Origin of the sequence: Chryseobacterium ureilyticum (assembly GCF_900156735.1) — a bacterium.
GTDB lineage: Bacteria > Bacteroidota > Bacteroidia > Flavobacteriales > Weeksellaceae > Chryseobacterium > Chryseobacterium ureilyticum.
The window spans coordinates 461,373-519,043 of the sequence record NZ_FTOL01000001.1; the positions used below are offsets into that span (position 1 = coordinate 461,373).

At 35.1% G+C, this 57,671-nt stretch carries 43 protein-coding genes and 1 pseudogene (2 of these 44 cut by a window edge); 34 read left to right on the forward strand and 10 right to left on the reverse strand.

The window, feature by feature from the left end; translation table 11 throughout:
• The 5 genes from BW983_RS01875 to BW983_RS01895 all read right to left on the reverse strand — a co-directional run.
• Window positions 1-1,306, reverse strand: partial view of an AMP-binding protein gene (locus BW983_RS01875; protein ID WP_076549478.1) — the start only. It extends 2,564 nt beyond the left edge of the window; 1,306 of the gene's 3,870 nt are visible here — the first part of the coding sequence; it begins with the start codon at window positions 1,304-1,306; its stop codon lies off the left edge, out of view.
• 34 nt (window positions 1,307-1,340) lie between these two features.
• Window positions 1,341-2,801, reverse strand: a complete 1,461-nt coding sequence (locus tag BW983_RS01880; protein WP_076549480.1) for a flavin-containing monooxygenase — start codon at window positions 2,799-2,801, stop codon at window positions 1,341-1,343.
• Window positions 2,802-2,806: 5 nt separating this feature from the next.
• The gene (locus BW983_RS01885; RefSeq protein WP_076549481.1) at window positions 2,807-3,232 is read right to left on the reverse strand and encodes a hypothetical protein; all 426 of its coding nucleotides are present in this window, start codon (window positions 3,230-3,232) and stop codon (window positions 2,807-2,809) included.
• A gap of 92 nt (window positions 3,233-3,324) precedes the next feature.
• Window positions 3,325-4,602: a DUF4374 domain-containing protein gene (locus BW983_RS01890; RefSeq protein WP_076549482.1), complete on the reverse strand. Its 1,278-nt coding sequence runs from the start codon at window positions 4,600-4,602 to the stop codon at window positions 3,325-3,327.
• A gap of 25 nt (window positions 4,603-4,627) precedes the next feature.
• The gene (locus tag BW983_RS01895) at window positions 4,628-7,018 is read right to left on the reverse strand and encodes a TonB-dependent receptor plug domain-containing protein (protein WP_076549484.1); all 2,391 of its coding nucleotides are present in this window, start codon (window positions 7,016-7,018) and stop codon (window positions 4,628-4,630) included.
• A 315-nt stretch (window positions 7,019-7,333) separates the two neighbouring features.
• Between BW983_RS01895 and BW983_RS01900 the strand changes: the two genes are divergently transcribed.
• The 3 genes from BW983_RS01900 to BW983_RS01910 all read left to right on the forward strand — a co-directional run bounded on the left by BW983_RS01900 (window position 7,334) and on the right by BW983_RS01910 (window position 12,006).
• Entirely contained in the window at window positions 7,334-7,888 is a 555-nt protein-coding gene (locus BW983_RS01900; RefSeq protein ID WP_076549485.1) for an SMI1/KNR4 family protein, read from the forward strand.
• A gap of 1 nt (window position 7,889) precedes the next feature.
• Window positions 7,890-8,738, forward strand: a complete 849-nt coding sequence (locus BW983_RS01905) for a hypothetical protein (protein WP_076549487.1) — start codon at window positions 7,890-7,892, stop codon at window positions 8,736-8,738.
• A 505-nt stretch (window positions 8,739-9,243) separates the two neighbouring features.
• Window positions 9,244-12,006: an RCC1 domain-containing protein gene (locus BW983_RS01910; protein WP_076549488.1), complete on the forward strand. Its 2,763-nt coding sequence runs from the start codon at window positions 9,244-9,246 to the stop codon at window positions 12,004-12,006.
• 253 nt (window positions 12,007-12,259) lie between these two features.
• Here BW983_RS01910 and BW983_RS01915 read toward each other — a convergent pair whose 3' ends face one another.
• Window positions 12,260-13,738: a contractile injection system tape measure protein gene (locus BW983_RS01915; RefSeq protein ID WP_076549490.1), complete on the reverse strand. Its 1,479-nt coding sequence runs from the start codon at window positions 13,736-13,738 to the stop codon at window positions 12,260-12,262.
• 47 nt (window positions 13,739-13,785) lie between these two features.
• Entirely contained in the window at window positions 13,786-14,106 is a 321-nt protein-coding gene (locus BW983_RS01920; protein ID WP_076549491.1) for a hypothetical protein, read from the reverse strand.
• 481 nt (window positions 14,107-14,587) lie between these two features.
• Between BW983_RS01920 and BW983_RS01925 the strand changes: the two genes are divergently transcribed.
• The 17 genes from BW983_RS01925 to BW983_RS02000 all read left to right on the forward strand — a co-directional run bounded on the left by BW983_RS01925 (window position 14,588) and on the right by BW983_RS02000 (window position 39,086).
• A complete protein-coding gene (locus BW983_RS01925; protein WP_076549492.1) occupies window positions 14,588-15,169 on the forward strand; it encodes a Pvc16 family protein in 582 nt (193 codons plus the stop codon).
• A 53-nt stretch (window positions 15,170-15,222) separates the two neighbouring features.
• Window positions 15,223-16,938, forward strand: coding sequence for a phage tail sheath C-terminal domain-containing protein (locus BW983_RS01930; protein WP_076549493.1), 1,716 nt, complete (start codon window positions 15,223-15,225; stop codon window positions 16,936-16,938).
• 87 nt (window positions 16,939-17,025) lie between these two features.
• Window positions 17,026-18,759 carry a phage tail sheath family protein gene (locus BW983_RS01935; protein WP_076549494.1) on the forward strand — a complete coding sequence of 578 codons (1,734 nt, stop codon included), beginning with the start codon at window positions 17,026-17,028 and terminating at the stop codon, window positions 18,757-18,759.
• A 35-nt stretch (window positions 18,760-18,794) separates the two neighbouring features.
• Window positions 18,795-19,226, forward strand: coding sequence for a phage tail protein (locus BW983_RS01940; RefSeq protein ID WP_065393000.1), 432 nt, complete (start codon window positions 18,795-18,797; stop codon window positions 19,224-19,226).
• Window positions 19,227-19,249: 23 nt separating this feature from the next.
• Window positions 19,250-20,605 (forward strand): phage tail sheath family protein, encoded by a 1,356-nt coding sequence (locus BW983_RS01945; RefSeq protein ID WP_076549496.1) that lies wholly within the window; start codon window positions 19,250-19,252, stop codon window positions 20,603-20,605.
• Between the two features lie 35 nt (window positions 20,606-20,640).
• Entirely contained in the window at window positions 20,641-21,072 is a 432-nt protein-coding gene (locus BW983_RS01950) for a phage tail protein (protein ID WP_076549497.1), read from the forward strand.
• 2 nt (window positions 21,073-21,074) lie between these two features.
• Entirely contained in the window at window positions 21,075-21,542 is a 468-nt protein-coding gene (locus BW983_RS01955) for a phage tail protein (RefSeq protein WP_065393003.1), read from the forward strand.
• Between the two features lie 202 nt (window positions 21,543-21,744).
• Window positions 21,745-21,906: a DUF5908 family protein gene (locus tag BW983_RS23940; RefSeq protein ID WP_167369949.1), complete on the forward strand. Its 162-nt coding sequence runs from the start codon at window positions 21,745-21,747 to the stop codon at window positions 21,904-21,906.
• A complete protein-coding gene (locus BW983_RS01960; protein WP_076549498.1) occupies window positions 21,906-22,646 on the forward strand; it encodes a CIS tube protein in 741 nt (246 codons plus the stop codon). The genes BW983_RS23940 and BW983_RS01960 overlap by 1 nt, the downstream gene beginning before the upstream one ends.
• Before the next feature lies 1 nt (window position 22,647).
• Window positions 22,648-24,393 (forward strand): type VI secretion system tip protein VgrG, encoded by a 1,746-nt coding sequence (gene vgrG / locus BW983_RS01965; RefSeq protein ID WP_076549499.1) that lies wholly within the window; start codon window positions 22,648-22,650, stop codon window positions 24,391-24,393.
• A gap of 5 nt (window positions 24,394-24,398) precedes the next feature.
• Window positions 24,399-24,689 (forward strand): PAAR domain-containing protein, encoded by a 291-nt coding sequence (locus BW983_RS01970; protein ID WP_076549501.1) that lies wholly within the window; start codon window positions 24,399-24,401, stop codon window positions 24,687-24,689.
• A 118-nt stretch (window positions 24,690-24,807) separates the two neighbouring features.
• Window positions 24,808-25,218, forward strand: a complete 411-nt coding sequence (locus BW983_RS01975; protein WP_076549502.1) for a GPW/gp25 family protein — start codon at window positions 24,808-24,810, stop codon at window positions 25,216-25,218.
• An 89-nt stretch (window positions 25,219-25,307) separates the two neighbouring features.
• The gene (locus BW983_RS01980; protein ID WP_076549504.1) at window positions 25,308-28,358 is read left to right on the forward strand and encodes a baseplate J/gp47 family protein; all 3,051 of its coding nucleotides are present in this window, start codon (window positions 25,308-25,310) and stop codon (window positions 28,356-28,358) included.
• A gap of 24 nt (window positions 28,359-28,382) precedes the next feature.
• Window positions 28,383-31,193 (forward strand): hypothetical protein, encoded by a 2,811-nt coding sequence (locus tag BW983_RS01985; RefSeq protein ID WP_076549506.1) that lies wholly within the window; start codon window positions 28,383-28,385, stop codon window positions 31,191-31,193.
• Window positions 31,190-34,423 (forward strand): Ig-like domain-containing protein, encoded by a 3,234-nt coding sequence (locus tag BW983_RS01990; protein WP_076549507.1) that lies wholly within the window; start codon window positions 31,190-31,192, stop codon window positions 34,421-34,423. Before BW983_RS01985 ends, BW983_RS01990 begins: the two co-directional genes overlap by 4 nt.
• 127 nt (window positions 34,424-34,550) lie before the next feature.
• Window positions 34,551-38,042 (forward strand): PKD domain-containing protein, encoded by a 3,492-nt coding sequence (locus BW983_RS01995; RefSeq protein WP_076549509.1) that lies wholly within the window; start codon window positions 34,551-34,553, stop codon window positions 38,040-38,042.
• A gap of 210 nt (window positions 38,043-38,252) precedes the next feature.
• Window positions 38,253-39,086, forward strand: coding sequence for a hypothetical protein (locus BW983_RS02000; protein WP_139329204.1), 834 nt, complete (start codon window positions 38,253-38,255; stop codon window positions 39,084-39,086).
• 71 nt (window positions 39,087-39,157) lie between these two features.
• Here BW983_RS02000 and BW983_RS02005 read toward each other — a convergent pair whose 3' ends face one another.
• Entirely contained in the window at window positions 39,158-39,823 is a 666-nt protein-coding gene (locus BW983_RS02005) for a S24 family peptidase (protein ID WP_076549513.1), read from the reverse strand.
• Between the two features lie 931 nt (window positions 39,824-40,754).
• On the opposite strand from BW983_RS02005, the gene BW983_RS23945 reads away from it, so the two are divergent.
• The 12 genes from BW983_RS23945 to BW983_RS02060 all read left to right on the forward strand — a co-directional run bounded on the left by BW983_RS23945 (window position 40,755) and on the right by BW983_RS02060 (window position 53,419).
• Window positions 40,755-40,913, forward strand: coding sequence for a hypothetical protein (locus tag BW983_RS23945; RefSeq protein WP_165602205.1), 159 nt, complete (start codon window positions 40,755-40,757; stop codon window positions 40,911-40,913).
• 368 nt (window positions 40,914-41,281) lie between these two features.
• Window positions 41,282-41,449, forward strand: coding sequence for a hypothetical protein (locus BW983_RS23950; protein WP_167369950.1), 168 nt, complete (start codon window positions 41,282-41,284; stop codon window positions 41,447-41,449).
• Window positions 41,450-41,503: 54 nt separating this feature from the next.
• Window positions 41,504-41,881, forward strand: coding sequence for a hypothetical protein (locus BW983_RS02015; protein ID WP_065393014.1), 378 nt, complete (start codon window positions 41,504-41,506; stop codon window positions 41,879-41,881).
• Window positions 41,882-42,291: 410 nt separating this feature from the next.
• Window positions 42,292-46,143 carry a phage tail protein gene (locus BW983_RS23955; protein WP_076549517.1) on the forward strand — a complete coding sequence of 1,284 codons (3,852 nt, stop codon included), beginning with the start codon at window positions 42,292-42,294 and terminating at the stop codon, window positions 46,141-46,143.
• 7 nt (window positions 46,144-46,150) lie between these two features.
• Window positions 46,151-46,684: a hypothetical protein gene (locus BW983_RS02025; protein WP_076549519.1), complete on the forward strand. Its 534-nt coding sequence runs from the start codon at window positions 46,151-46,153 to the stop codon at window positions 46,682-46,684.
• Between the two features lie 157 nt (window positions 46,685-46,841).
• Window positions 46,842-47,252 carry a 5-fold beta-flower protein gene (locus BW983_RS02030; RefSeq protein ID WP_076549521.1) on the forward strand — a complete coding sequence of 137 codons (411 nt, stop codon included), beginning with the start codon at window positions 46,842-46,844 and terminating at the stop codon, window positions 47,250-47,252.
• Window positions 47,253-47,781: 529 nt separating this feature from the next.
• Window positions 47,782-48,633, forward strand: a complete 852-nt coding sequence (locus BW983_RS02035; RefSeq protein ID WP_076549523.1) for a hypothetical protein — start codon at window positions 47,782-47,784, stop codon at window positions 48,631-48,633.
• A 167-nt stretch (window positions 48,634-48,800) separates the two neighbouring features.
• Entirely contained in the window at window positions 48,801-49,652 is an 852-nt protein-coding gene (locus tag BW983_RS02040; protein ID WP_076549524.1) for a hypothetical protein, read from the forward strand.
• Between the two features lie 184 nt (window positions 49,653-49,836).
• On the forward strand, window positions 49,837-50,691 hold the full coding sequence (locus BW983_RS02045; RefSeq protein WP_076549526.1) for a hypothetical protein: 855 nt from the start codon (window positions 49,837-49,839) through the stop codon (window positions 50,689-50,691).
• A gap of 341 nt (window positions 50,692-51,032) precedes the next feature.
• Window positions 51,033-52,343, forward strand: coding sequence for an ATP-binding protein (locus tag BW983_RS02050; RefSeq protein WP_076549528.1), 1,311 nt, complete (start codon window positions 51,033-51,035; stop codon window positions 52,341-52,343).
• Between the two features lie 69 nt (window positions 52,344-52,412).
• Window positions 52,413-52,982 (forward strand): hypothetical protein, encoded by a 570-nt coding sequence (locus BW983_RS02055; RefSeq protein ID WP_139329205.1) that lies wholly within the window; start codon window positions 52,413-52,415, stop codon window positions 52,980-52,982.
• On the forward strand, window positions 52,979-53,419 hold the full coding sequence (locus tag BW983_RS02060; RefSeq protein ID WP_076549533.1) for a lysozyme: 441 nt from the start codon (window positions 52,979-52,981) through the stop codon (window positions 53,417-53,419). The genes BW983_RS02055 and BW983_RS02060 overlap by 4 nt, the downstream gene beginning before the upstream one ends.
• Before the next feature lie 31 nt (window positions 53,420-53,450).
• Here the strand turns inward: BW983_RS02060 and BW983_RS02065 are convergent, their stop codons facing one another.
• Window positions 53,451-54,431, reverse strand: a complete 981-nt coding sequence (locus tag BW983_RS02065) for a hypothetical protein (RefSeq protein ID WP_076549534.1) — start codon at window positions 54,429-54,431, stop codon at window positions 53,451-53,453.
• 599 nt (window positions 54,432-55,030) lie between these two features.
• On the opposite strand from BW983_RS02065, the pseudogene BW983_RS24275 reads away from it, so the two are divergent.
• Window positions 55,031-55,260, forward strand: a pseudogene (locus tag BW983_RS24275) (Y-family DNA polymerase); the annotation flags it as partial.
• 516 nt (window positions 55,261-55,776) lie between these two features.
• Entirely contained in the window at window positions 55,777-56,637 is an 861-nt protein-coding gene (locus tag BW983_RS02075) for a DUF4240 domain-containing protein (protein WP_076549538.1), read from the forward strand.
• A gap of 560 nt (window positions 56,638-57,197) precedes the next feature.
• Here BW983_RS02075 and BW983_RS02080 read toward each other — a convergent pair.
• Window positions 57,198-57,671 carry the 3' end of an alpha/beta hydrolase family protein gene (locus BW983_RS02080; protein WP_228408931.1) on the reverse strand. It continues 474 nt past the right edge of the window, so the window shows 474 of its 948 coding nt (coding positions 475-948); its start codon lies off the right edge, out of view — the gene reads right to left on this strand; its stop codon occupies window positions 57,198-57,200.

Here is a 57,671-nt window from a genome sequence, read left to right on the forward strand (position 1 = left end):
TATTGATTTTGGAAATAGAATCAGGCAGTTCAGCTTCAAGGTTTGAAACCGATATAATATCAGCCTCATGATTGTCAATGACCTGTCCATTGCCTACCAGATAAATAGAATTTTCATCATTATCGAAATCCCTACCTATTTCCATAAAGCCGCTATCTTTGATAACTACGATGTTTCTCTTCAGTGCCTCTTTGTCTGCTTTTAGCCATTTTACCTGTTCACCTTCTTTATTCAAAGCCACTGTTAAAGTTGCTTCTGCCAGTCCATAACCGGGAGAAATAACATGATCAGGAGCTTCAAATAGAGAAATAGCATTTTGAAAATCGCAAATCGTTTTAAAACGAATTGGTTCCGCTCCTGAAGCACACATCTTCAACGTTTTTAAAGAAAAATCGGCTTGCTGGTTATTCTTTTTAAGTTCCTGATGAAGCTGTATCAATTTATCAGCAACCAGTTGATAAGCAAAGTTAGGTCCTCCCGTATGTGTACCTTTCCATTTGCTAAGCGCATACATCCAATTGAGGGGTCTGCTCATAAAATCTTCAGGTTTCATCAGGTACAGGCTGTTTCCGTTATAAATTGTCTGAACGATAAATAAGATCAGTCCCATGTCATGATAAAAGGGCAGCCAGCTCACAAAGACACTATCGGGAGTGGCATTCATGTTCTTTTTAGACTCTCTGGAATTTTTAATCAATGAATCTTGTGTCACAACTACACCTTTAGGGTTTCCCGTAGAACCGGATGTGTATTGCAAAAATGCGGTAGGATGAATATTGGGTTGATCTGTAAAAGAAGATTCTGTTTTATCTGATGCAATAATTTCTACCTCAATGACCTGTATTTTGCTGAGTAATTTTGATTTACTCAAAGACTGAATCAATCTCGAAGCAGTTTTTTTACCGGTAATGATCGCTTCAGGAAGGCATTCTTTTGCAATATTTTCCCATTTGTCTAATGATTTCGATCGTCCCGGAATATTAAGGGGAACGGGAATAGCTCCAATCCACTGGCAAGCTAAAAATGCAATGATGAATTCAATACCCTGGTTAAAAATCAACAGACATCGGTCATCTTTTTTTATTCTTTCATTTTTTAAAATCTGTGCATATTCCTTTACCTGAAATAAAAATTCCGAATAGGTAAGTGGGGTTTCCTGAAGATCAATATCTACGTCGCTGAATGCGGTTTTATGAGGATATTGTATACTTCTTTTAATCAGAAAATCGATCAGACACTTATTATCTTCTGCAGATAATTGATGATTTGAGATATGAGGTATAACTTGAACATGACTTTTTTCCATGTTAGTTGTATTTGTTTATTGGTGATTATTTTTATTAACAAAAAGTATAGGCAGATTGATCTACCGCTTTTGTCAGCTTTTGATATTCCTTGGCTTTTCCGGGCCAGTTATTGATGATGATGTCACCATCTTTATACCAGCTGTTTTTTACCTGAACCCAGGTCTTTTTTTTCATTCTTTCGTTCACCTGGTAAGTGAATTGCTTTTGAAAGTCAAGTTTTACATCCATATATTTCAATTTATGTCTTGAAATATGAGCTAAACACTCAGTGATATAATGTGCCTGGCTTTCTATCATTAAAATGACGGAGCTGTGTGCCAGATTCGTATTGGGACCGAACATCATGAAGAAATTCGGGAAACCTGAAGTAGTTATTCCCAGATAGGTCTCTGTTGAATGTTGCCATGTACTCTTTATAGAAGTTCCCTTTAATCCAAATATATCAAGGTCTTTCATGAACGGATGGCTTTCAAAACCTGTAGCATAAATGATGACATCCAAAGGAATTTTATTTCCTGAATGGGTAACTACGCCATCTTCCGTTACATGAGAGATTCCTTCAGTGTTTACCTCAACATTTTCTTTTGCCAATGCAGGATAATATTTATCAGACAAGAGAACACGAACTGCTCCCATTGGGTAATCCGGGGTGAGTTTTTTCAGAAGTTCAGGATCTTTGATAGACTTTTTGAGGTGGCTCATACTTACACTCTGCCAAAACTTTTTCCAGAATTTATTCTCTCCCATCAAATGATAAAATACTCCGTTGAAAGCATTATTCGAATGACGAGACCAATTCAGCATAAACGGATATTTCTGATGCAAACGCCTGTCTTTATCATTGTACAAAGAATTTTTCTTTGGTAATAACCATTTTGCACTTCGCTGAAATACGGTCAATGATTCTACTTGCGAAACAATTTCCGGAATAAACTGTATGGCGCTGGCAGCGTTGCCTATGACACCTACACGTTTTCCTTTCAAATCAATATAGTGGTTCCATTGTGCGGAATGCCAGGTATCTCCTTTGAAAATTTCTTTTCCTTTGAAATTGGGAACTTTCGGATGATGAAGTTGACCAATTGCCATGATTAAAGATTGAGCAGTAAAGATGTCTCCCTGTTTGGTTTTCACTTCCCAATAGCCTTCTTTTTCAATAAATGACGAGGATGAAAATTCCTGTTCATATAGAATGTGGTCTTTTAAATCATTATTTTCCACATTATATCTTAGATATTCAAGAATTTGTGGCTGATCAGACCATTTTTTTTTCCAACCGGAAAACGGTTCAAAAGAATAGCTGTACAAAGCAGACGGTACATCACATTGAGCACCTGGATAGGTATTATCTCTCCATGTTCCTCCCAGATCTTTTGCTTTTTCCAGAATAAGAAAAGAATGTATTCCCTGCTTTTTTAGACTTATTGCCATTGCAATGCCGGAAAATCCTGATCCTACAATTAAAGCTTGATATACTTTGTGATTAGAGGTCATTTTGTTTACTTGGTTTGAGGATTGACGAGTAATTGCTTCAAGCGGTCTTTTTCATAAAATACCAGAATAAAATTCATGATAGAGACAATCATTCCTGATGCAAAAAATACAGGATGTGCAGGCGGCATATCATGAATGATGTGGATCAAAAATATATTGACAGCAAATGGAAGAAAGAACAGTAACCCGATCCACCAATACCTTTTCGTTAATAGAAGGATTCCTGCAAACAATTGTGCTAAACGGACAAAAGGTCCCAAATAACTCATCATAATCGCATCATGCAGCTGGCGGAAGGTTTTTCCAAACAGTAGAATTCCCTCACTTTGCGGGTTGTAGCCTTCTGTAAACATTGCATAAGTTCCTATGGCACCGAAAAGTATAAGGATGACGGCAAAGACATACCTGAGTATGGTCATGGTTTTTCTCATAATATTTGATTTTTTAGTGTAAAAATTTTAAAATGACGAACTGTAATGGTTGAGCATCTGAGTATCCTTGATGCTCAATACATTACAAGGTCTTAGTTTAGTTTCAGAATATGAGACATTCCTGTAGTAGTGACCATTTTGGTTTTACTTAGATTGCTTAAGTTGATCTTATTGATATAATTGCTTGTTTTATTGGCAAATGGAACATAGGCAAAGCCGTTTGCGAAATAACATCTGGCTGCCTTTCCTCCAATAGTGTAGTCATCATCTACTTTTGTAGCAGTTTTTGTATTTAAATCAAAGCTCCACCAGCGGAAAATAGGGTCTGTATTATAAGAATATGGATTGGAAGCATCCAGTTTTGAAGGGTCTAATACTGTAGCGAGGAATTTTCCGTTTCCATAATATTCGAAGTTGGTTATCGGATTACCATTTCCTTGCGATGCCTCTTCCAGGTTAAAATAATAATCATTATCGAACTCTGTAGCTCCGTTTTTGATTCGAAGTATAGAAGCCGGTTTACCAATAGCATTTCTAGCTCCTCCAAATACATTGTGACACAATACATAAATGTCTCCGTTTTCCGTTTTATTCATGTAGTAAACGCCACCACCAGTATTCCATGCACCTGTAAAAGAACCTCTTGTATCCTTGATTATTTTCACCAATGCATTAGAATTATTACTTGAAGAATTATTTACTTTGGTAAGGTCTACCACAAGGATTTCACAGGTAGTTGTAGCCGGAGTAAACGTATTGAAATCATTCATATAATACAATGCGGCATACATATAATTTCCATTGATGATGATCTCAGTAACACCTTCTGCCTGAATTTTTGCTCCGGCAGTCGGGAAATTAGTTATCTGTCCCACTTTTGACATTGAAGTCCAGTCTATCACTCCGGTTTTCGTCATTGTAGTTGGATTAAAGATTACAATCTTTCCTGATCCACCTATATATGCTGTATTTTCATCTTTAAAAGCAATATTTCCCTGGAATCCCAGTTCAGGAACCGCAATAGAACCTTTTTTCTCTCCTGTATTTCCATTGGATAAGGTCCATCTTGTGATTGATTTGTTTTGATAATCATTCACATACACAGATTTTTTAAACTCATAGACTCCTCCTGAATGTGAAGCAGAAATTTCGTGAGCTTTTGCATTATCTATTGTTCCTGTGACATCTGGAGATTCAATTTTCTGCATATAAGCAGAAAAAGAAGTTCCGTTGGAATTTTGAGGTCTTGTGATTAGGGCAAAACTTGCAGATCCGTTATCAGATGTAGGATTTCCCGGTTCATCATCCTTGTTGTTACACGATACAAATGCCAGCAGCATAAAACTTAAAGCAGTTAGTTTGTTCTTCATTGTTTTGATTTTTTATGATTTTTGTTTAGTTAAGCAGATAGGTGATTTTGGCATAGACGCTTCGTCCGGGTTTCTGAACAGAGAAGTTGTCATACACCTTTGCGTTAGTCAGATTTTTGCAATCTAATGCGAAGCTCCATTTTTCGTTTTTAGAATGAACGGAGACTGAAATATCATTCACAAACTGTGAAGGGATGGTTGTTTTAGAAGATTTTACCCCATTGATAGCCCATGTAAGAAAATATTCATGTACATAAGATCCGGTATATAAAAATCTGAAATAATAGTTTCGTTTGTTCCCGGGATCCAGCGTATAAGAAACCTGAGTATTTCCAAACAGGTAAGGAGTGTTGGGAATTCTTGCTCCGATATATTGATAATTGAAAATTCCGGAATCATCTACTCCCCGTAATCTTGTATCCAGATAAGTAGCATTCAGATTCAAACCGATTTTATTATTAAATTTATACTCCAAAAAGCCTTCAGTACCAAGAGTAGACGTTTTCAATAAATTGGTGTAAGCAGCAAGAGCATTAGTGAAAGAAGTAAGAAGAATACGGTCCTTTGAATTTCTGTAAAAACCTCCGATTCCTGTAAATAATCTTCCGTCCAAAGACTTATAATGTACCTTGAAGTTGATATTATGACTTTTTGCAGATTTAAGATTAGGATTCGGGCTTATGGTAATATAATCACCGAAAATCTCTCGGCTGTCAGGCTGACGAACTGTATATTCATAGCCGGGAAGAATTGAAACTTTAGGAGTTACCATCCATTTGAATACCTGTCCAAAACCAACATCGGAAGAAGAAGATGTATTTATTTTATCAAATTCATTGCTAATTTTAAAGTTAACCCCCTTCACTTTATTGTAATAATGTTTAAAAGAGGTATTGGAAATCAGTCGTCCCTGTAAAAATTTAGATTCAAGTGAAGTCCCGAAAAAATTATTGAAAAGAGTCTGAGGTATTTTGAAAGGATCTTCTTTGTAAGTGGCTGTACCCGCTTTATCTTCACCGGACAGTTCCATTTTTGTGTTGAATAGATTAACATTCAGTTTATAATGATCTCCCAATTTGAAAAAAGCATTTTCTCTTGCATAGAACACATTCTGATTGATTTTTGGAGTGCGCCCCTGACTGTATAAGCCGCTTTCTCCCTTATTGGTTCCCTGAGCATAGCTGCCATCCCAGAAGTAGATTCGTGAAGAAATATCTTCAAAATAAGTCTGTTCAAAATTATATCCTGCAGTTACATCAATCTGCCATTTATTCTTTTCTGCACTTGATTTTTTCCAGTTAATGGCTGCTCCACCTGTATATTCTCTGGAAAAAGGTTCTCCCCAGGGTTGCAAAGCTGTAATGCCATGCTGCCATTCTTTATAAGTATGCGTAAAAGAGGAGATAAATTTTATATTGTCAGCCCAACTTAGATCTTTTATCCCTAGCTGTACTTTAGCTAATGCAAAATCATATTGATCATTAAACCTTCTGGCGCGTCCTTTTTTTGTATTATACAAATCGTCAACTACCACATCCACATCATCCATCCAGTAATCATTGTCCGAATGACGATAGACTGCATCAAAACCTGCATAGAACTTCTTGTTTTTAAAAGGATGCCCTGAAGTGTTGAGCGTCGCTTCATGAGAATTCCAGGAACCATATGTGTAGCCTAACCCTAAAAAATCTTTTTCACTCTGTCTTGTAACAATATTGATGACACCTCCCAATGCATCAGAACCAAATTGTACAGGAATCAAACCTTTGTATATTTCAACACGGTCAATCATATTGGCGGTGAGATTTTGTAGTTCAAAACCACGTCCCAAAAGATAAACCGGAATTTCATCCACAAAAACACGAACATCTTTTCCACCTATCCCGTTAAGAATAACATTCAGTGCGCTACCCATTCCGCCTTGCTGCTGTATACGCAATCCGGATGCTAGGTTTAAGGCTTCAGCAACTGTTTTTGATGTCGTTTTAAAATCTTTAAAATCAATAACTTCAGGTGTGTAGAGTGATTCTCGTATCTTCTGTAATGCAGAAAGTTTCGTTCCTTCAACAATGACTTCTTCAATTTCATACGCTGATTTCATGAGAGTTACGTTTAAAGTTTCTTTTTCTCCGGTTAGCTGAACTTTAAAGCTTTTTTTACGAAATAATGAATTTTCTATAGAAATCATATAACTTCCTGGTTTTTCGTAAATAGTTGTTTGTCCGTTCTTATCTGTAGTCTGTTGTGAAAAAGTATCATTTCCTTCAACAGTGATTTTAGCGTCAGGAATTACTTCCTTTAATTCATTTTTAATACTTATAATTATTTGAGCATCAATAGTATTTATTGAAAAAGCAGATAGAAAAAATACAGCTGTAAACTTTATGTAGTTTAAACGCTCAAAAATTGGTTTCATGTGTTATTTATAATTAGTCCAAATATAAATAAATAATTTATAAATGATTTAAAAATAAACATGATTTATATTTTGAATAGTATATTGCAGGTTTTAAGAATGATTATTATATAATAGACGAAGTTTGTTACCTTACAAATCAATGCTTTTAGAATAGTAGAATTTGTTTACAAATCCCCTTTAACATTGTCGTATTTAATGATGGTTGTATCTTGATGGAAAGATTTAAGCTCTGAACCATGAAGAGATTACATAGATTTGTATTGCAAAAATGACAGGTTTTTAAAATTTAAAAAGATTAGATAACTATAAATAATGACGGCAGAATTTATCAACGCGTTAAGCATATTGAAAGAATGGGTTTCAAAAAATAAAGTAATTCTTGAAACAAAAAAATGGACAAATGGAGAGGAAATGATAGAATCGGAAAGTTTGAAATTTAATGTTCAGCCTATTTCAGGTAAGGAATTAGAAGAAATTAAAAGTTATACTCAATATTTACTTCCTGAGTCCTATTATCATTTTTTATCGGAAATAGGAAGTGGGCAATTTTTTATCGGGGAATATTTGCCATGCTTTGAAATATATAATCTGGCAGAGTTAGCAGAGAATAATACTAATGTTCAGAAGGAAATTGAGAGCGTGGGAGAAGAAGTAAGCGCTGATTTTATAATGATTGGGATGCATTGCTCTATGGGGGATTGGATGGGCTTCTGTACTACAAAAAATGGAAAAAAAAACTACGATGTCTTTTCTCACGAATATCCAATAGGTGAATATGTAGAAATCTCTGACGAATTGAAGTCTTGGAGAACTTTTGAAGAATGGCTGATCAAAGCAGTAGAAACTAAAGGAGAAGAAACGCTATAAAATGTATATAGGAACAACAATACAAGGCAGAACAGATCAGTTTATTATCCTTGAAAAAGGTGATTCGGCAGAAGATCTCTTATCTTTAATGAAGGAGAAAAATATTTATAATCTGATCGTTGCGGGGAAAGATATTGGGTTAGAAATACTTACAAATGATTCATTTTCAGGTTTGTTTAGTGGAATTGAAATATTACACTTGAAAGATGTGGAAATCAATAGAAGTGAGGAAATACTTCAATTTAAAAACGTTAAGCGATTAGAAATAGAAAATAGTAAGTTCAGAGGGAAAGAAGATATTGACTGGTCACAACTTGAATATCTGGAAGAACTGTTTACAATCTATTCTAAACGTTTTCAAAATCTTTTCAATCATTCGACGTTGAAAACATTGTTTATTGAAAAATTTGAAGAAGAAGACTTTGAGTTTCCTGTTAATTCCCAATTGGAAACACTTTCAATAGAAAAAAGTAAAGAATGTATCTGGTCTTCGCTACCTAATTTAAAAAATCTGAAAGCGTTGTATTTGGTTGGTATTCCTTCGATATTTGATATTTCCTGGATTACCGGGTTTTCGCAACTTGAAGATGTTGATTTTACGTCTTGCAAGAACATGGAAAATGTAATAGAGAATCTTTCTGAAGTAAAGTCTTTAAAGACAATTTTCTTAGGTTACTTAGGGGATTTCAGCTCATTATTCCCTTTAAAAAACTTAAATCATTTACAAGAACTGACTATAGAAAGTGGCGGTAAACTGACAGATAAAAAGAGTGTAGACTTTCTCAATAAGATGCCCAATTTAGAGTTTAGTATTGAAATGAAGAATTGGATGGTGGGTAATGAGGATTAAAATGTCTTCAATAAACCTTTATATGTGTTTAAAACTAATATAAAAGTAAAATCATTATTATTTTTCATTAATAATTTTATAATTCCTAATAAAAATATATTTTTACAGTCAGTGATAGAAATTATAACTGGCTACAGAAAACTAATAAACTAAATCTAAAAACGAATTAAACCATGAAAATTCACGAAACTACACCGTATTTACTTTTACTCATTCATCAAATTTGATTGTTTTCAACAATTAAAAACCAACATTAAACTCTAATTTTTTAGTCCTAAGTCATGTCGAACTGATATGATTTATTTGAATATTTCTGTAAATCAGATGTGAAAAACATTTGATAGTAGGATTATTACAGGTATTTCACTCTCAATTCTGTATGAAAATATTTTTATAGAATCTTGGAAAAGTTTGATGCTCAGATATGATATGGAGTTCAGAGACCATTTAAACGAAGCGGATCCGAAAAGCTATACGAGTAGGAGAATATCATGAAAATTAAAATATGAGAAGAATACTTTTATTATTTGTATTTATCAGTCTAAATTCCTTTGCTCAATGCTGGCAGAGCCTTAGTGTGGGAGAAGAACATTCTGTAGGAATAAAAACAGACGGATCATTATGGGCTTGGGGAGCTAATTTCTCAGGGCAAATAGGTGATGGAACCGTGACGATGAGAAAGTCACCTCTCCGAATAGGAACATTAAAGGATTGGAAAATTGTTAGTGCAGGAGGTGGAAGTACTTTTGCCATTAAAACAGATGGAACATTATGGGGATGGGGAAATAATAATTCTGGACAATTAGGAGACGGGACTACGATTTCTAAAAAGGTTCCGACTCGAATAGGAACTGCAGCAAATTGGCAAAGTCTTAGTGTTGGAAAAGATCATGTCATAGGATTGAAAACAGATGGAACCTTGTGGACGTGGGGAAAAAACGGTTATGGACAATTGGGAGATGGAACTACAACTTCTAAAAATATCCCAACACAAATCGGTACTGCTACGGATTGGAAAAGTGTGAATGCCGGAAATAAATATTCAGCAGGAATCAAAACCGACGGAACATTATGGATGTGGGGGGTAAATATGGATGGACAATTAGGTGATGGAACAAATACTGAAAAAAATAAACCAACTCAAGTTGGAACAGATACAAATTGGAGCAGCATTGATGCTGCAGATGATCATTCGGTAGCAGTTAAAACAGATGGTACATTATGGACATGGGGGCGGAATTATTACGGACAATTAGGTGATGGTACTACAGTCAAAAGAAATATACCAGCACAAGTGGGAACTGCAACAAATTGGCTAAATATTGCCGGTAAGAATGGTTCTACATATGCAACGAAAACAGATGGAACACTTTGGACATGGGGGTATAATTATTATGGTCAATTGGGGAATGGATCAAATGAAGCTGTGAATGCAGGATCAATACCAATGCAAATAGGAACTTCTTCAGATAATCTGCAAATTTTCCCTGGAGAAAATTATGCTCTTGTAAAAGGCATTGATGGCTCTTTAAAAGCTTCTGGACAAAATAATTATGGGCAGTTGGGCGATGGAACTTCTACGACTGTTAATGTCAATAACAATAAAAATACATTTGTTTCTATTGCATGTCCTGGAGTCTGTATTCCTCCAACTCAATTTTTAGTAACTAATCTTACTTCTGCAACAGCTACTCTTAACTGGACAGCATCAACGATAACTCCTAGCCAAGGCTATCAGTATCTTTATAGCACGAGCCCTATTATTGGAGGAAATGATGGAACTACTATTTCTACAACTGTAAATTTGACAAACTTATTACCTGATACCACTTACTATTGGTGGGTAGCTCCTAATTGTGGATTCAGCTGGGTAGAGTGGGAGTCAGGAGGTTCTTTTACTACGCTTCCTACTACTGAAACAGGTTGCTGGCAAAGTGTTGATGCAGGTATTTATCATTCGGTAGGACTTAAAATAGATGGGACTCTATGGGCATGGGGAGATAACTATTATGGACAGCTAGGAGATGGAACTAATTCTGATAGAAATAGACCAACACAAATTGGAACTGCTAATAATTGGACGAAAATATCTGCTGGAATGCGTTATTCCGTAGGGCTTAAATCAGATGGGACATTATGGGCATGGGGAAGTAATCTTAAAGGACAACTAGGAAATGGAACTATTACGGAGAGAAATATTCCAACACAGGTAGGAACCGCAACAGACTGGGTAAATGTAGCTACTGGGGATGCTCATACATTGGCTCTAAAATCAGACGGAACACTTTGGGCTTGGGGGCTGAATGATTATGGTCAGCTAGGTGATGATACAACTATCAATAAAACTACACCTATACAAATCGGAACTGCAACCGATTGGTTAAGTATTGCTGCTGGAATATCTCATAGTCTCGCTATAAAGACAGATGGAACATTATGGGCTTGGGGAGACAATTCTAAAGGACAGCTGGGTGATGGAACTATAGTTGCAAAAAAAATTCCGACACGAATAGGAACGGCTACAAATTGGAAAACTGTTGATGGAGGAAAAGAACATTCAACAGGGCTCAAAACAGATGGAACAATTTGGGTTTGGGGAGATAACAGATGGGGGCAATTAGGTGATGGAACTGAAATCTCAAAGAATATTCCAACGCAATTAGGAGTAGAAACAAATTGGAGAAACTTTGCTACTGGATATTGGGGATCTACTTTAGCCATAAAAACAGACGGTACTCTTTGGGCATGGGGATATAATAGCTCTGGGCAGTTAGGAGATGGAACGATTATACATAGATATACACCCATCTCTATCGGTACAGCTACAGATAGACAAAGTGTTGCATTAGGAAGCAATAATGGACTTGTTATCAATAATAGTGGCTTTTTATCAATTGCTGGTCATAATAGTTGGGGGCAGTTAGGAGATGGTACAACCGTTAGCAAGCCAATTTTGACACCTGTTGCCTGTCCTACGAGTAATATCGTTGTTGTGGGAGCCTTATCAAGAACCGTGAATGAAACCTCGATGAAAGCAGATCAGCTGAAAGTCTATCCAAATCCGGTACAGGATATTCTGACAATTTCTTTGGACCAAAAGATTATTTCGGTAACAGTTTATAGTACGGCTGGGAGTCCTATGCTTTCAAAAACAATCAATGATACTAAAGGAAATATTGATGTTTCGAGATTATTATCAGGAGTTTATCAGGTGAAAGTAATTGGAGTTAATGATTTTGTAAAAACAGTACAAATCATCAAACGATAAACATTATAATAAATAAGGTTTAAAATCTTTTTAAACCGAACATTGTATTTGAAAATAGCGCCACTTAAAAGTGGCGCTATTCTTTAATATCTATTTAAAAAAATCACTGTTTCTCTGAAGAATTATTTTGACTTTAGGATATTTGATGCAGAATTTTCTCTGCATTTATAGAGTGATAGAACACGAGAAGAGATTGGCGAATCTATTAAATTGATATTGTTTTGTGTAGGATAGTGTTATTTGTAACAAACCATTACCAGTTTACATACATGAACTTTTCCTGCCAGGGTAGCTTAATAAGACCAATTCCCCACGAAAGTTTTTCAAGAAGAATGTCCTGTGTTTTCCTTTCTATTGTAACCGTATAATCATAATCTGTGATGACAAGCTTTCCTGATCGTTGGAAAAACTCGTTTTGTAATAATTCTGCCGATGATTTTTTCATGGAACTCCAATTGTGCTGAACACTTTCTATGACATTCTTAGCCTGTTTTTTGTGCTTGCGTGAAAGCTTAATATGTCTGTTAATCGTCTGATGCATAGGGATATTACATAAGAATTTCTCAAAAATCATGTTGCATTCAGGAGCGTTTGTTTTTCCGGTTGCAATATAATGTAACAGATGGGCACCAAGCTCAGGGTCAGTAAGTTCTCGGGTTTCAGGATGAAGAAGATTGCAATCCTCAAATAGCGGTTTTATGAATGGATGGATCAAAATAAGCCCTGCATTTTGAATGTATAGACCTTCATCTTGGCTTGTATCTTCTTGAACCTCCAGATCATTTTGATAAACAGCTTCAGTCTGGGGATTTATATTTTCAGACTTGTCTATTGTGCTTTTTTGCCTGTTTTCCTGTGTTTCATTCTCTTTAAGATCAATGATTTTAATAAAAGGGAATATCTTAACTATTGTTTTTCCGATGTTATGGTTGGCTTTTATTTTTCGCGAACCAGATTGTTCAATTCTTGAAATTTGTTGTAAAAGATATTCCCGGAGATTATTTTTATCAGATGTATTCAAAGACTTTGATATTACATTTAAGATCAGTTGCCATAGGATGACTTTATCCTTATGATTAAGCTTTGCTATTTGATAAATTGTTTCTTCTTCTATTTTGATTTCCAGTTCTTTATTTTTAAGGACAGCAAGGCACAATTGCATAATCTGTTCATCTGAAAACTGATTAATAATCCGATTTAGAACATGTTCTTTTGACAAAACAGAAACCATTTTTTGTTGAAAATTATCAGCTGCAATAAGTTGATCAAAAACTACCGACTCCAGAATGGAAATATTATTACTACCAGAATTCCACCAGGGCATCGATCCTTTTTCTAGAAAATGAATAAATGTCTGAAACAGTTTTTCCTGACTATTCATAAGATAGGACAGAGGAGTGTCTTTTGCTTCCTGATTTTGATTTTGAAATTGATTTTGATCTTCAATAGGTTTTGTAATTTCAGACAGTTCTTCCTTAAAGACTTGAGCTATTTTATCCTTTAATTCAGTATTTAATGCACTGCTTTTTACATCCACATTTAATTCTAATGTGGGAATTTGTAAGGTCTGTCCAGCTAATTTATATTCTAAAGCATTGATATACTTTTCTATTTGAGGGAAAACATCAATAGATAAAAAGCTATTGACATCATCTTTTAAACTCAATGCTTTTTCTTTATTATTGACGGTAATTTCAATAAAAACTTTCTGAATTATATGATCTTGATTCACATTAAATAGGTTTAAATTATAAAATATTGAGAGTCTTGAAACGCGCACTATTTCCTGTCAAACTCTCCACCCCAGAAACCTGCCGGACAAAGGCTTAGTTTTGATCTTTGCTTTGCGCTCAATCTACATCCGCAACCTCTTACAAAGCCTTCTTTTGGAGCATCTATAACTTCCAGTGTTTTAGGATCAAGCCATTTCATTGCGTTGCAATTGTTGCCATTTTTTAATGGGCATGCATTACAGATCTGTTCCCTTAGAGAAAAAATAACTTCTTCATTTTGATCTGCCATCCCCAGTTTTGAACGTAGCTCATTGAAATGACCATCAATGATTTCATTACGCTTGCTAAAAATATTTTTAATATTCATGAGATTAGTTTTTAAAATTATTGGGTCAAAATTAGAAAGAAGAGAAGCTATTTTTCGAATAATAAGGCGGGTCTATTCTGTCTTTGCAGTAAAAGACAATAATCATTTCCTGATCATGCGGGTTTCCAAATTTTAAGAAATGAAAGCATAAAATTTCTGATTAGAAAAGCATCTATTTTTTTTACTAATACTTCAGGCAATGCCTTATTTCATTTGATGATTTATAATGGAGAAATACAGTTCAAGTAAGAAGATCAAATTTGACCATAATAAGACACCGGAAATCTCATGACTGAAATTTTATTTTTAAAACATGTTTTTAATCGTTTGATTATTAGTGTTTTAAACACGTTGTTTTTTGTTTTTTTTTATGAGAATCAAAATCCTATTTACTGCAAAGACTGTATTGAGGAGGCAAAATATTTGTCTTTTGAGGGGTGGTGATTGTATGTTTGCACCATAATAATTAAGCAAAGAAATTATGATCTATAAAGTATTAACAGTTTTAAAAAATCATCTAAATGGTCCGGGTGGTTTATATGATCCGTCTGTAAATGAAGTTGCAGTTGTAGATGACATTGCAAAGCATGAAGGTGACAGCCAAAGTACTGATAACAAGGTAGTCATTAGTCTTTTGAGTGTTGAAGAAGAATCAACCTTGAAAAACAGATCAAGATATCAGCAGGTTGTGATAAACAAAAAGCCAGTCCGATATGATAAGGAAAGTGCTCCGGCTTACATCAATCTATATGTAATGGTCTCTGCAAACAGAAATATGTATAGTAAATCTTTAGCAGATATTTCAAAAGTAATTGAGGTATTCCAAAAAAATAATGTTTTAGAATATGTCGATAATGGAGAGCCTAAAAACAACTTTACTTTCAGAATCGAGCTGCATTCAGTTCCTTTTGATCAGCTAAGCTACATCTGGGGATTACTGGGCGGAAAAATAATGCCTTCTGTATTATATAAAATCAGTGTGGTGAAAATTGTTGCTCCGGATGAAGCAGTTGAGGTTAAATTAATTGATAACGTTAATATAGAAAGCATTAATGTTGATTAATTCCTCCCAAAAAAACTAAAAACAAAAACTAATAACCCTTTAAATTTTTAAACATGTTAAATTCAGCAACACCAGGTGTTTCTGTTGAAGAAACTACAAAACTTCCCTACTCAGTTGCATTTATTGAAACGGCTATGCCTGCATTTATTGGGTATACCGAGCGAATTCCGGCTAACTATAAAGGAGTTCTCAGAATCAGTTCTCTTCTGGACTATGAGCAGAATTTTGGAAAAGCAAACAAAGAAAGTATCCAATTAAAAGATGTAGAAGGTAAAGGAACAACTCTTGTGGCTCCTGATGCACAATTCTTAATGTACTATTCACTTCAGATGTACTTTGCCAATGGTGGTGGTCCATGTTATATCATTTCTGTAGGAGATTATACTTCAGAGGAAGTACAGTTATCTTCACTGGAAGCAGGATTGAATATGGTTGATCATGAAGATGTTGAAGAACCTATTCTTATTATTTTCCCTGATGCCATCTCGTTAAACAAAGAAACAGACTTTTATCTTATTTATAATAAAGCCATTGAAAAGGCAGAAACTGATAAGAAAAACAGGTTTGTCATACTCGATACTTATTTCGGAAATTCTATCACCGAAACAGACAACCTCAACACCATTGAATCATTTGGAAGTAAAGTAAAATTAACGAATCATGCCGCTGCTTACTTCCCTCACTTAGAAACTATCCTGAATTATAGATTCGATGAAACTGAAAAAGCAATCACTCATACCGGTTTACAGAAAGCTGGGCAAGACAGTAATGCCTTTTACGCAGGTGAGATTGCTGCTATAGACGAATTAAAACGTTTGGCAAGTGCAGAAATTACAAGTGAATCTGCCAATGCTTTAGTTCTTGCTGATTTATTGGGACAGGCTATTGCAATTGCTGAAGAAGTGAATGAAGCAGCCGATCCGGGTGAGAAAAAAGCTACTTTAGTAACAATGATTACGGAGGCGCAAGCAGTCTTTGATGCTATATATGAAGGAATAATTGATGATTTCGTTATGCCTGAAGGAGTAGATGAAAGTGCACCTGTCTTCAGCGGAGAATTTGAATCATTAAAAAATGCCATTATAGAAGTAAGAGACGAAAAAGGTGATGCAAACGGTTTGACTCTTAAAAGTTTAGAACTATCTAATTCCGCATTATACAATCATGTGAAAAGAGAAATAATGTCTTTACATGTTGTGTTGCCTCCATCATCATCAATTGCAGGTGCATACGGCAGAGTAGACAGTACAAGAGGAGTATGGAAAGCTCCGGCAAATGTAAACCTCAATTATGTCATTAATCCAACCGAAAAAGTTTCTGATAAAGAACATGCGGCTTTAAATGTGGCTGATTTTGGAAGATCTATCAATGCAATCAGAACTTTTACAGGAAAAGGGTCCTTAATCTGGGGTGCCAGAACCCTTGACGGAAAAGATAAACATGATAATGATAAAGATAATGAATGGAAATATGTTCATGTACGTCGTTATTATAATATGATCAGGCAGGCAATAAGAGAAGCTCTGGACAAAAACTTTATTAACGAACCCAATATTCCTTATACTTGGGTATGTGCAAAAACAATGTTGGAAAATTTCCTTCATCAACAATGGATGGAAGGAGCCTTAGCTGGTAATACTCCAAAAGAAGCTTACAAAGTAACAGTAGTTGGAGTAAAAGATACAGGTACGATGAAAGTAAATCTGGAATTAGCCTTAGTACGTCCGGCAGAATTTATTACCCTTACTTTCTCGCACAAATTACAATAATCCTAAAAACATACAAATCAATCACGAATAAATATTCGAAGTTCTGCTTCGATGAATAATTAATTATTAACATAAAATTTTTTAAAAATGAATTACAAAACCCCTGGAGTTTACGTGGAGGAAGAAACTAAATTTCCACCTTCTGTAGCGCAAGTTGAAACGGCTATTCCTGCTTTTATCGGATATACAGCAGCTGGTCAGAAAAATAAGCCAATGAGAATCACTTCTATGTTGGAATATGAAGAATCTTTTGGAAAAGCAAACCTGGAAACCTTCGCTGTTGATTTCAAAGACGGTGTTGCTACTGCAATGCAGACTAAAGTAAACGATTTTAAGATGTACTATGCTATGCAAATGTATTTTGCTAATGGTGGTGGTCCTTGTTATATTATTTCTGTAGGAGGTTATGATGCTAAAGTAGCCGTAGAATCTACAACAAGCACTGAAACTTTATCATATGGTCTTGAATTGTTGAAAAAAGAAGATGAACCTACACTTATTGTCTTTCCTGACCTTCAAGGTTTAGTTCCTGCTGACGCTGATGTTGCCGCTGTTACAGCTGCTGCTAAACTTGCAGAAGCTAATAAGGATCTTGCTACACATGCAGAAGCTGCTGCAAAAACGGTGGCTGATGCAGCAAATATTGAAGCACCTACTACTGTAAAGGATGTTGTGGATGCTGTAGTTGCTAAGGCAAATACTTATGTGGTTACGGACGTGAATATTGCCAAACAAGTAGTTCAAGCTCAGGCAGCTCAAGCCGTTGTTAATGCTGTAAAAGTAGCTGCAACACCTTCGAATGCTACTGTTGGCGATGTTAAGATTGCCGCTTCAGCAGCTGCTTTTATCTATAATAAAAACCTGGAGACAGCTGAAACCGTAGCTAAAAATGCTGGTGATGTTAAAACTGAAGTTTTAGACAGAGCTGGTGATGCTGTTGCCATTGATAAAGCATATTCTGCATACAATAAAGCTTTAGATCAGGCAGAATTATTAAAAGACAGGTTCGTTATTATGGATGTTCTTGGAGATGCTGATGCCTTCAGAGATGGAGTAGTATCTGCAGGCTTACAATACGGAGCAGCTTATTACCCGAAATTGAATACAGTTCTAAGCTATGATTTCAAAGAACTAGATGTTTTAGTAACAGGCGCAGGTGATGTTAGAACATTATCTGAATTGAAATCAAAAAACTCAGAGCTATATAATCAGGCTAAGAAAGCAATCGAATCTAAGCAAGTAATTTTGGCGCCATCGTCTGCCATTGCAGGAATGTATGCTAAAGTAGACAGTACTTCCGGAGTATGGAAATCACCAGCTAATTTAGGTCTTAACTTAGTAGAATCACCTACTGTAAAGCTTTCAACAAAAGATCAGGATTTGCTTAATGTAGACCCTTCAACAGGAAAATCTATTAACGCAATCAGAGCTTTTGCAGGAAAAGGAACATTAGTTTGGGGAGCAAGAACATTAGACGGAAACAGCAACGAATGGAGATATATCTCTGTAAGACGTTTATTCAACATGGTGGAAGAATCTGTGAAAAAAGCTACAGAACGTTTCGTTTTTGAACCGAATACAGCCAATACATGGGTTCGTGTACAATCAATGATTGAAAACTTCCTTGATCAGCAATGGAGAGACGGAGCATTAGCAGGAAGCAAGCCGGAAGAAGCTTTTTACGTAAGCGTTGGTTTACACAAAACAATGTCCGCTCAGGATATTTTAGAAGGAAGAATGAATATCGAAATTGGTTTGGCTGCAGTACGTCCTGCTGAATTCATCGTATTACGTTTTTCTCACAAATTACAGGAAGCATAAAATAAACTAAATAACAATTAAATATAAATAAAATTATGAGTACATATCCATTAGTAAAGTTTGCCTTTGAAGTAGATTGGGGTGGAACAAAAGTAGGATTCCAGGAAGTAACAGGCTTAAACCTTGAAGCAGCTGTAATTGAGTACAGACACGGTGCCAGCCCGGATTTTAATAAAATTAAATTACCTGGATTGAGAACTAGTTCTAACATTACTTTAAAAAGAGGAACTTTCAAAAAAGATAACGAATTCTTTGCTTGGTTCCAGACGATGCAGTCAAGTACAGTAGAACGTAGATCTATCACAATCTCTCTTCTTGATGAGAATGGAGAGCCTGCAGTAACATGGAAAGTGAAAAATGCATTCCCGGTTAAATTACTATCAACAGACTTGAAAGCTGAAGGTAATGAGGTAGCAGTGGAAACCTTAGAAATTGCCCACGAAGGGTTAACTATTGAAAATAACTAACATTAACTTAAAATTTTAAAAAAATGAATTACAAAACACCAGGAGTTTACGTAGAGGAACACGCAAAATTTCCACCATCAGTAGCACAAGTAGAAACAGCTATCCCAGCTTTTATTGGTTACTCGGATAAAGGTCCAAGAAATGAACCAACAAGAATTTCTTCTATGTTGGAGTATGAAACAATTTTTGGAAAAGCAAATGAAGAAGCTTTCGAAATTACCATTGAAGATACTTCTGTAGAAGCAAATGTAGTATTAAGTCCTTTCAAAATGTATTACGCTATGCAAATGTACTTTGCGAATGGCGGTGGACCATGTTATATCGTTTCTGTTGGAGATCTGGAATCAGGTTTTCCATCAACGGTAAACCCGTCTGATTTGAAAGCAGGTCTTGCTACTTTAGAAAAAGAAGATGAGCCTACTCTTATTGTTTTCCCAGACGGAGAAGCATTAGGTAACGGTATTTACAGTATTTACGGTGATGCTTTAAGCCAGGCAGAATTATTAAAGGACAGATTTGTTATCATGGATGTTGTGGGTGACGGTCCTGACGCTGTTAAAAACTTTAGAGCAGGTGTAGGAGTTGGACCAAGTGGAGAGCATTTAAAATATGGAGCTGCTTATCACCCAAAATTAGAAACTGTTTTAAGTTATAACTATAATGACAAGAAGGTAAAGGTAAATGTTGTTGTTCCATCATTTGCTGGAGGAAGCGGAGAAGAAACATTCCTGTCTGATTTAAAATCAAGCAACTCAGATTTATATAACCAAGCTAAAAAAGCAATTGAATCTAAGAGAGTCGTATTGATTCCTTCATCTGCTATTGCAGGGGTATACGCTAAAGTAGACAGTACTTCAGGAGTATGGAAAGCACCGGCTAACGTTGGACTTAGCTATGTAGTGGCACCTACAGAAAAAATCTCTAACGAAGATCAGAAAACTCTGAATATTGATGCAGAAGCTGGAAAATCTATTAATGCGATCAGAACTTTTGCAGGAAAAGGAACATTAGTTTGGGGAGCAAGAACATTAGACGGAAACAGTAATGAATGGAAATATGTATCTGTAAGACGTTTATTCAACATGGTGGAAGAATCCGTGAAAAAAGCTACAGAACGTTTCGTTTTTGAACCGAATACAGCCAATACATGGGTTCGTGTACAGGCAATGATCGAAAATTTCCTTGATCAGCAATGGAGAGACGGAGCATTAGCAGGAAGCAAACCAGAAGAAGCTTTTTATGTAAGCGTTGGTTTAAATAGAACAATGTCTGCTCAGGATATTTTAGAAGGAAGAATGAATATTGAGGTTGGTTTGGCTGCAGTACGTCCTGCTGAATTCATCGTATTACGTTTTTCTCACAAATTACAGGAAGCATAAAATAAACTAAATAACAATTAAATATAAATAAAATTATGAGTACATATCCATTAGTAAAGTTTGCCTTTGAAGTAGATTGGGGTGGAGCAAAAGTAGGATTCCAGGAAGTAACAGGTTTAAACCTTGAAGCAGCTGTAATCGAGTACAGACACGGTGCCAGCCCGGACTTTAATAAAATTAAATTACCTGGATTGAGAACTAGTTCTAATATCACTTTAAAGAGAGGAACTTTCAAAAAAGATAACGAATTCTTTGCTTGGTTCCAGACGATGCAGTCAAGTACAGTAGAACGTAGATCTATTACAATCTCCCTTCTTGATGAAAACGGAGAGCCTGCAGTAACATGGAAAGTGAAAAATGCATTCCCGGTTAAATTACTATCAACAGACCTGAAAGCTGAAGGTAATGAGGTAGCAGTGGAAACGCTAGAGATTGCTCACGAAGGATTAACTATTGAAAATAACTAATCATGGCAGTTTTATATCCTCCAACCAGTTTCTCTTTTATTGTTAACGGGATTTCAACAACAGAGGGTATTGACTCCAGATTTCAGTCTATATCTGGTTTATCAACAGAAATTGGAACAGAAGAATATGCCGAAGGAGGCGAAAACAGGTTTACACATCAGCTTCCTTTGAGACCCAAATATCCTAATCTAGTTCTTAAACGTGGGTTAATCGTAAGTTCCGGATTGATCAGCTGGTGCAGAAATGCTATGGAAAACTTTGAGTTTGAACCCAGAGATCTGATCATTACTTTATCAGGCGGCATTCAGTCTACAGCACCTTTAATGGTTTGGAACGTAGTAGGAGCTTACCCTGTAAAGTGGGAAGTATCAGAATTCAATGCAGAAGAAAGCAAACTGGCTATTGAAACAATAGAACTGAAATATAGATATTTCACAATACCCTCATCTTTAGCAAGCTTAGGCTTGTAATTTCTAAATCAAATCTAAGCACCTGAACGTGTGTTAGTTTAAAGATAACTTTTACCAACATCTTTTTTCATAAAAAAACAACCGATTGGTCTATACAAGAGACTGAACACACCCTTCATGTGCCTAGATTTTTTTAATATAAAATGTTAAATCATTGATTGTAAGTATTTTGTGTATTTATAATTGATTAAAAATAAACGAAATGCCAATAGAAATAAAAGAGCTTCACATTAAAATAAATGTGGACGAAAAAGCAGCCGCAACAACAAATGCAACATCCGTAGATGAAGCAAAGCTTATGCAGGCAGTGAGTGAAAGCGTGGAACAAGTAGTGAATATTGAACAACGTAAAAAAGAAAGATAATGATAGGAGAACTAAAGAAAACTGGAGGGGAAATCTTAAAAGTGAAAATAGGAACCTATAAGGATAATGGGTTTGAAAGTGTCATTGATAGTGATGCCTTTGAAGCTCTCATTAATCCTACTGGTTTTTCTTTTACAAGTAAGATAGAATATAATACTACACAAGAGCAAGGGGCTCCTGGAAGTAATCCAAAATTTACTAAAGTATCTCCCCAGGCATTACAAATGGAGTTTTTATTTGATGGTACGGGAGTAACAGAAGCGTATAAAGGTAATAAGCTTATCAATGTCATAAAAAAAAATAAGTTCTCGCATAAGACTGTTAAGGAACAATTAAAACGTTTTTATGAAGCGACAGGTGAATTTAAGGGGTCATTCCATAAGCCATATAGTGTTATTGTTATTTGGGGAGAATTTGAATTTAAAGGAACTCTCACTGAATTTACAATAGATTATAAGATGTTTAATAAAGATGGAACTCCTTTAAGAGCTATTGGAAAAGCAACTTTTTTAGAAGGAATTAGTCAAGAGCTTATAGCGCAAAAAGTAAAAAAATCGTCCCCGGATCTTACACATAAAAGAACAGTACAAGACGGAGATACGTTACCCTTAATGACTGAAAAAATTTACGGAGACTCTAAGTACTATCTGGAAGTAGCTAAAATAAATGGTCTTATCAATTTTAGACAATTAAAGCCAGGGAGTGAACTCTACTTTCCACCTATAGAAAAAATATCATAATATGAACAATAGCGGATACATACAAACATCAAAAAATCCAGACTTAATAACTTTTAAAGTGATGTCCGGAGGTACAGAATTACCAGGCAAATATGGTGTGAAAAGCATTGTTGTAGAAAAAGAGGTCAACAGAATTCCTTACGCCCGCATTGTAATTTTAGATGGAAGTGCACCCGAGCAAGACTTCAAATTAAGTAATGAAGATCTTTTAATTCCAGGAAAAGAAATCGAAATCACAGCAGGTTATCACTCTGAAGAAGAAACCATTTTTAAAGGAGTTGTTGTAAAGCATAATATAAAAGTGAGAAACGGTTCCTCCTACCTCATCATAGAATGTAGGGATAAGGCTGTGAAAATGACCTTAGGGAGAAAAAGCAAATACTTCTATGAAAGCACAGATAGCGACGTAATTGAAGAATTGATCAGTAATAACGGACTTACTGCTGATGTAGAAGCTACTTCCAACTCACATAAAGAACTGGTTCAGTATAGAGCATCCGATTGGGATTTCATGCTAACCAGAGCGCAGGCAAATGGTAAACTTTGTTTCGTTGAAGACGGAACCATCAAAATTGCTAAACCTGATTTTAGTGGAGAAGCCGTAGAAACAGTGGTTTATGGATCATCAGTACATGAATTTGACGGAGAAATTGACGCCAGAGACCAGTTTAACAAGATTACAGCCAAAACATGGAGCTATACAGATCAGGAGCTGACAGAAGTGGAAGCTCAGGATCCTGCAATCAAGCTCAATGGAGATCTTTCATCAGGCGATTTAGCAGATGTCTTTGGAATAGAAGATTTACAACTTAGACATGGCGGAAATCTTACTCAAAGCGAATTACAGGAATGGGGAGACGCCAAAGCAACCTTCCAGCAGCTGGCAAAAACACGAGGAAGAGTAAAATTCCAGGGAATTCCATCTGTAAAGCCAGGAGTTTCATTGACATTACAAGGAGTTGGAAACCGATTCAACGGGAAAATATATGTAACAGGAGCCCGTCACGAAATAGCGGATGGAAACTGGCTTGTTGATGCTCAGTTTGGGCTTTCCCCAACATGGTTCTCAGAAACTTATGACGTAAGTGAAATGCCGGGTTCAGGAATTATTCCGGCAATAAGCGGATTGCACGTAGGAAAAGTCTCTCAGTTGGAATCAGATCCGGACGGTGAAGATAGAATTCTGGTACAGATTCCAATCATTAATAATGAAGAAGAAGGAATCTGGGCACGTGTAGCCACACTTGATGCAGGAGAAAACAGAGGATCATTCTTCAGACCGGAAATCGGAGATGAGGTCATTATTGGATTCATTAATGATGATCCCAACGATGCCGTTGTACTCGGAATGTTAAACAGCAGCACAAAACCAGCTCCCATTGTAGCCTCCGATGATAATCACGAAAAAGGATTTGTCACCAGAAGTGAAATGAAAATGATCTTTAATGACGATAAAATTTCATACACCCTTGAAACACCAAAAGGCAAAAAAGTGATCTTGGACGAAGATGCCGATGTTATTAAAATTGAAGATGAACACTCTAATATTCTTACTCTCAACAAAGATGGTATTAGTATGGAAAGTGGAAAAGACATCAAGATAAAAGCAAAAGGTAACATTAATATGGAAGGAAAGAATATTAATGTAAAGGCTAGTGCTCAGCTAAAAGCCGAAGGAAGTTCCGGTACAGAGCTTAAATCCGGAGCTGTAACAGTAGTAAAAGGATCACAAGTTAAAATCAATTAATCATCATGAAACCAGCAGCAAGAATTACAGATATGCACACCTGCCCCATGGTGACCGGAAATGTTCCACATGTAGGCGGTCCTATCATTCCGGCGGGAGAACCCACTGTACTTATTGGCGGAATGCCGGCAGCAAGAGTAGGAGATAAAGCAATGTGTACAGGTCCTATGGATACAATTGCATCAGGTTCCTCAAGCGTGTTAATTGGCGGGAAACAAGCCGCAAGAATGGGAGACTCTACCGCTCATGGAGGTGTAATAACCGCTGGAGAAGCTACTGTTTTAATAGGCGGATAATATTGAAAAATTATCCGGCTACAATTACAATGTAAAACATCAATAACAATACGGTTAAAATAACCAAAACTCTATGCAGCAGATGCAAGATGTTAACATTAAATATAACAAATAACGTATGAAAATAAATACAGATTTTTTAGGAACAGGCTGGAGTTTTCCACCTGAGTTTAACGAGACTGAAGGAAAACTGACAATGACCACAGATGTAGAAGACATCAACAATAGCCTTATGATTTTACTGTCAACACGTCCGGGTGAACGGGTAATGTTTCCAAACTACGGATGTGATCTGCATGAAATGCTCTTTAAACCTCTGGACTTAACGCTGATTACCCAGATGAAAGGAATCATCGAGCGTGCTATTTTATATCATGAACCCAGAATCAATATTCTAAGTATTGAAATCAATACCCAGGAAGAACTTCAGGGAGAAGTTTTGATAGAAGTTGACTACGAAGTAAGAAATACTAATACAAGAAGCAATATGGTTTTCCCTTTTTACAAAGGAGAAGCTACCGAAATATAATGAATTACGGGATGTCTGTAGCCATTTTGAATACTACCAAACACTACACTAAGTATTGCATCTGACCATAGAAAGATAAATATAAACAAATGAAAAAAACAGATACATTTTCACATTATCGTGAAGGAAAATCACAAATGCAGCGCTTTTTAGCAGAACTAGATCCTGGCAATCTTGAATTACACGATTTCGATTTGTTTGATTGGCTATTATTCGCAAACAATTTTGCCAGAAGTGTAAACTATTTTGACAAAGGTGATAATACAAAACCAAAAGGAAAATGGGGAAACTTCTTCCTGGGTGACGATACTAAAGCGATCCCGCGTAGAGAAAGCGTTGAGTATAAAAGTATGAAAAAACAGGTTACAGATCTTATGTCCCAGTTTGAACAGGATAGCAGTCTGACTCCACACCTGACATTATTTGTATGCTTTTTGAAATTATTGGATTTCTCGAAAAAAGCCTTCAATAACCTTACCAAAAGACATCTTGATTTCTACTACAACGAAATACTTCAAATTGAAAAAAATGAAGCCAAAGCAGACAAAGCTTATGTGATTTTTGAACTCGCAAAAAAGGCAATTCAGGAAAAAATTCCAGCCGGTACATTGCTGGATGGAGGCAAAGACGCTGGCGGAAAAAAAAGAATTTACAAAACAGGAGACGAACTTATTGCCAACCAGGCAAAAGTAGTTGAGATCAAAAGCTTCTTAAATGATGCTGAAAAAAGAGAACTGAAAATGGCTCCCGTAGCAAACTCTGCAGACGGATTAGGTGATAAATTGCCGGAAAACAGCAATTATTGGTGGCCTTTTGGATATAATTCTGATGAAGCCAATTCAAGTAAATCTATTTATAAAGATCTTCCAAAAGCCAAACTGGGATTCTCTGTTGCATCATCATTATTTGATTTGAAAGAAGGTGAAAGAACAGTAACCCTTAAGATTGATTTTAATAAAAATTCTGATGAGAAATTATATAACCTTTCAACAACAGATATTGAAAATAATATCAAGGTGCTTTGTAGCGGGGAAAAAGAATGGCTATCCGGTATTGTTTTAAAATGTATTAAAAACGAAAAGGAGAGATTGGAACTTTCTTTTACATTATCTAAAGATTTCCCTTCCGTAGTAAAATATGATAAAGAAGTACTTTCAGAAACATTTCAAACCAATTTCCCTGTCGTAAGGTTTATGATCGAAGGAGAGAAATACTACGATGTTTACGAAGGTCTTTCAGAAAAAATAATAAAAAACATTGAAATAGGAGTTGATGTAAAAGGGATGAAATCAATTCAGATTGAAAATGATAATGGTGAATTAAATTCAGAAAAGCCTTATTATCCTTTCACTGCACAACCTATTAAAGGATCTAATTTTTTCATCAAATGTCCTGAAATGTTTTCCAAAAAATGGAAGAATGCAGACATTACGATAAACTGGAAAAATACTCCGGATTCCATTAAAGACTTATACAGCGGATATGTGATTCAGCCCAATCAAAACATCAGTTTAAGTGATTTTGAAGCATCTGAAAGCCCATCCATTGTAGGTTCTGATTCTTATTTTAAAGCAGATGTTGCCTTAATGGATAAGGAAATCTGGTATACTAAAGCCAATGGAATTGATGTATTTAAAAAAGTAGGTAACGCTTACAAAACCCAGTTCTCTGTAAATAATATCAGAAATGAGGCGGGAACAAGTGAAATCATCAGATTAACCCTTAACCAGTCATCATTACAGGATGTATATCCTAAGCTATATACATTGACATTATCAAGTGATCCAAAATATAAAAAACTGATTCCAAACGAACCTTATATTCCTATTGCTGAAGATATAGAGTTGAGCTACAGTGCAAAGGAAACAGCATATTCTTATCTGGACATCAACTCAGCCGGAGTTGCCTCAAAGACTAGAGAAGTAGAAGTATATCATGAAGATGCTTTCGGACAATATGAAAAAGAAGCCGATAAAAAAGCGATTGTACCGGTACATCAAAACGGAGGTGAATTATATATCGGTTTGGAAGCAATGCCCCAAACAACAGTTTCATTATTGATCCAGATGCTGGAAGGAAGCGAAAACGCCTTAGTAGATACCTTCCTTGAAAAAGAATTTATAGAGTGGCACTACCTTTCAGGAGATACCTGGAAAAGTTTATCAGATTATATGCTGCAGAATGAAACCAGAAAATTCCTTGAATCCGGAATTGTGAAGTTTAAAGTTCCTAAGGATATCAATACTAGCCATACAAGATTTACCGATGGATTGGTTTGGATCAGAGCAAAATCCCAAAGAAGTTATGATGCGGTATGCAAAGTTCAGGGTATTTATACTCAGGCAGTTGTAGCTACATTCCAAAATCAGGAAAATGACTTGTCTCACCTTAATAACGGATTGGCAGCAAAAACCATTTCTAAACTGATCACAAGAGTTGCTCAGGTAAAATCAGTAGATCAGCCTTATAACTCGTTTGACGGTAAATATAAAGAAACAGATCCTGAGTTTTACAGACGTGTAAGTGAGCGATTGAGACATAAACACAGAGCTATTACACAATGGGACTACGAACAACTGATATTACAGGAGTTTCCGGAGGTTTTTAAAGTAAAATGTTTAAACCATACTTCCGAATTATCCTATATGGCTCCTGGACATGTAACCCTAATGGTAGTACCGAATATTAAAAATAAAAACGCCTTTGATGTCTATCAGCCAAGAGTAAGCAGAGCTACTTTGAATAAAATTCAGAATTACATCAATGAATTGAATACAATGCATGTAAAAGCTCAAGTGGTTAATCCTAATTATAAGGAAGCAAAAGTACAGACAAAGGTAAAGTTCTTCGAACAGTATGATGAAACATTCTACCTCAAGCAGCTGGACGAAGATATTAAAAAATACATATCGCCTTGGGCATTCACAGACACTAAAGACATTGATTTTAATGTAGAATTGAATGTTAATCAGTTGATTAATTACCTGGAGCAGCTGTATTATGTAGATTACATTGATGAAGTTAAAATCCTGGTAAATAATATTATACAGAGACAATCTTTAATTGAAGTAGATCCAAAATCAATTTTGGTATCAGCTAAACAGCACGATGTTACTATTACAGATCAGGTATGTATTTAATAATAAATAAGAAGAAACATAATCATGTCAGAAAATAAACATATTAGTATATCAAAAAATATAGAAACAGGGGATCAGACAGATTTTCATTTTCTACGCAAAACAGGGATTGAATACATAGAAAAGTTAGGAGGAAAACTCTGGACCGATTATAATTCTCATGATCCCGGGATCACCACTTTGGAAGTTTTAAGTTATGCCATAACGGATCTGGGAATGAGAATGAACCTGAATATGGAAGATATTTTAGCATCCGATGATGTAAAAAAAGATATTCATACACAATTCCTGAAGGCTACGGAAATTTTACCTTCAAGACCTTTAACTGAGCTGGATTACAGAAAACTGTTTATAGATATCAGCATGGCTGGAGGGATTGTAAGACCGATCCGAAATTGTTGGTTGGTTCCTAAAACGGAAAAGCTTTACGTAGATTGTAAAACCGGGAATTTAGACTTTAAACCTATCGGAGAAAAGAATAAAAGCTTTGATATAAAAGGTTTGTATGACCTTTACGTAGACTATGCCGAAGAGATTGATGCTGATGGAGTAGGGTGCGAGAAATCAAATGTAAATACCCAGATATTAGATCGCTATCATTCCAATAGAGGACTTTGTGAAGATTTAGCTGAAATTAAAAAAGTTGAAACTCAAAAAGTAGCGGTGTGTGCCCGTATCGGGCTTGTAAGTAAAGCAGATGAAGAACTGGTGCATGCAAAAGTACTCAGAACAATCAATAACTATCTGTCTCCTGAGGTTCATTTTTATTCATTGAAACAAATGCTTGAAAAAGGTCTGAGCACAGATCAGATTTTTGAAGGACCACTTTTGAATAATGGTTTTATTGATACTGAAGAGCTTAAAAACAGCCAGTTGAGAAGAGAAGTCCGTCTTTCCGATATTATCAGTGAGATTATGAAAATTGATGGTGTTAAAGAAATTCATGACGTTTCTATTGCAGGTTGTGACAACGTGATCAGAAAAAATAATGATTGGATGATCTGCATTGAAAAAGGCAGAAAACCGGAAATGTGCGAGCTGAGTTCATTCAGTTACAGCAAGGGTGCACTTCCTTTAAATATCAATGACAAAAAGGTTCAGGATTACTTAGAAACTCTTAAAAGAGAAGAAAAAGTACTCAGAGATGATGCAAAACAAAATAAAGAATTAGCCCTGCCAAAAGGAACTTCATATGATATAGCAAATTATGCTACCATCCTGAATGAATTCCCCGATACTTATGGAGTAGGAGAATCAGGAATTATAGGAAATCAAACCCCGGAGAGAGAAGCTTTGGCTAAACAAATGAAGGGTTACCTGTTGTTTTTTGATCAGATCCTTGCCGGCTACTTCAAACACCTTGAAAAGATCAAAGAAGTATTAAGTGTTAATGGTAATTTAAAAAGAACGTATTTCACGCAAGCCCTTAAAGATATTAAAGGTTTTGATGAACTGGTCCATGAATATGATACTGAAAGTGATGATAAACTGACAGATTCACTATATAGAGAGTTGGATAACAGCGTTGAACGTAGAAATGAAGTTTTAGATCACTTGATTTCCCGTTTTGCAGAGACGTTCAGTGATTATACTTTCTTAATGAAATCACTGTACGGAAAATCTACTGACGAAATTGTCTTAATGAACAAAGAAAACTTCTTAAAAGAGTATCCATCATTAAGTAAAGACAGAGGTTTAGGGTATAATTATACATTGATTGGAGATTTGGATGTCTGGAATGGTAAAAACGTTTCCGGTGTTCAGAAAAGAGTTGCCCGTTTGCTTGGAATCAAAGATTATAGACAAAGAAATCTTTCGCAATCTCCGGTTTCAATCATTGTAACAGAAGATAATGAAGGTAAGAAAAGCTATACCTGGAAAATAAAAGACAGCAAAGGGAATATTATCTTATCATCTGTCAACAGCTACAAACTTGAACATATTGCAACCCAGAATTTGAATGATGCAATTTATCAGACCATCCAAATAGATCAGGAAGACCTTGAAAATGCATTGGAACAATTGAAAAAGGGCGAATATGAAGGTGATATCATCGGAAATATAAAAATTAATCTTTCAGGAGGAGGAAACTACTATTTTGAGATTGTAGACGATCCAGTAAAGAAAAATGTAATTGCTACCCATAAGAAAACGAATCCTTATACATCTTTAAATGATCTGGCAGACGGCATCGAAGAAACAGTAAAGTATTTTAAATATGAATTCACAGAAGAAGGTATTTTCCTTGTTGAACATTTACTGCTGAAACCAACCGCTAAAGATTATAAGCTTATGGGAGGTATTGGTTGTATGGCAATCGGAGAAACGTTTAAAGTGGCATATGATCTTGTAGAAAAAGAATCTACAACAGGTTCGAAAAATTATTCAGAAGCTCTTATGTCCTCTTGTGAAGGTTGTGAAGCCGGAGTTTATGATCCTTATTCTTACCGTGTAAGTGTTGTTCTTCCAGGTTTTGCTTATCGTTTTCAGGATCCTGATTTCAGACGCTATGCAGAAACAGTGATCAGACAGGAAATTCCAGCTCATATTCTGGCAAAAATTTGCTGGGTAGGAGATCGATTGAGTGAAAAACAAGCCGCACAGAATGACCTGGCAGAATTTGAAGCTGCCTATAAAAAATATCTCTCAGATAAATCAAGAAACAATACTGAGAACCTAGGAAACAGCATTACAGATTTATTGGATGCACTGGGCAACTTAAATAATATCTATAAACCAGGAAGACTTCTGGACTGTGCCGCGGATGATAGTGACATATTAGACGGAAAGATCATATTAGGACAATCAAACTTATATAAAATTGATAAAAAATGAATACCAAATTAGATAATGTAACAACCCAATATAGAAAGTTCAACGATAATCAAGCGTTAACAGAAGGGCAATTAAACGAATTTTTAGATTATTTCGAAGATCAGGACAGATTGTCAAGAACACGTCTGAATGGTGTAGGAATCGTATGTGGCTTTAAATCAAGGTTCGTAGATTCACTTTTAGAACCAGGAGAATTACAGAAATTCAGACCAGGACCTGGTGAAGATAATACTAATACCCTTGCCATTACACAAGGTGCCGGAGTCACTACAGACGGAGATCTGGTAATGTTAAGAAGATCATATACACCATCAGTAGCTGAGATAAACTTCGATACCAACTATTATAAATATTATAGAGAATATGATGATGTAGCGGAATACGAAAACTTTCGTATTGCAGGGAACCAGATTCCTCTTTTAGAATTGATTACAGAAAGTGAATATGCAAAACTACCTAAAGACACTTCCGCAGGCTTTAAGCTTGTAAAAGATATTGATAAGTTATTTGATAAAATTGTAATCCTTTATTTAGAAAGTTATTCGAATGACGAAAACCCTTGTCAGGATGCAGATTGTGATCATACCGGATCTGAGCAGATTTCTAATCTTAAAGTACTTTTAGCAGATCCTACATCTCTTTCTGACCTTATGACTGAAGGTGATGCGAAAGACAATATTTACAGCGTTCACAATGCCTATGAAACGCTTTTTGATAACTTACCGAAGATAGAAAGCAAAAGAATTATTCTGAATGCCGATGTTGTAAGTGCAAACCAGTTAAGAATTAAATTTGAGGAAGCCAATTCTGCTGTAGGAGACTTGAGTAAAGGCTTTGATATGATTGCAGCTACGCTTGGGGTAAGCATGAACCTTGGAGGGCAGACGCTTTATGATAAACTAATTTCTTTATTGGATAGCACAAGATCAAGATTGGATGATTATCAATACAGATATGATTTATTAAAAGATCTTATCGATACCTACAACGAAATTAAAGGATTGCTATTATATCTGAACGCAGAATGTTGCCCAAGTATAGCAGCGTTCCCTAAACACCTTATGCTGGGACCTGTGGGAGCTAAATTGCAGTTAGGAGATTATACAGATTTCCGTCATGATTTCTATAATTCACCTATCACAACAAATGATGATGAAAATTATGAAAGAGTGATGATGCTTGCCAATCGTTTTGTGCAGAAAGTAAACGGTTTCCAGACTTATATGGGAGCTATTAAAATTACTCCTTCCAATATTAATGTAAGATTGGGAGACAAAGCAATTCCTTATTACTATAATGTCAATCAACCTCTATTGACTCAATGGAACTTTGAAAAAACAAAAACAGACAGAGAAACCTACAATTTAAGTTATCATACAGCCAATCTGGCGGAAGATGACTTCGTTCAGAATCCATTGAATTATAACATTGATAACAATGACTTCTATAGAATTGAAGGTCACTTAGGATTGCCTTATAAAACAGCATTACAAAACATCATCGATCTAAAAGCGAAATACGGATTAGGTTTCGATGTCATTGCATTGTTTTTAAAAGAAGGTGGAAAACCTAGCGGTGAAGAATCAAGAGAAAAAACAGTGTCTATTGACGAACTTAGAAAACAATTAGAATCAATTTCCAGCGAGATCAGTGGTGATAAAGGTGACGCTAAAAGTACCCTGCTGAATCTCTCCAGACTAGACGAGAAATTAAAATTATTAAATAAAGCTGAATTCTCAAAAGAAGGACCATCTGACGGGATTACTGTTGTAAAAGAAGATCCTAGGAAAAGTGAAGTGGTAACTGAGCTTTTAAGCGAATTTTTAGAGAGAAAATCAGGCTTAGAACACATGGCAGGAGTAGAGCCAGGGGGAACCTTTGTTTTAATTTACGAAGATGAAACCAATAGTCAGGTGCTTGCAGACTTCTCGTTGCCGTATGTATGTTGTTCTAAAGGAAAACCAAATATTCCACCTATTGCTGTGGATGATAAAGTTTCATGTATGCATGGGCAAACAATCGTTATACCTGTTCTGGACAACGATTATGACGCGGATAACGATCTATTAACAGTTGTTAAAAAATCAGATCCGTCATATGGAACAGTAATTTTAAACAATAACGGAACTTTCGTTTATACCCATGATGGATCATCAAATCTTTCAGATTCATTTACTTATTGTGTTAATGATGGTAAAGATGACAGTAATATTGCAACGGTATTTATCGACGTTAAGTCACCTCCGGTAGCCGTGAATGATCACGCTTCAACAGAAGTAGGAGGATTTGTTGACATTGCAGTTAAAGCTAACGACTATGACCTAGGAAATACTGCGTTAACGGTATTTATAAAAACTCAGCCTACTCATGGTACAGCAAGCCTAAACGGTGATGGTACGATTAAATACAAACATAACGGTTCAACAAACCTTACTGACTCTTTCACATATTACATCAACGATGGTGAATTTGACAGTAATATTGCGACAGTTACGATCAGTATTGCACCGCCGCCATGTGATTCAGGTATGGACGTTGTATTTATATTTGACTATACAGGTAGTATGGCATATCAGATTGAGGAAGCTAAAGCTGGAGCTAATGATATCATAGAAACTATTAGTAAAAAGTCCCATCCAAATAAATACAGATTAGGAATCGTATTGGCAGATGAATTCAGAAGAGGAGCAGAGTCTCCTTATGGAGCAGTTCCTGCTTATACAAGTTTACCTGCGGCTCAGAAATTTATTAATAACGGACCTACAACTTCTCAATGGATCACTGCAATGGAAGTGATGAAAGACAATAACGTTTCATCATTTACTGATCAGCTTAGAAAACTGAATAATTCTGGAGGTGGATTAAGCCTTGGATATGGAGTAGGAGGACCAGAGCCTACCGATATGGCATTAAGCAGAGTTATAGAGCATAATATCGCCGGAGCATTCAGAAATAATGTAGCTAAATATGTTATCATTATTACAGACGAAGTTCCTGGAGGAGATGATGATAAAGCTACTGCTGCTGATGTTAACGAAATAAACAGGCTGAAGAATGAATGTATTGCCAAATCAATTAAAGTGATTGTATTAGGATCAGGAGTAAATGCAGCTATAAACGGAGTGTATATCTGGCAAGAATTAGCTACAGGAACTGGTGGTTCTTGGAACGCAAGTTATAAGGCAAGTGACATCCAGTCTGCAATTATAAATGGTTGTGGAGGTAAATAAACATCTGAAAAAATCTCACAATTCAGAATGACATATTCTGTAGTGATAACATACTTCTTAGGTAGATGAATTTCTACCTGAGAAGTTTATGAAAATCACCTTAATCAATCATTAAAAATGAAAAATAATGAATAATAAATTAAGTAATATAGCAGTCCGATACCGAAAGTTCAGTAAAGGACAATACATAGAAAAAACTCACTTCAATGAATTTTTGGATTATTTTGAAGATCAGGATCGTTTATCCAGAGTAATGCTGGAGGGAGTGGGTGTTGTATGTGGCTTCAAACCTAAGCTCGTTTATGTTGATAAACGGTTGAACAATATACAGCTTTCCCAAGGAGTAGCTATAACAACCGACGGAGATTTGCTTACCCTCAATAAAACAAGTGAAGTGAGCAAAGATTTGTATGTGAGTGATTTGAAAACCATCAACATAGAAAACCAAAAATATACACACTTTAAAGCATATGATAACTTTAAAGTAGGATATGCTCCGTTTTACGACGATAAAAAGACAAAACAGATTGAACTTTGGGAACTGGCAACAGAAGAAGAAGCAACCTCTGATTTTCAGCCTATTAATAATCTTTCAAATCTGGAAAACAAATGTGTATTGCTCTATCTGGAAGATTACGAAAAAGATATTAAACCCTGTAGAGGAGTAGATTGTGATAATCACGGAATCCAGCAAATACGAAATCTCAAAGTACTGGTTACTACAGAAAAACAAATGGCTCATATTATTGGGCAGATTGGTTTTAGCATTGATCCTGTGACCGGTGAAGTAGTACCCAACAGAAGAGATACTATTCAGCCTCATCCTTTGTTTCTAAAGGATATTATGAAGCCGGTAAAACAAGAAAGAGTAGTTGTAGAAAGACTTATTTTAAATAATAAAGCTGAAGCAAATATTCTCCCTTCCGATATCAAAAAGCTTTATCAGGATGTTTTACAAAAAAATGATTACGGGCAGGCTATTTTTGAGAAAATCAATGCAATTTCTCAGGTAATAGGAATGGGAACAGCATCTCATCCAGGTTTTAAAAGCGCATTAGAAAATATTCTTACCCAAGAAATAGGGTTCCAGTATGCTTATGATGCAGTGCAGGATTTGGCGGATACTTATTCTGAGATTATCAAATTACTTCCTAAGGCATTTACCGTATCTCTTCCAGATTTGATTTCTTTTCCTAAACATGTGATGCTTGGGAAATTGATACCCAACAAACAACTGGATCCTTTTAGGCATCAGTTTTACAATTCACCTGTTTTAGATGAAGAAAAAGCAATGGAAAGGGTTAAATTCTTGATCCGTCGTTTTAATCAGCAGGTACAAAGCTTTAGACTTTCAAGCACTAAAAGTCAAATTAGAATTACTCCGTCTCAAAAGTTAAAACCACTAAGTAATAAAGCTATTCCTTTTTACTATGAGGCTTCAGAGGCACTTCTAAAAACATGGAATTTTGACAGAATAAACAATCGCTCGTTTCTTGAGAATATAACATTCAATAATCCATTCTATAATATTGAAGGGCATCACGGAATGGATTACAGAGAAGCTTTTGACAAGATAAAAGAAATTAGAGACCAACAACAACTGGGATTTGATATTATGGCATTGTCTTTACAGGAATTGGTAAATAACAAAGACCTTTCAACAGCATATTTCAATGAGTATGTAGAAGCACATCATGGGCTAGAACATAAGCGTGGTGTAGAGCGTGGAGGTACTTTTGTACTGATCTTTGATAATATAGGAAGAGATACAAAAGTGATTGCAGATTTTTCGCTTCCTTACATATGCTGTACTCCAAAAATTGACGTTAAATTAAGCTTGCCAAGCCCTATTGCTTGCGCCAAATCAGACCTGATCCCTTTCACGGTATATCCTATGAATGGTGATGTGAGAGCTGTTGTAACTGGAGGCTTAAACGGAGGTGTTGTGTTAATAGATGGAAGATATTTCCTTAACCCATCATTGGTGAGCGCTGAGCTTTATAATAAAGAAATTAGCTTTACTGTAAACGGAAAACCTACTAAATGTACCGTTAGAGTACTTCCACAACCGGATATCAAAATAAAAGCTGATTCTGTTACTTATCCAAAAGGAGATTCAAAAGACACTATAGTTAACTTTAAGATTTCAGGAGAAAATATTGGAGATTATACTTACAGTTGGGACTTCTGGGATAATGGTCGTTGGGTTAATATGGCGCCGGATGAAAGAGGAATTGTTACGTATGCTTTCTCTGAGCTGAACATTTATAGAATTCCAACCGTAAAAGTAAAAGTAATTAGTGGTGAGTGTGCTGAAACAATTGAGGTAAATCTGCCTCTGACAGAAGCTTGTCCGGTGGTTTCAGATATTACCTACACAGTAGTTGATAATGATAATGGTAACCAGACATTCACATTTAATTGGGACTTACCATCAGACCTTTCGGCAGTTACTGGCTTGAATATTTTTGTTTCGGAAAATCCTTCAGCGGGATGGAGTACTGAATCCGGATCTTATACCCCAAAAAGGACGATCACAAGACCTATAGGTAAAAAATACTACTTTAGATTTGGTTTAGTGGGTTCATGTAGAGAAGAAGGAGGTATTGCAGGTCTTCCTGGATATAATAGTATCGGAATCGGACCAGATGAAAATAATCATCCCCCAACTGTCTCAATCAAATGGAAAGACACTTCAGTACTTGATGAAAGATTATGTAGAGAGGCGGTTTGTAATTTCACAATTGTAGTTTCTGCAGATGATGTAGATGGTGATATTGATAAAATTCTGATTTATAAAAGTATTGAAGGAGGCACATCTATTCTATTCAAGGAAAACCCAGAAGGAAATATGTTTTCGGATTCAATAAACAAGGCAGGTAAACAGTCGTACTGGGCAGTTGTTATTGATAAAAAAGGTAATGAAGTAACTTCTAATATACTGTCTTATAGAAAAGAAAGTCACGCACCATCAGTTTCAATCAGATGGAATGATATATCAGGAAATGCAAATAGAGATTGTACAGAACCTGCTTGTAGCTACTCAATTGAAGTTTTGGCAAGTGATGCAGATGGTGATATTAAAGATATTCAGATTCATAAAAGTACTGATGGAGGTAGTACATGGAGTTTATTCACACGAAATCCATCAGGAAATATATTTGAGGATTTTATAAATAATGTGGGTACAAATTCCTATAAGGCAGTTGTAGTAGACGAAGAAAACAATGAAGCGGTATCAAATATTCTTAAGTATAAAAAAGAATACCGCCCAACGCTTGTAATTAAGAGTCTTAAGCCTGTCTCAACTTGCTGTACTCCTGAGTTGCCTGTTATTACATCTTATCCGGGAGGGGATGATGTTTTATATGTTGATCTATTTGGGCTTACTGAAAATACTTTTGGGTTAAAAGGCACAGGTAAAGCAATACCTCATCTGGATGATCTTCAATATTTCTGGAGTAAACTAGACGGTCCGGAAGTAACTCTTGAGAATGTTAATAATTCTAGTCTTGTCGTTAAAAATCCAAGTCGTGGAACTTACAGATTCCAGCTTTTGGTTAAAGATGTTAGTAGTGATGCATTTGGAGTCAGTACAATTAAGGTCGTGGTGAGTTAGAATTAATTTCAGTTCAATATATGATATAAGGAGCTGTCTTAAGTACAAATTCTTTATATCGTATCTAATAATCTAAGGGAGGTATTTTTCATTAGTAGAATTGTACCTCTCTAGATATTAGGAAAAATATAATAATAACAATAAAACATAATAAAAATGGAAAGTTTAAAATGTGATGTTTCATTTAAGCTAGATTACGAATCTTCCGACTTGATAGGAGAAGCAATTGCGTATTATAAACCTTCGGACTCTGATACTGAAACTCCTTATAACATAATAGATGATTTGAATGAAGATTCTATAAAATTGCCTATTAATAGTCTTGGTAGTTATGATCTAAGAGTTAAATTGTCTGCAGGTGCTGTTAGTGATGAAGAGAAAATTGAATTTATAGTCGGGAAGTGTGCTACTTGTGAACCGCCCAAGGTAAATACAGTAGAAGAAGTGGAATATGGTCAGTTGGTAATAAATTATTTTGCTGATCCTGTTGATCTTATAACATTGGAATATCAGATAGCATTGGATGATGAATTTACGCACATTATTTATTCAAAGGTTGGGTTTTATAACAACCCATCAGAATCTATTGATATGAATGATGCAAAGCTCCCTGATGGTAAGCTTTTATACGTAAGAATGAGAAGATATTGTAAATCAAAAGGAATTGATGTGATCTCGGTTTGGTCTGATGTTTTGGAGTTTAAATCCGGCGAATGGAAAGATCCTTTAGAGTGCTATTGGTTAGCACCTGGTGATGATGTAGGAACTGTGATGTGTAATGGAGGGCACGGTTATTCCTGGAAGACTAGAGCTACTTGTGATACACCTGTTCCAAAGATAGGAAGTACAATTCTTTTGCCTAATCTTGTACCGGCATTAAAAGAAAATATAAGAAAATTTCTTATAGATGCAGACGATAAATATAAAACGCGTGGACTAGGTTATATTAGGTTTGTGAATGTTACTCCGGATATAATTTATATTATAAAAAAAGACACCGCTGAGATTGAATTTACTAAAGAGGTGGATTGTACTAGTACCTAATATTGCTTACCAAAAAATCTCAATAAAATCCTCAAAAACTGAGGATTTTATTGAATAAATCCGTTCTTTGATCATCTTCTGTTATTCTTACGTCTTGTACTTATAATATTGAAGAGTTTGGCAACATCTTTAAGGTGGATTTCCATGTCTTCATAATATTCATTCAGAGAATGAAGGGTAATAATACCATTCTCAACATCATGATTGATGATTCGTTTCACTAAAATACCTTTCTCTTTGTGAACGATAACAAAATCCCACTTATCATAATGCAGCTTACTCATCCAGTAATCCTGTCTGATATTTCTACATAAAATAATATCACCTTCCAGATAGCTTTCATACGATCCGTTATCCATGCTGTCTCCTTTTACTTCGAAACACATGTATTCACCACGATGTTCTATATCATCAGTAAAAGGAATGGTAGGAAGACTTTCAATATACTCTTCATCAGCAAATCTGCTTAAGTAACCGGCTTGTGCATATTGATTCGCAAGCGGAACATTCATGATCTTTAAATTTGAAAAAACTACGGGAGAAGCACTGTCATCATTAAGTTTATTTTGTTGTTCCTGTAATAAATTGGTTACAAAATAAGCCGTTGTTTCCGGTATTTTCCGTTCGCCTTTTTCCCAATATTGTACGGCTCGGGTCCCTACCCCTATAGATTTTGCTATATCAGCTTGCTTCATGTTGAGCTTTTTCCTGATTTCTTTGAATTCTAAATAGTTCATTTTGATGTGTTTAATAGTTTACATGGAAAAAATATGCAAAATATTCGCTTTTATGTTTTGAAAAACGAACAATGTTCGTATATTTGTTTCGCCGTTAGAACGAAACATGGCAAATATACAAAATTATATTTATAACTTAATGTTGATTTGGTGTTTTGGATGTTTTATAAAATGTTGTAAAATATGTAATTAAAAGGATTGTGTGACTGTTTTTTACCTGGTTCTTTTTGTAAATGGATTTTAATTTTTTTTTTGCTTTTTCCAGCGCTGGCTAATACAAAAATAATCTTTTTAATCTAATTGAAATGCAATAATTACGTTTTTTAACTGATTTTAAATGATTTTTGTTCGTTTGTTGTTCGTTTTTATGGTGTGGAAATGCGTTTATTTTTGAAGCTTATCTGAATAAAGCAGTCCTTTTGTTCTTTATTTTCTTGAAAAATAAAAAAATATCCCAAAATGTAGAATAATACTACCGTTGAGCATATAAAAAATCGATTAATTATAGTTCATCGTAAAATGGGTAATACATTCTGAGTAACAAATGAAATTTGTAAAACAAACTCAGTCTTTTTTAATAATAATTTAATAAAAACAAAATAGACTGTTGTGCAACTTTACAAAACAAGCCACTGGATATAAATCTGACTATTGAATTGTCTATAAAACATCAATTCCTTACAAGCATCAGTAGAAATATTTATATGAAAGTAAAATTTAAAAGAAAGAAGTCAGGGTAATATTTCGATTGGAAAAAGACCTGCAATCGACTTCCTAAAAAACAAAACTTAATAATGGATTCAGGCATCTGCTCAAAGGTTAAATATTTAGCCTTTAGGAGTTCTTATGGACTTAATTAACATTCAGAAAATAAGAAATGCGAAGCCTGATTCAAAAAACTATAACCAAAAAACTTTTTAAACCAGAGAAAATGAAACGTAGTAAAGAATTAGTAGAAAAAAGAAAAGATTTTGTGATCGATTATGTAAGACGTAATCAAAATAAACAAATGAAGGTGATTGTAACAGAGCTTACAGAAATGCTGTTTTTATCAGAAAGAACAATATACAATATCATCCTTCAGGCTTAGTTTGAATACCTTAAATAAATTCAGCATTAGCATTGCGTAGAATGCTATTATTAAAATAATCTTTTAGAACTAATATACACCATGAATTAGATCTTGAAATTATTCATTCTCAAAAAGACAAGAAAGGGCTTGATGGTAATATACAACCCTCAATAACAACCTCACCGGATTCCTCTGAAGACGGTATCTGAATCTTTTTCAAATTTAAATTTATAGGTGAAATACTCAGGTGAAAAACGGTTTTTGCTTTTTAGTTCTGTTGCTTTCAATAAAGATGAGCTTAAAAAAGAAACCGTTTGACCTTGAGGTGTTGAATTAATGTCCTAAAGATTAAAAAACTAATACTCATTTAATAAAATTCTATAACCATGAAAAAAAAAGAAAAGAAGAAAAAGAAAAAAACTAAGGAAAAGCTGGAAGATCAAAGAAGAGATATCAGTGATCTTATCGACGAATTAGCCTATGCAGATGACAGCGAAAATATTAAAAAAATCAGAAAATTTTTAGACGATATGTACATTCTGAGCCAAGAATGATGAACCATTTCAAACTTACTGAAAAAATAAAAAACTTTAATCAATAATACTAAGATGAATTTGGATAGTATAAAAGCCCTTTTGATCGGAACTGCAATAGCTTTTTCAGGAGGATTATTAAGGGTATTGGTCTCCATACAAAATAAAGAGAAAAAACAGCCGTGGGAACACTTCATTACCCTGATGATCGTCATCATTGTAGGCTTTACAATGAGTTATTTGATGAACAGAGCTGAGCTGCATGACAAATGGTATTCAACAGGAATATTGTTTGTTCTCGGATACGGCTACGATAAATTCCTGAAGATGATCACAACGAATTTACCTAACTGGATTGATAAATCAGTAAATCTTTTTATTGAAAACAGATATGGAGTGAGATCAGACAGACAGCCTGATGAAGAAGAAAAGAAAGATGATGTGATTCAATAGAATAGGAAGTGAAAAAGTAGGAGTTGAAAATAGTAATTATTTAAACCTAATCAATCAGACCTCATATCAATAAATAATTCTACTCAAATACTTAGACCATTGCAGTGAAAAGATCTTTTGAAATACTTTGCTGCAACTACAGAATCCATCACTTGAAAAAAGGGTAATTCTCCCCAAAAAGAGTGAATTTTGAAACTAATAACCTGAAAACTCAAAAGAGAGAAAGCCAGAAGTGGTTCAGCATTACCTGTTTCTCATTGCAGCGCTGAACACGCTTCCGGTTATTTACCTTCTTAAAGAAATCCACCATACACGGACTGATTTTTCAGATCAGCAGGTATATAAAACGCAGTAATATCATTGCGTTTTGTTCGCCTTTTAACTCAATATGAAATTAAAAAACTAAGTCAATGAAAACAGCAAATCCTGTAGAAAAAGACAACAAATCCCATCAGAGTAAGGGCAAAAAGCAAAGCCCCAAAGACTCGGTGGTCATCCCTCTATCCGAGGTAGATGTAGTCAGAACTCAAACACAACAATCCCAACGTAATGGAAGTGTTGGAGCAGCTTCTGGCTTACAAAACATTTATGATCAAGGGTCAGAAATAATGAACGGAAAGTTCCAGAATAGCCTGGCAAAAACTGGCGATATCAACCATCCCCAAACCAAAGTAGCTGAAAAAAGTTATATGGCGACTACTAGCATTGATCAGGCACGTGATTACAATGATGGTAAATCGGGAACTTATCTTCCCAAAACCGTGCAGGAACAGGCAGTAGCTTATCAGGGAAGTAAAAACAGTACAGGAGTATCCGGAACAGTCAAACAGGCAACGGCAAAAAGTACATCGGGGAAATCAGGTATTGTTCCTATGGAACAACCCAAATCACTACCTGAGGATGATGCCGTAGAGATGAATAGTGAAGTTAAAACACCAGTAAGTGCAAAAGATAATCCAGGCTTTATGGAACTGAGTGGTAACATCAATACAACAGCCAAATTACAGAAACGTCACGAGTCTGCACCAAAAGCAAGCAACGATGCACAGGCTGCCGCACCATCACCATCCAATGAACGTGAAAGTATGGCACAGGCAGGGCAGGTGAATGTAATGGATGAACAAAAACCTGGAACATTCAGTAAAGACGAGTTTAAAGCTTTATTGACTGCGAAAATCAAAGGAATAAAGCTTCCTGCAAATGAAGCCGAGGCAGATGAATTTGAGAAAAATAACAATATCCAGGAAGTGAATAAAAACGCGATGGGTGATGTGAAGAACGAGAAAAATGCAGCTTCACATGATATCGCTGATGCAACAGCTAAAAAACCTGATATTACAGGACAGCCTGTACGACCTGTTGCCAAAATGCCAACACCTAACGTTGGTAAAGCTCCGGGTACACCAAGTGTGGCTAAGGCAATGCCTGTTAAACGAGATGCAGCAAGCGTGGAGAAGCCTATTCAGGAGCAAACTGCAAGTATTGATAGCGAGATGAAAGCTAATGGCGTAACTGACAGTATGCTTGCTAATTCCAACGAACCATCATTTACAAAAGCGTTGGCAGAAAAGAACAACGCAAAAACCCAAAGTGCAGCCGCTACACAGCAGTTTAGAAAAACAGAAGGAAGTGAATTGGCGAAAACTAAAGAAGAAGCTCAATCACAGGCTGTCCGTCAAATCAGTGGGATGCACAGTGCCCGTAAAGGTGGTTTAGATCATGCTCATGGTGAACAAAAGCAAACCGCAACCAAAGACAGCCAGAAACGTAAAGAAATTGCCGATCATATTAACAGCATTTATAATAGCTCCAAAACGGATGTAGATGGTATTTTAAATAATCTTGATAAATCTGTAGCAGAAAAATTTGATAGAGGAAGTAAGGCAGCCAAAAAAGCATTTGAAGATCATATAGATAAAGAAATGGATGCTTACAAGCTAAGACGTTATGGAAGAGCAGGTATGACTTATGGTGCTATGGCAGCACTCACTTTAGTAGTATGGGATAAACTTACCGGCTTACCTGATGAGGTTAATAAATACTTTGACAGTGGTAAAAAATTATACATTAAAGTTATGGACCGTTATATCGACGATATCGCGACCCATGTTACCACTCAGCTTAATGCAGCTAAGACCAGAATTGCCAAAGGTAAAAAAGATGTGCAAACATACGTCAACAGTTTATCACCAAGTTTACGTAAAATAGGTAAAGAAGCTATCACAGAAATCCAGAATAAGTTCAATGCCCTGGAGGAAAGTGTAAACAATAAAAAAGATGCGTTAATTGATACATTAGCTAAGAAATATGCAGACAATGTAGCAGGTATTGATGCCAGAATTACAGAACTGAAATCACAGAACAGCGGATTGATTAATAAAGCTCTTGATGTGCTTAAAACAAGTGTTTTTGCAATCATTATTGAAATTAAAAACACCCTTACCAATCTATTGTCTGGTGTGATAGAAGCAATTCAGGCGATTATAACAGATCCGATAGGATTCTTTAGAAACCTTATTGCGGGAGTTTCACAAGGGTTTACCAATTTTGGAGCTAACATCTGGACTCACCTTAAAACCGGATTCTTCGGATGGTTGACCGGAGCGATGAAAGGTATTTCTTTAACCATGCCGGAAGATGTATTCTCTCTAAAAGGCGTATTCTCTATTACCACGCAGGTGCTTGGCTTAACATGGAATGGCATTAGAGCTATTGGAGCCAGAGTAATAGGAGAACCTGTAATGAAAGTTCTTGAAACTGGCTTTGAAATGGTACAGGTCGTTCGTAAGGAAGGTGTTGCCGGACTTTGGGAGCACTTGAAAGACCAGTTTGCAGACCTGAAAGAAACAGTAATGGATGCTATTATGGACATCATCCAAAATCAGGTGATCCAGGCAGGTATTAAATGGGTGATGGGATTACTGACTCCGGTTGGAGCCTTTATAAAAGCCGCTATGGCGATTATAGATGTCGTGAAATTCTTTATCCAGCGAGCAGCCCAAATTATGGAACTGGTGAAAGCCTTTACAGATAGTATAAAAGCAATTGCCAGCGGAAATGTAGGTGCAGTAGCTAAAGCAATAGAAAATGCATTAGGTAAAGCTGTTCCGGTACTGATTGGCTTCCTGGCTTCATTACTGGGAATTGGCGGATTAGCAGATAAAGTTGTGGGAGTAATACGTAAAATACGTCAGCGTATTGAAAATGCGATTGTGAAGTTCTGGAATTTTGTGAAAGGTAAAGCTAGAGGATTACTTGGGAAGTTTGGAATAGGAGGTAAGAAAAATAAAGATAAGAAGGAGAAAAAAGTAGAAGACAAAAATGTAAAAGAGAAATACGATGATAGAAATGATTCCGAGAAGCGTAAAGATCTACAGGATGGTTTAGCTGCTGCAAGTACATTTGCTAAAAAACCAGAACATGGAATAGAAGAGATAGAAAATGAGTTGCCAAGCATACAACATAAATATGGAATGCAGCAGCTAAAAATGATAAAAGATAAAATAAAAGGTGATGAATTTACGATACATTTTTATGGAAAAGTAAACCCTGAAGGTGAGAGTCCGAAAGAACACAAAGAGTACAAGCCTATGGACATAACTTTTAGAGTTACAGAAAATAATTTGGTAACAGTAAGCTATCATTATGCGCCGGTAGCACATCATGCAGGGGTACGAGATTTTGTTATAACGTTTAAATTACTAGAAGGAAGAAAAGTAAGCCAAACTTTTGTAGGTAAAAATCTTGCACTAAAACTAAAAGGTACTAGAGGTGTTGTTGTGAGTGCAGGTAAGCTAGCTCAAGAAGACTATGATATAGAGCTAAATAGTGCACATGGTATAGCCGACTGGTTTATGGGATCTGGTTATAAAAAAGCACTGAATCTTATTCTTACCTCTAAAGAGTTTAACCAACAAACAATGAAGAAGGCAGAAACTCAGTTGCAACAACAAATTGTTAGTATTGCTCAAGATAAAGATAATGAGGGAAAAAGAATTACTTTTGATATAACAATAAATGCTATTTTTGAAGTCTTAGAAGAAGACAAGTTGATCGGAGGTCTTAAAATAGCATATCCTAATATGACAGAATTGCAGACTAAAATAATGAAGCAGGCAATCAATGCTAAGCAGGCTCCTAGAAGATGTGAAAGCGTAGATTATGTCGCTAGGTTGTATGATGAAAATGGGAAGAGATTAGGAACAGCAGAAAGTGAAGTTGAACATGGAGATATTTGGTTAGATAAGTTATTTAATAAATAGTAAGTATATGATAAAAGAAGTAAAGAAATTATTAGAGTTTTTGTTTAAAAAAGAAACACAAGCAATTAATGCTAAACATTACAAAGAAAAATTTGATGAATATAATAGTTTGGCAGCGGAAATAAAATCTTATATGAATGACATTACTGTAGGTTTGGGGTTACCTATCCATAGAAGATTAAAAGACGATGAATATTATGAAGATTTTAAAAATGCTCCTTACCCAATGGCTCGGGATTTATACAAGATAAGTGAATACAATCATGCTGCGTATGGTAAGTTATGGGCTTGCTATGTTTCAGGAGCGAATCCTATTCAAAATAAAGCAAAATTAATTTTTGATTGTTTTATAATAAGCAAAGTAGACGAGGATTTAAAGATTATAGCAGATTTTATACCAGACCCTGACACTAGTAAATGGATATTTGTAGGAGGTGATAGAAGTATAAAATATTATGAATTAGGTGAGCCCGTTGCTATAGAACGTTATTTAGAACCAACTGAAGAATGGAGTTTGGAAGAGTATTTAAAAGATAAATAACACATAACATTTATAAAGCGAAACTTTGCAAAAAGTTTCGCTTTATCTTTCCCCAATCACCATCCAGTCTCATTTCAATCCTCCAATATAAAAGAATAATCAATACTTTTGAATACATCAAATAAACCAAAATTAATAACCCATTAAAATCTTAAATATGAAAAAAACACTATTCCTTTGCTCGCTTCTCTTTGGGCTTTCCGTTATAAGTGCACAGACTATAGAATCCGGAAGCCGCAGTACTACAGGTTATATCAAAAGTGACGGAACCATAGAAAACAGTAGCCATTCCACGGTAGGATATATTAAAAGTGACGGGACAATTGAAAATAAAAGTCGTAGCACAATTGGGTATATCAAAAGTGACGGAACAATCGAAAATAAGAGCCGTTCTACGGTAGGCTATGTGAAAAGCGATGGAACAGTAGAAAACAGCAGTCGCTCAACCATTGGTTATATCAAAGATGATGGAACAGTAGAAAGCAGTAGCAGAAGCACTATAGGCTATGCAAAAGGCATCAAAAAAGAATGGGCGGCAGTAGTATATTTCTTCTTTAAACTGGATTAATAAATGATCTCTTCATAAAGAAACTATACTTTAAACATACAGTAAAAAGTAAGGCTCGGATTTTATAATCCGAGCCTTTTTATTGAAACATCCATAAATGAATTTTTTTTTAAAATATCACGCAAATCAATCAGCCGCTTCATCAGAATCGATTATCGATTCCCTCCTTAGCTCACTTAAAATAAAACGCAATTAAGAGGAAACCTTTGCGTTTATAAAATCTCCATTACTCAATTCTTCTCTCCAGCACTAATACATCTCATTCTCCAAAAAAACAGAACCCACTGCAACTACAGAACAGGAAGGTCAAAAAACTTTCCCATGAACAAAAAAAGTATGAATTTTGAGCATTGAAACTTAAGCAACCAGCCATCCGATTTTTTTAAAAAAGGACTGAAACTACTGAATATCCAGGCTGCAAAATTTTTCCCAACACAAAAAATAAGTTTCGAATCTTAGAAAAACATACTATAAATAATCATCTAAAACCTAAGGCTTTTATACCCAATAAGCCGTAAAAAATATTATCATGGAAGAAAATAAACCCATCACAAGAGAAGAGCTAAAAACCTATTTTGAAACAGGTAAATACCCTACACAAAGCCAGTTTTCGGACCTGATTGATTCTTTAAAGCATAAAAAAGACCGCCTCACCAATAAAGAAGCTGTAATTATTGCTAACAGCATTGTCTCTATAAATAATGTATACCTTGGTTTCTACGCATTTGGTATTGAAAATCAAAAATTTCCAATATCGATCAGCTCTGATGATGAAGATGTTCAGGAGATCATTATAGAAAATACGCCCAGAGGTGAAATAAAACAATATTTATTTGGGAATGGTCCTTATACCTTTAGAACAAAAGAATTCCCTGCAGAAGGATTAGGAGAGAATGAATATTATTATTTAGAGATTGTCTCGAGTGATTCTACCAGAATGGTAAGGATATTTGGAAATAACCTTCCAACAATTCCTGAGGGATTAGAGTTTGTTATGTCTGAGGATAGGTGGTTAAACGCAAGGATAAATAAGATGAATGTAGGGCAACAATTAAAAATTGTACACACAAATATTGAATTTGTTAATAAAACAGAGGTACCTGTTCAATATAAGATAGAGGCAGGACAATGGGCAAATCCTTATACGGGTAAAAGCATCGTTACTGATCATTATGATATGCATGATATCCTTTATTTAGTGTTTAAAGCAGACCTTCGGGGAACAAATCAGTCTATAGGGTGTAGTGTCTATGATATGGATAGCAATAAGCTTTTAAAGACCATTAACCTGGAAGCTGGGCAGAACATCCAAACTACAGAGGGAGTAGAAATAAAAGAAATCAGAAATGTAAGAATTGAATGTAATTATTCTGTAAACTAAATACAATCAAATTAGAATAACAAATTGTCTGATCTTATTAATTTAAAGGTTGCAGCAAATACAGAATAGGAAGCCTCAAAACTTTACCATAAATCTTAAAAAGATCAATTTACACTTAATAAACAATATTTATATATAAACTAAAACCAAAGGACAATAAAGTAATTATGGAAGATAATAAATTAACCACAAGAGAAGAGCTTAAAACCTATTTTGAGACCGGGAAATACCCTACTCAGAGTCAGTTTTCAGATCTGATAGATTCTTTAAAACATAAGCAGGATACCTTATCTAATGACGAAATGGTAATGTTTGCAAATAATCTTGCAAAGCTCAATAACGGATTTGTTAGTTGTAGTTTAATTGATGATTTAGAAATCTCAATAGTTGTAAGCCAACAGAATAGAGAAGATCAGGTTATAAAATTAGACAATACCTATAATATGGAGAAAAAGCATTATTTTTTTGGAGCTGGTCCTTATACGATTAAAGCAAAGGATTTTTCAAAAGAAAAATTAAAAGAAAATGAATATTACATTTTACGTTATCAGATTGAGCAAAGTTGGTCGTTTAATAGACTCTATGGAAATAATCTACCTAAAATTTATGATGGATTTGAGTTTGGAAAATTGATAAATCGAGGATTTGGCTTACAGATTACGAAACAGAATTTTGGAGGGAAAGTAGACATTGTGAATACCAATATTAAGTTTGTGAACAACACTGATATACCTATTCAGTACAAACTGGAAGCTAATTATTGGAATAATCAATATACAGATAAGGATACTGTTACAGACCATTACAGTTTAGATGATGCATTCTCTCTTTATTATAAGGCTAATTTGGAGAAAGCTCCTCAGTCGATAGAATGCAAACTCTACGATATCGATAAAGATATTCTCGTTGCGACAGGCTTCTTAAATGCTGGGTACAACCTCGAGAGAGCCTGGGGAGGGGGGGGAATTATAGGAATCAGAAATATAAGAATAGAATGTGATTATATCACTTCAAAATAATAAGCCTAAAGAATTTTGAATAATTATATACTAACAACTTTATAATCTTTGGTGATACCATCCAGTTACTGCAACTACAGAATGGAGAAGCCAAAAAACTTTCCCGGAAACTAAAAAATGATGAATTTTGAACTTTAAAAACAAAACAAAAGTAGAAACTAAAACCAAAGAATAATAGAGTATTATGGAGGATAACAAACTAATAACCAGAGACCAGTTAAAAACCTATTTTGAAACCGGGAAATACCCCACAGAGAGCCAGTTTTCAGACCTGATAGACTCTTTAAAGCATAAGCAAGATGTTTTAAACAGAAGAGAATTATTAATCCTTGCCAATAGTTTGGCAACTATTGATGATACATTCATCTACTATACGGCAAATGAAGTTGGAAATTTAGAGATGCAGATTGCAGTAAGCTCACAGGGTGAAGAAGACCAGTTGATTACAATAAAGGATTCCACAAAAATGGGCGTAGTCAGACAATTCTTACTAGGTAAAGAACCCTATACCATTAAATTGAAAGAAATATCACAAGGTGACTTAAAAGAATATGATTATTACAGCCTGGATTATAAATTAAGTGATAATGCTCAAGTTCGTAGATTATTCGGGAATAATCTGCATACGATTTCCGAAGGTTTTGATTTCGGAGAACTAAAGAGTTTTAGATTACCTATAGATATTAGGAAAGTAAGTAGTAGCAAGAAAATAAATATTGTAAATACCAATATTAAGTTTATTAATAACACCAGCTTGCCTATTCAATACAGGGCATTCACTCAATATTGGAGTGATATATTTAAAAAAGAAGACTCGCGTACTGATCATTATGACGCTTGGGATAATCTGACTTTTCAATATATTGCGGATCTTAGGGCATTTGAACAGACTGTACGATGTGATATTTATGATGACAATACGAACATGCTTTTAACCACAGGATACTTACTTGCTTGGCAATATCAGGACTATTGGGATGGCGGTTTTGTAGAGAAAGTCAGAAATATCAGAATTGAATGTAATTATTCCGTAGATTAAAAGTATTCAAAATGATTTCTGAATGTAAACAATAATAAGAAATCATTTGCTGACGAAAAGCACAATCTATCAATATAAAAAGATTTTAGGATCACAGCACAAGAGAGCACTTACTCACAATCTATTCCTAAAAATACAATCCTCACCCAGTAAAAAATTCTTTTAAATACTGGAGTATTCAGATGTATCATCATCCGTTTCGAAGGATATTCATCATCACAATTATCGTATTTATTTTCCAAAATCAGTTAACAAATTCCGTGAAATCGGAGCGTGTCGGCTTAGGTTATCCTTAATGGAAATAAACAGATCGTTTCAAAAATAAATAAGAATCAAATCCCATGGAGTCAGAACAATTACAAGAATTATTTACTCATTTAGAAAAGGTTATTACATGGCGTATCAACAATCCTTCAGAGGATTTTAATATAGGAGCCCCTGAATTTAATCCCAATAACCATGAAAACTTTCAATTAGGACATTATATTTCAGGGAAAGGGCTTACCCATAAGGAAATTATTATCCTTTTAATAGCATTACTTCCAAGATTGGAACCAACATTGTTGAAGCGTATCTTTCTCGAATTTCCGGGAAATACATTGTTCGATTTCTGTTCAACCAATGATAACGGTAGGCTCTTTTATCCTACAATCCAGACCATTCAGTATATTTTAGGAGGTGAAAATATTTCCGAAAGATTAAAAACACTGGATTATTTCGGATCAGATTCCGTTTTAATCAGAGAAGAAATTCTTGTTTTTTCCAGTCATGATCCTATAGCAATGAATAGCCAGATCAGTATTCATCCTGAAGCCTTCAGTGCGATGATCTTTGGCTTGGAATCTCTCCCGAAAATGAGCAATGATTTTCCGGCAGAACAAGTGAAAACCCTTAGATCTTGGTCAGATTTAATACTTCCTGATGCTACCCTAAACGAGCTTCAGAATATCGAAGAATGGTACAATAGCAGACATATCCTTATGGAAGAATGGGGCATGCAGAAAAAGCTTAAGCCAGGTTTCAGAGTATTGTTCTATGGAGATCCGGGGACAGGAAAAACCCTTGCGGCAAGTCTTTTAGGGAAATATACAAACCGTCCGGTTTTCAGAATAGATGTTTCTATGCTCGTCTCCAAATATATAGGAGAAACAGAAAAACAATTGGCTAAACTGTTCGATAAAGCAGAAAACAAAAACTGGATCTTATTCTTTGATGAAGCAGATGCTATTTTCGGAAAACGTACCACTGTAAGAGATGCGCATGACAAATATGCCAATCAGGAAGTTTCTTACTTATTACAACGTATAGAAACCTTTTCGGGGCTTATTATTCTCGCGTCCAACTTTAAAAATAATATGGATAAAGCCTTTACGCGACGCTTTCATAGCTGCATACAATTCAATAATCCAAAGCATGAAGAGCGTCTGCGTATCTGGCAGCAAAACTTACCGGTACAATTACAGCTGGATGATATCAACTTAGATCAAATTGCCCAACGATATGAGCTCACCGGTTCCAATATTATGAATGTGATACAGGATGTCAGCTTAAAAGCCATTGCACTAAAAGATAAGAGCTATAAAGTAAGCTTAGACATGCTGGTAGACAGCATCAGAAAAGAATATGTGAAAGAAGATAAAATATTCATGTAAGGAGTTGAATTTCAATTAGAATTCCTCGCATTGAAAACTAAAAAAACAAAAGACTTAAAAATAAAACCAATGAAAGCGAAAATTCTAATATTGCTCCTGCTGAGCGGTCTCATGCTCGGCTGCAGGAGTAAACATAAAATTACAACCACTTACAAAGAAAACAGAACAGAAACGGAAAAAGTAAAAACCGATTCTTCAAGCTTACAAAACTTGCAATCAGTTCAAAGTACATCTGAAGATGTATCTCTCAAAGAATCAAAAAATGAAATGTCAGGAGATATGGTGATCAAAGGAAAATCTGATCTATCCAATCCCTTTGTTTTTCATAATGTAATGGGAAAAGATACCATCCAAAGTATTTCTATCATGGGAAATGCAGAATATACCATCAGCAACCATTATACGAAAGCAGATCATAAAAAATCAGAGGTCAAAAGAGAAGAATCAGTATATATTGTTCAGGATGTAGCTCAGAAAGCTGTTTCAAAAGAAACCATCAAAGAAGTGAAGGCGAAGGTTTCAGAAGAGACAAGAAAGGTAAAGTCAACAGGTTTTGAAGTTGCAGCCTGGATCTTCATCACTCTGATAGGAATCGCTTTAATCATCGTCTTTTTCATCTATAAATATTTAAAAAAATGAAAACATCACAAAAAGGAATCAATCTGATCGTATCATTCGAAGGATTCAGCTCCAAACCTTATCTTGATTCTGCGGGAATTCCAACCATAGGGTACGGAAATACTTACTATCCGGGTGGAAAAAAAGTTACCATGAAAGATCCGGCAATCACAAAAGAAAAAGGAATAGAACTATTTTCATCTGTTTTACCAATCTATGAAAAAATAGTAAACAATAAAGTAAAAATAGCCCTTACTCAAAACCAATTTGATGCCCTTGTGTCACACACTTACAATACAGGCGGATCTGATACTCTGTTTTCCCTGATCAATAAAAGAGCAGGCGAGGAGGCGATCAGAATCTGGTTTACTACGAAATACGTTACAGCAGGCGGAAAAACTTTAAATGGATTGATCCGAAGAAGAAAAGCGGAGGCGGATATGTTCTTTGCGAAATAAGTCTATCTCAAAAAAAGAATAATCACTTAGATTATTCTTTTTTTGGAGATTTAAGAAAATCTTTAAAAGTATTCAAAATTTCTACATCGTATTCTTTCTCAATTTTTGCCTTTTCTATTGTAAGTAGTGTCTCTTCTTTTTGAATTTTAAAGTTACGTTCTATTTGAGAAAGGTTGCTTAAAATCTCTGATTGCTTTTCTATATTTTTTGTTAATACAGCAATTTTCAAAGCCGAACATTTTGCTGATAAGTTTGTAAGCTCATTTTGAAAGTATTTTCCATCTTCCAAATTGTTTTTATATAATCTAAGGAAGAAGAAGGAAAAAAGTTGAATGAAAATTGCAAAGGTTACACGAGGAATTATTTGTATTGAAAAATCTTCTATATTATTATATTTATGATTGGATAAAAGCGAAAAACCTAAGGTAAGTATAGCGAAAATACTACCAGTAATACCAATCGATAAATTAATTATCGAATTACGTTGGATTGTGTGAATATATTTAATAGTATTAGCAACTAAAGGGGTTAACTCAGAATTTATTTTTTTATTTAAAACAGAGTTTGTAATAGTAAGTTCTAATTTACTTTCTACTTTTTTTAAAATTGATTCTTCAAAATTAGATTCTATTCTTCTTTGCAAGCTGTTCTCAAGTTCATGAATGTTATTATTTTTATCCATAACCTCACTTATTTTATTGGTTATTAGGTCATGGATTCTTCTACTTTCTCGAAGTTGATTAATATGATTCTTTAATACTTCCTCTCTTTTTGAATTACGATCATTGTAAAGAAATTTAACTATAAACGGTATTAAAATTGTTACGGTTGCAATGATTATTATTGCGATAATAAAGTATTGATTACTAAATAGATTGATTAGGTTTTTGTATTTGGTATCATTTTCCAAAATTGAAGCTATTTGTATAGTTGCGAAAATTAATGCTAGTAATACAAGTAATTTTTGACCGTTGTTAGCAATAAATTCTATTATTTTGTCTTTCTTTTTCATGGATTTAATTTGGCGGCGAATATACAAACAATTCAAAACCCTGTCTTATGGTTTGCCGTAGAATTATGACTATAGTCATATATCACCTAAATAAATGTGTATATATTTGAGTCTCGAATAATTTATTTTTATCAAACACTTTTTAACCTCCCAGTTGCTAGGGGGCGTTTTTATTGCTTGATTTTGTAATCTAAAATTAAAAAACTATATTATAAATATAAGAAGAGACCTTCTGAATAAACCGGTGGTAAAAATCGCATGGGTAATAAAAAATAATTAATATGCTTACAGATGAGTGGTATAAAATTATTATTATAGTAATTAATATATTAGGTTTACTACTTAATTATATTAGTCTATATCGCACAAAAAAATAATGATAATAAGAATTCCTTTTATAGGATCAGATGGTTTAAAATATTGAACCTGATAAAGCCAATTAATGTCCTCGGAGAGATCCGGGGATTTTTTTGTGGATAACTTTTTTAATGCGTCAAGTTCTGTCGTATAAAGGGTTTTGCTTTGTTGTATTAAAATTGATACAAAGTACATCAATATGTTTTATGATAATTGGTTAAAAATATATCTAATTTTGCAAAATGGAACGGTCTATTGTACATATGGATCTGGATACTTTTCTTGTATCCTGCGAGAGGTTCGTGAACTCTGAACTCAACTGAATGCACCAGATAATAGGCGGTGGAGATAGAGGAGTTATATCTTCATGTTCTTACGAAGCCTGGAAATTTGGAGTGCGTTCGCTATGCCAATGCGTATGGCTTTGAGATTATGTCCTCAAGCTATAGTAGTCAAGAACGATATAGAATTATGACTACAACAATATCCGTAAAACTACGTATATCATACACTTAAACGCGTGTTATCATTAGAAATCTGCCCCTATATAAGACCTTTTTATAGGGTTGTTTTTTGAAATATATTGACTTAAATAAAATATTAATGCATTTCGTTGACGTGACAATTGCAAAAACGATTATTATGTTCTAACTTTGCACCCGATTCTCATATTTAATTTGAGTTCATGGTTATTAGTTTTTATCCTCGGAGACATCCGGGGATTTTTTATTTATGCTGTTGAAGTACTCAGGATTTGATATTTTGAAGCTGTATTAGAAAAGTTTTATGATTATACTCATAATGTGGTGAATTAAAACATGTTAATTTTAACATTAAGTTTTTCATCATTAGTTTATTTGAATAGTTCCCTGGAGAAATCCGGGGATTTTTATGGGTATTATGTGAAGATAAAACTGAAGAAAATAGCTGAGGTCCTTATTTTTTTGTAGTTTCATTCCCTTAAATCCATAAGCCACATTAATAGACTATGAAAAGGAATCTTATCAATCAAAACGGAGTCTCAGACAAGTTTTGGAATATTGAATATGAAGGAAACACACAAAAAATAGTTTTTGGTAAGACAGGTACTAAAGGACGTGAAACCATTAAAGAATTCACAGATGAAAATGAATGTATCCAAGAGTCTGAAAAACTGATCAGTCAAAAAATCAAAAAAGGATACACAGAAATTCTCGGAAATGCTGAAATACCACAAAAAGCAGAACTTTCTGAAGCTGAAAAGGCAGATATCTATTTCTGGGAAGCCATCGAAAAATCAAATAAATATAAAAACGCCCATTGGAGCGAATATGATATTGATGAACATCTGGAAAACCTGACGACATCCCTTTCCAGATTTGGAAAAGAAAGATTAGTTCTTTTTGAAAAGACCCTTCAGGAAAAGCTGAGCGAACTCTACACCGCTGAAATAGCAGAACTATCCATCATTCTTGAATGTGAATTCACTTCCGAAAATGGAATTTATACTTTTAACGATTATCTTTCGGATGACGGATTCATTTATTTCCGCTGTTGGCTATTGCTGAAAGGGAAGGAGTTCTATGAAGATATTAAAAAAGATATCCAGGCATTTGTCAGTGGAAAGTATAGTTTCAATATTGGGGACTGTTGGGCAGAAGGGCTGCTGTATGTATCTGATGAAGCATATTCAGTAAACCATGATAATGAAGATGAATCCGAGATCAGAGATACCGTCAACGAACTTTATCCTGATAATCATTATGACAGCATGAGCCGGGAGATGAATCGAGAACCTAAAGGAGGTGCCGATCTACAGAAGATGTATCCCAAATTGGTAAAAGATATAGCAGAATTAAGAAGCGAATAAAAGCCAAAGATATTCTTTTAAGTACATAATCATATTGGATTCAAATCCTTAGTTTTTAAACCAAACAATCACATAGTCATCCTGCTTCATAAGAGACTCTGTCGTAACCTTTTGTCTCCTCAAAATACTGCAATTCTACTCTAAAAACGGTACATTTAAAAAGCATGCTTAATATAACTATTCATTACAAGTTTTGAAGAACTTATGAATTATAGTTAGCCCAAAGTACCATATCCCGTTTGACAACCCTCTTCAGGTAGTATAATAACGGTCTGTATATCCTTCAACAACGGTATAGAGCCAGTTAGATAAAGGGTTCCAGACCGTTAGACAACGGGTTCTACCCCCTTACCTAAGGGGGTAGAACCCGTTCATCAAGGAGATATAGACCCTTCGGAAGTCCCTTCAGAGGGTTAGATAAGTCCCTGTAGCCACTTTAGAATGCGTTACAGCCATTTTGTGAATGCTTTTATAGTGTTTTTGTCTGCCAGAAAATAAAAATCTCCAAAGTTACAGTGACTTCGGAGATTAGGTTTTTTGATGATAGCTGTGCTATTATATTATTTTGATGATTTCCTGTTTTTAATCCATGCTATAGCGTATTCTACAGGTTCTTTGGAATCTGAAAATGCAGTATTATGTCCCAGAGCAGGGTATAGCTTATACTCATACTTTGTTTTGTTAGATTTTAACAGATTCAGATGCTCAATAGACAAATTCACAGGAACCTGAATATCTTTTCCTCCAAAAATCCATAATCCCGGAATAGATAAATGAGCAAGAGTCTTGTTGGGATCTGTGTCTTCAAACTCATATCGGTCAGGGTCTGTCATAATGTGCTTCCTTGCATCATCTTCAGTATGAGTATCCCAGAAATTGGAATCTCCATTGGTGTAAAACTGAAAACGAAGCTGTTCCTTTACAGTAATAAGTGCCCCGCTGAAGATTGTCATAAATTTAACTTTCTTATTCTTTTGAGCAGCTAAAGGAATGATCCAGCCGGCTTGGCTGCCCCCAATCAGTCCGATGGGTAC

What these genes read in the sequence shown, in the direction of transcription:
- BW983_RS02015 (WP_065393014.1), top strand. Translation starts at nt 41,504, where the DNA reads ATGAATTTGGATAGTATAAAAGCCCTTTTGATCGGAACTGCAATAGCT.
- vgrG (WP_076549499.1), top strand. Translation starts at nt 22,648, where the DNA reads ATGAACAATAGCGGATACATACAAACATCAAAAAATCCAGACTTAATA.
- BW983_RS01945 (WP_076549496.1), top strand. Translation starts at nt 19,250, where the DNA reads ATGAATTACAAAACACCAGGAGTTTACGTAGAGGAACACGCAAAATTT.
- BW983_RS23945 (WP_165602205.1), top strand. Translation starts at nt 40,755, where the DNA reads ATGAAACGTAGTAAAGAATTAGTAGAAAAAAGAAAAGATTTTGTGATC.
- BW983_RS02030 (WP_076549521.1), top strand. Translation starts at nt 46,842, where the DNA reads ATGAAAAAAACACTATTCCTTTGCTCGCTTCTCTTTGGGCTTTCCGTT.
- BW983_RS01990 (WP_076549507.1), top strand. Translation starts at nt 31,190, where the DNA reads ATGAATACCAAATTAGATAATGTAACAACCCAATATAGAAAGTTCAAC.
- BW983_RS02055 (WP_139329205.1), top strand. Translation starts at nt 52,413, where the DNA reads ATGAAAGCGAAAATTCTAATATTGCTCCTGCTGAGCGGTCTCATGCTC.
- BW983_RS01980 (WP_076549504.1), top strand. Translation starts at nt 25,308, where the DNA reads ATGAAAAAAACAGATACATTTTCACATTATCGTGAAGGAAAATCACAA.
- BW983_RS01925 (WP_076549492.1), top strand. Translation starts at nt 14,588, where the DNA reads ATGATCTATAAAGTATTAACAGTTTTAAAAAATCATCTAAATGGTCCG.
- BW983_RS01895 (WP_076549484.1), bottom strand. Translation starts at nt 7,018, where the DNA reads ATGAAACCAATTTTTGAGCGTTTAAACTACATAAAGTTTACAGCTGTA.
- BW983_RS01900 (WP_076549485.1), top strand. Translation starts at nt 7,334, where the DNA reads ATGACGGCAGAATTTATCAACGCGTTAAGCATATTGAAAGAATGGGTT.
- BW983_RS01890 (WP_076549482.1), bottom strand. Translation starts at nt 4,602, where the DNA reads ATGAAGAACAAACTAACTGCTTTAAGTTTTATGCTGCTGGCATTTGTA.
- BW983_RS23940 (WP_167369949.1), top strand. Translation starts at nt 21,745, where the DNA reads ATGCCAATAGAAATAAAAGAGCTTCACATTAAAATAAATGTGGACGAA.
- BW983_RS01940 (WP_065393000.1), top strand. Translation starts at nt 18,795, where the DNA reads ATGAGTACATATCCATTAGTAAAGTTTGCCTTTGAAGTAGATTGGGGT.
- BW983_RS01975 (WP_076549502.1), top strand. Translation starts at nt 24,808, where the DNA reads ATGAAAATAAATACAGATTTTTTAGGAACAGGCTGGAGTTTTCCACCT.
- BW983_RS01985 (WP_076549506.1), top strand. Translation starts at nt 28,383, where the DNA reads ATGTCAGAAAATAAACATATTAGTATATCAAAAAATATAGAAACAGGG.
- BW983_RS01880 (WP_076549480.1), bottom strand. Translation starts at nt 2,801, where the DNA reads ATGACCTCTAATCACAAAGTATATCAAGCTTTAATTGTAGGATCAGGA.
- BW983_RS01920 (WP_076549491.1), bottom strand. Translation starts at nt 14,106, where the DNA reads ATGAATATTAAAAATATTTTTAGCAAGCGTAATGAAATCATTGATGGT.
- BW983_RS02065 (WP_076549534.1), bottom strand. Translation starts at nt 54,431, where the DNA reads ATGAAAAAGAAAGACAAAATAATAGAATTTATTGCTAACAACGGTCAA.
- BW983_RS02040 (WP_076549524.1), top strand. Translation starts at nt 48,801, where the DNA reads ATGGAAGATAATAAATTAACCACAAGAGAAGAGCTTAAAACCTATTTT.
- BW983_RS02035 (WP_076549523.1), top strand. Translation starts at nt 47,782, where the DNA reads ATGGAAGAAAATAAACCCATCACAAGAGAAGAGCTAAAAACCTATTTT.
- BW983_RS23950 (WP_167369950.1), top strand. Translation starts at nt 41,282, where the DNA reads ATGAAAAAAAAAGAAAAGAAGAAAAAGAAAAAAACTAAGGAAAAGCTG.
- BW983_RS01885 (WP_076549481.1), bottom strand. Translation starts at nt 3,232, where the DNA reads ATGAGAAAAACCATGACCATACTCAGGTATGTCTTTGCCGTCATCCTT.
- BW983_RS01930 (WP_076549493.1), top strand. Translation starts at nt 15,223, where the DNA reads ATGTTAAATTCAGCAACACCAGGTGTTTCTGTTGAAGAAACTACAAAA.
- BW983_RS01995 (WP_076549509.1), top strand. Translation starts at nt 34,551, where the DNA reads ATGAATAATAAATTAAGTAATATAGCAGTCCGATACCGAAAGTTCAGT.
- BW983_RS02025 (WP_076549519.1), top strand. Translation starts at nt 46,151, where the DNA reads ATGATAAAAGAAGTAAAGAAATTATTAGAGTTTTTGTTTAAAAAAGAA.
- BW983_RS01970 (WP_076549501.1), top strand. Translation starts at nt 24,399, where the DNA reads ATGAAACCAGCAGCAAGAATTACAGATATGCACACCTGCCCCATGGTG.
- BW983_RS02075 (WP_076549538.1), top strand. Translation starts at nt 55,777, where the DNA reads ATGAAAAGGAATCTTATCAATCAAAACGGAGTCTCAGACAAGTTTTGG.
- BW983_RS02045 (WP_076549526.1), top strand. Translation starts at nt 49,837, where the DNA reads ATGGAGGATAACAAACTAATAACCAGAGACCAGTTAAAAACCTATTTT.
- BW983_RS01935 (WP_076549494.1), top strand. Translation starts at nt 17,026, where the DNA reads ATGAATTACAAAACCCCTGGAGTTTACGTGGAGGAAGAAACTAAATTT.
- BW983_RS01960 (WP_076549498.1), top strand. Translation starts at nt 21,906, where the DNA reads ATGATAGGAGAACTAAAGAAAACTGGAGGGGAAATCTTAAAAGTGAAA.
- BW983_RS01955 (WP_065393003.1), top strand. Translation starts at nt 21,075, where the DNA reads ATGGCAGTTTTATATCCTCCAACCAGTTTCTCTTTTATTGTTAACGGG.
- BW983_RS02060 (WP_076549533.1), top strand. Translation starts at nt 52,979, where the DNA reads ATGAAAACATCACAAAAAGGAATCAATCTGATCGTATCATTCGAAGGA.
- BW983_RS01950 (WP_076549497.1), top strand. Translation starts at nt 20,641, where the DNA reads ATGAGTACATATCCATTAGTAAAGTTTGCCTTTGAAGTAGATTGGGGT.
- BW983_RS01910 (WP_076549488.1), top strand. Translation starts at nt 9,244, where the DNA reads ATGAGAAGAATACTTTTATTATTTGTATTTATCAGTCTAAATTCCTTT.
- BW983_RS02050 (WP_076549528.1), top strand. Translation starts at nt 51,033, where the DNA reads ATGGAGTCAGAACAATTACAAGAATTATTTACTCATTTAGAAAAGGTT.
- BW983_RS23955 (WP_076549517.1), top strand. Translation starts at nt 42,292, where the DNA reads ATGAAAACAGCAAATCCTGTAGAAAAAGACAACAAATCCCATCAGAGT.
- BW983_RS02005 (WP_076549513.1), bottom strand. Translation starts at nt 39,823, where the DNA reads ATGAACTATTTAGAATTCAAAGAAATCAGGAAAAAGCTCAACATGAAG.
- BW983_RS01905 (WP_076549487.1), top strand. Translation starts at nt 7,890, where the DNA reads ATGTATATAGGAACAACAATACAAGGCAGAACAGATCAGTTTATTATC.